This window comes from Salinibacterium sp. G-O1, from assembly GCF_030063305.1.
Classification (GTDB): Bacteria; Actinomycetota; Actinomycetes; order Actinomycetales; family Microbacteriaceae; genus Rhodoglobus.
This window is the reverse complement of record NZ_JASISV010000003.1, coordinates 226365-282788: the sequence shown is the minus strand read 5'-3', so window position 1 is coordinate 282788 and position 56424 is coordinate 226365. Positions and strand designations below refer to the sequence as shown.

Sequence of the window (56424 nt, the reverse complement as noted above, 5' to 3'; positions counted from 1 at the left end):
CCAACAGTGCCAGGATGCACGCCATCACCGTCATCGAGTGCTCGGGTGCGCACGGATCCCCGCAACTATCGGTTGCGGCCATCGCCGGGTCGCCAGCGACCACGGTCGCGTCGTGGTGGCTCAGAGCGGCGGTGGACGACACGGTGCTGGCGCTTCCGCCGTGTTCAAGGTTCAGAGAGTGCATGGTCAGCAGCCCAGCCATAATGGCCGTCACCGCCAGCAGACTGACCAGAAGATTGCGCCACAGAGCTCGGCGGGGCCGCAGCGCACGGCGGATCGCGCTCACACTCATTCTGTGCACCTCATCGGAATCAGCATAAGTCAGCACCCTGAACGATGTGGCCGGGACAGCGGGCTAGCCAGCTGCGAGCGAATACCCGGCTTGGGTCACGGCATCCCGAATGGCGCCGGGTTCGATCGGTGCGGAACTGACGACCATAATCCGGGAGGCTCCCCCGGCGTTCAGTTCTACGCTGACGCTGTCGACACCGTCGACGGCTGACACCTCTTCGGTGATGCTCGCCACGCAGTGGCTGCAGGTCATGCCTTCGACGAGGTAATGCTCACGGATCGCATCGGCCGCGGCCTCGGGAGCGGGCGCCGGGGTGCTGGCGTGACCGCAATTGCAGGCATGATTCTTGTCGGTGAGGCCAAGGTCTGCGCCAACGCTGGGGGAATTGCACATGTGGAGCTCCTTGTGTTCACGGTAGTAGCGAGGGAGGTATACCCCCATGGGGTATATGGTAACACCCATTAGCGATCTACTCAATCTCAGCCCACCGAGATGATGCCCATCATCCCCAGGTCTTCGTGGTCAAGGATGTGGCAGTGATAGACGGTGGTGCCGGTGATGCCGTCGAAGGCGATGCGCACCCGTGAGTTGCTCTGCGCCGGCACGTTCAGGACGTCCTGCCAGGCGGGTGTCTCGACGGCCTGGCCGCCGACCTCGATGACCTGCATCGGCCAGACGTGCAGGTGAAACGGATGATCCATCGGGCTCGTGTTGACGATCGTCCACTCCTCGATTGTGCCCGCGACAACGGACTGATCGATGCGCTCGGGATCGAAGGAACGTCCGTCGATGGTGAATCGCATCATCGCGCCGCCCATCCCCGCTCCACCCATCGCGAAGGTGAGCGTCCTCGCGCCGTCGAGCGGCTCGGATCGCAGGTCTCGCTCGACAGCGCTCGGAGCGCTCGGGAACGAGGCCACCGCGGAGCCGGAGACGGTCAGTGTGGCCAGGTCCACGACGCCGCCGGTCTGGGTGCTTCCGCCCATCATGCCCGCCGGGGAACCTCTATCCACGGGGTGCGTTTTCAGCACGGAGATGCCCTCCGCCATGGTCACGAGAACGTCGGCCCGGTTGCCGGGCATCAATGCGATCGACTCCACGTCGCGAGGCGCGGCGAACCGACCGGAGTCGACGCCCAGCAGCTGAAGCGCCTGGCCGTCGAGTCGCAGGTCGAGGTAGCGCGAGCTGCAGGCGTTGACGATGCGCCAGCGTTCCCGGTTTCCCGGCCGCGCACTCATGGTCGCCCCGACCTGGCCGTTCAGCAGCATGGTCGAGCCCTCGCGTCCCTGCATCTGATCCATCGCGAAGGCCGTCGCGATGGTGCCGGATGCATCGAAACTGACGTCCGACACGATGAGCACCCGTTCGACAGACGCAGGAATAGGCTCGGCCTCTTCCACGATGATGGCGCCGTAGAGTCCGCCGAATACCTGCTCGGCGGCCATCCCGTGGTGGTGAGGGTGGTACCAGTACATCCCCGGCGGATGGTCGGAGGAAATTTCGTAGCGGTAGTCGAAGGTCGCTCCCGGGTCGATGCGGATGAGCACGTTGTCGCTCGCTCCCTCCGGCGACACGTGGAGCCCGTGAGTGTGCAGATTCGTCGGATCGTCGAGGAGGTTCGTGTGTGTCACCGCCAGCGTGTCTCCCGGCCGCACCACGAGTGTCGGACCGGGCAGCGTGCCGTTGTAGGTCAGGGCGTTGACCCGGATGCCGCCGATGACCACCGGGGATCGGGCCGCGACGAGATCCACCGCGAGCAGGCCGTCGACGCTTCGAAGCAGTTTCGGCTGGGCAAGCTCGGACCCGTCCGGTGCGAGCGGCGGGGCACCGGGCGTCGACGAAAGCACCGTCACGAGGCCCGCACCCCCCGCAACGACGACGAGGGCACCAACCCCGCCCAAAGCCAGAGCGGTGCGGCGGCTGATGGGTTCCATTAGGTGTCCAGCCCGAGCGCGGAAAGCCGCTCCCGATACTCCTCAGTTGTTACCTCACCTCGTGCGTAGCGTTCGTCGAGGATCCGCTTTGGCGATGACGTTGAGCTGCTCGGTTTGCCGAGCAACCGAATTAGCACGATGACCAGGATCACAACCCCGACGACCACCAGCGCGCCAAAGCCCCACGCCCACCCGGCCATGCCGCTATAGCCCCAATTCATCTCGCCACCTCAACTTTCTCATTAGGTCTGCCCCAATCCTTGGCGGCTCCGCTCGCATTCGACAGAGCCATTGGTCCCGCCGGGTAGGCGAAGATGGAGGCATGGTCTATTCCAGCTACGTCGCCATCGGCGACAGCTTCACTGAAGGGGTCGGCGACGACCTGCCGGACGGATCGGTTCGGGGATGGGCCGACCTGGTGGCGCGTGGGCTCGCGCTCGCATCCCCCGACACGGTGACCTACGCGAACCTTGCGATCCGCGGGCGACTCCTCGCCCCCATCGCATCAGGACAAATGGATGCCGCGATCGCCCTGAACCCCGCACTGATCAGCATCAACCGGCGGGGGCAACGACATCATGCGCCCCCGTGTCTCGATCGCCGCTGTCGCCGACCAGCTTCTCGCAGCCGTGGATTCGGCGACCACCGCCGGAATCCACGTTGTGCTGGCCAGCGGCGCAAACCCGACCCGGCACATCCCGCTCGGGGCGGCCATCGAGAAGCGCGGCGACCAGCTCGCGCTGGCCGTGCGCGAGCGTCTGCCGCGTGACGGCGTCACCTGGGTCGACAACTGGGCGGATGCCGAGCTCGCGCAACTGCGCTACTGGTCGATCGACAAGCTGCACCTCAACGGCGCCGGCCACGCCTGCGTCGCCGGAAATGTGCTCGCCGCCCTCGGGGTGCCGATCCTCTCCCCCGCCGACGACGAGAACGACATCGCGCGGCCGCGCACCTCGGCCTACTGGCGGGAGTACGTGTTGCCGTGGATCGGACGGCGGCTCACCGGACGGTCGTCCGGAGACAACCGCGAGCCGAAAAGTGCGACCCTTCAGCCGGTCATCCTGGACTAGCCCCGTGCTGCGTGTCCCGATAGTGCGCCACTATCATCACGGCGGCGACAGCGCCGAGCAGATGCCAGATCGCGTGGCCCTGGATGGGTGACTGTGCCGAGCAGAAGAACGTCGTCTGGTCGAGAATCCAGATCACGTAGGCCACGACCATGGCGGCGACCCCGATCCAGATGAAGCGCACGTGTCGCGAGCGCGGTCTGCTGCCGGTGACAAACGGCATCAGTTCGAGCACGATTCCCGGCAGCAGCAGCACCACGAAGAGCACGCGCCGGGCATCCGGCACCAAAAATTGCACGACGGCCATCGACAGGCTGAGTGTGATGAACAGCGCCAACGCCGTGCGGGCGCCGAGCCTGCCGCTGCGGTACAGCGCCCCGAGCGCCAGCAGGATGCCGAAGATGTACATCGAGAAGATGTCGAGAAACTGACCGAAGAACGACAGCGTCGAATGGTAGAGAAAACTCGAGGCGCCGATGAAGACAAGCGCGGCACCGAAGAGCGGGGTGAGTCGACGTTCGGGTGATCCCACGGCCGGCCGCCGGGCGGCCACCAGGGTCCACACGCCGAGAAACACGAAGCCGAGCGAACTGACGGAATTGGCGAACTGCATCGGCACAACGCCCAGCGGGGCTTCGCAGAAGCAGCCAGTCTCCGTGCACGTTGCCGGTCGCTCGGCGAGGGTGCTGACATCCAGCCAGAGAGCCAACAGATAGATCAGCACCGAGAGCGCGATGCCACCGGCGAGCGCCACGACGACGCGGGCGACCGGTGACAGCGCGCCCGGTGTCATTGCGGCGACTGGTGGCTGAGAATCGCCTCGCGTAGTGCATCTTTGGTCGGAAGTCCCGCCGTGCGCTGACCGTTGCGGTAGATGCGGCACGCGAGGTCGGTCGTCGGTGCCGACCCTGGGTCGACATCCACTCCATCGATGAGGATCGTCGGCGAACCGGCAAACGCGACCTTCGCTGCGTCTTCCGGGGTGCGGATGAGGGTATAGGTGGGCTCGGCCCCAGCGATGCCGAGCTCGTCAATCAACTCGGTGATGACGCGACCCGCATCTTCCCAGTTGGGGCAGGCGTCGATGTGGAGTATGTCGATCTTCATCTCACCATTGTGCGCCCGAGTAGCTCCGTGGTCGGTATCGCGGGTCACACACCCGTCAGGTCGCTACGACCCACAGGATCTGTTCGGGGAGGATGATCGTGACGGCATCACCAGCAGTGACGGTCATGGTCCCGGGGACCTCAACCTGGAGAAGCTCGGTGCCGACGCGAACCGTCGCCCGCTGGCGAAGCCCACTGCGAATTACGGCGACGACGGTGGCGTGCAACGCACCCGCCGGAGCCGGCGACGCGTGACCGGGGATCAGGCCCGCCGACTCGTGGCGGAAGACGAGCGCCCCTGGGCCTTCCTCGGCGCTCTCGTCGACGGGAACAGCCCCGAGTCCGGAGTGATGAACGCCGCCCCTCACGACCCCGCTGACGACGTTCTCGCCGCCCATTAGCCGGGCAACATCGAGCGACGCGGGTCGGTGATACACGCGATCCACCGTGTCGTGCTGCAGTAGCTGACCGTTCTCGAGCACGGCGATCCGGTCTGCAACGACAGTGGCCTCGTCGCGATCGTGGGTGACCATCAGGATCGTGGGTGAGAGTTCGCGGCGGATCCGCAGCAACAGTTCGTGCATTTCGTGGCGCAACGTCGCGTCGAGTGCACTGAAGGGTTCGTCAAGCAGCAGGATCGTGGGCTGCGCGGCAAGCGCACGGGCGATCGCGACGCGCTGCTCCTGTCCTCCAGACAACGAGCCGACACCCCGGTCACCCAGATCACCCAACTGCACCATGTCCAGGTACGGCCGGGCACGGTCGCGAGCCTGCCGTCGAGTCTGTCCCGCCGCGCGGTCCGCGAAGGCGACGTTATCGATGACCGACAGGTGCGGGAACAGCAGCGGTCGCTGGAAGACGAGGCCGACGTTGCGCTTCTCGGGGAGCACATCGGTGATGTCCCGGCCGCCCAGGAGGATGCGCCCGCCGCTCGGGTCTTCGAGCCCGGCGATGATGCGCAGGATCGTGCTCTTGCCGGAACCGCTGGGGCCGAGCAGGGCTGTGCACGTGCCAGGGAGCACGTCGAGATTTACCCCGCTCAATGCGGGCGGGCGGTGATCGATGAACCGCTTGGTGATCTGGCGCAGGGCGATGGCGGAGGTCATGGGCGACGGTGGCTTCCTGTTCGAGCCAGCAGGACCAGCAGGATGAGTGGGGGGAGAACCGCGGTCAGCGAGAGCACGGCAACAACGGAGTCGTTGCCTATCCCCGCCGCCAGCGATGCGGTGATCATGGGGAGGGTGACGAACTGGCCTCCGCCGACGATGAGTGTGACGAGGTAATCGCTCCAGCCGACGAGGAACGCGAGGAACGCGGCACGCGCGAGGGCGGGCGCCATCAACGGCAGGTGAACTCGCCACAACACCTGGCCGGCAGAGGCACCGAGCGTTCGTGCCTCTTCTTCGAATCCCACGTCGTGCGCCGCATAGGCCGTGCGGAGCATGAACGTCGTGTAGGGAACCGCGGCCGCGACAAGCACCACGACCAGCCCCAGCATCGGCGGAACGTGAGCACGCAGCAGGAGCACGTTGGTTCCCAGCACCGCCGCGAACGGCGGGATGGCGACGGGTGCGAAGAGCAGCACCGGCAGGATTTTCGGCAGGGGCGCCCAGCCGGCAACCAACCCGCGCGCCGCCAGCGCACCAATGGGCGTGGCGATCAGCGCGACTGTCAGGCCGAGCAGGAACGAGCGTCCGGATGCTGCGGGGCCGCCTGCGGCGATGGCCGCGTCGAGTCCGTCGACCCCCCACACGGTCGGTATCGCTGAAGGAAACGACCACCGGTCGGCGAAGGCCCAGAGCGCGAGCGGAACGAGAGGAAGCGCGAACCACACGATGAGCAGCACCGCGAGCACGCATCGGCCGATCCTGCTCGACGCCCGCGACGTGGTCAGCGGTCGCCCGGGATCGCCGGGAAGCCGCCGAGGTCGCTGTGCCGCGAGGGAAGGGTTAACCTCTCGCGTCGAGATGGTCACCGCCACACCGCGCTTCGGCGCATCGCTACGGCTGCCACCGCGACGGCCGCGAGGGAGATCGCGACGGTCAGCACGGCGATCGCTGCCGACTCCGTGCGCGACGACAGGCTCACGTCGTTGAACAGGCGAATGGCCATTACCGCGAGCGGCTCGGGATAGGTGCGGCCGAGCAGCCAGGCGACCTCGTACGACCCGAGGGTGTAGATGAAGACGATCGTCGCGGAGACAATCAGTGCGGGTGCAGCGAGCGGAAGGAAGACCATCCGCAGCCGCGCGCCGCGGCTCGCACCGAGCATCGCTGCTGGTTCATCGAACTGGGCGACGCGGGTGAGGAGGGTTCCGGCAACCACCAGTGCGATGAAGGCAGATTCTTTCCATGCATACTCCGCGATGACCGCAACCCACCACGGTCCAGCGACGAGCGCCGGCCAGGCCGTTGCGTCGATCCCGAGCAGCCGGGGCAGCACCCCGGAGTCGGCGAGGAGCAGTCCCATCGTGGCGGCCCCGATGAGGTGCGGCACACTCACGGTCACCGCGCCGATGGCCCCGACGATTCTCCCGAGCCTGCCGCCGGAGACCACCACGAATGCCGTCGTGGCACCGAGCACGATGGCGACCGCGGTGGAGGCGGCCGCGATCCAGAGCGACGTGCCGATGGAGCTGAGCAGAGCGGGCGCTGTCGAGACGTAGGCGTCGACACTCAGGCGGACTGGCCCCACGAGCGGCATCAGCCCAATGCTTTGCAGGATGGTCGATCCCAGTCCGCCCACCACGACGACGACCACCGGGATCATGCCGACGATGAGGAGGAGCCGGGCCCCTCGCAGGCGGTTCACCGGGTCGGGATTCGGGTTCGCCATCCCTCGTTTACCGCGGGAACCCATTCCGCCGAGAGCTCAGGATTGGCATTGCGGGACAGCACCTCGAAAGAGGGCACGACCGTCGACTGCGGCAGATCGGCGAATTGCTGTCGTTCAGCTGGCGTCAGTGCGGCGACATCCAGTGCCGTGAATTGACCCCAGCGCGTCGGGTCGGCCTTGGCGACCTGCTGCTCCACCGACAGGGCAAGGTTCGCAACCACCATCGCCCCGGCGGCGTGGGCAGCATTGGCCGGTATCGCGAGGAAGCTGGCATTGCCGAGGGTGCCCTCGGCGATGGACAGCACTTTCGTCGCCGCGGGGAACGTGCCGTCCTCCACGAGTCTGGTCAGCGTCGCGGGCCCGTACGTCAGCGTCATGTCGATCTGGCCGTCGGCGTAGAGCTGGTTGAGCTGGTCGACGTCGGCCGGATAGGTGTCGCCGCCACGCCACAGTGACGGCGCGACATCCGACAGCGCCGTATACAGGTCGGGGGTGAGCTGGTCGAAGCTCTCTGCGGAATACGCGGCAGGAACATTCTCGTAACCGCCGGACACGCTGTACAGCACCTGCCGGACGAACGCGGAACCTGTGAAGTCCGGCGGGGCGGGGTAGGTGAACCGGCCGGGATGCGAGGCGGCCCATTCCAGAATTCCGGCGACGGTCGACGGCGGGTCTGCGACCACGTCCGAGTTGTAGGCGACGCTGAACTGGGCCTTGTTCCACGGGGCTTCACAGCCGTTCACCGGAGTGCCGAAGTCGCTGCCCAGCAGCGGGTCGGTCGCCGAGACGTTGCGCATATTCGGCAGCAGCGGCGTCCATTCGCACAGCCACGCCCCTGCTTCGCTGCCGGTGCGGAAGTTGTCGCCGTTGACCCACACCAGATCGACACTGCCGTCGGCGGTTCGACCCGCCTGCAGCTCGGTGAGCACCCGGTTGAGCGCATCCTTGGTGTCGACGATCGGGACCCTGTTCAGGGTGACACCCTCTGCCGCGGCCGCCGGCGCGAGAACATCGTCGACATAGCTGTTGCCCTGCTCGTCGCCGCCGTACATCCACAGGTTGACGGTCTGCCCCTGGGCGTCACTCACCACGCTGTCCCAGTCTGTGAACGCGGATGTGGCCTCGGCGGAGGGGGCGGCGCACCCGGCGAGCGCAACGAGTGCACCCAGTGCGAGTGTCGCGGTGGCGAATGTTCGCCACTTTCGGCGGGATGAGGGTGGCGTGAAGTGCACTGGTCAGCAATTCTGTCGGCAATCGGCAGGTGGAGCCTCTGACGCTACGGGCAGCGCGACCCACCGCTCGGTACCCCAGATCACACAAGAGTCGGCCGAGCGATCCCTATCATTAGGCAAATGCAGTCATCTCGCCGTGCCGTCATCTGGCGGGCTGCATTCTTCCTCGCGTTTATCGGCGCCGTGGTCATCGTTGGATTCACGGTCCCCCTGCCGAGCGTTGACGACATCAGGGCAGCCGCCACGAATGCCGGATGGTTGGGCGCTGTGCTGTTTGTTCTCGGATACGGCGTCGCCACGCTCACCCCCATCCCGAAGATCGTCGTCAGCATTGCCGCCGGCCTGACCTGGGGATGGGCGCTGGGAGTTGTGCTCGTCTATCTGGGAGCTCTCATCGGAGCCGCGCTGGCATTTGCGATCGGGCGTGCGCTGGGCCGCGAGGCAGTCGAGCGTTTCACCGGAGCGCGCGTCGCCCGGGTCGACGAGATCCTGGAGCACCGGGGCCTCATCGCGCTCATCGGCGTACGTCTGGTGCCGGTGCTGCCGTTCACCGTGATCAACTACACGGCCGGACTGACCAGCGTCAGCCGCCGCGACTACGCGATCGGCACGATGCTGGGCATCCTGCCCGGAACCATCGCCTACGTCGCGGTGGGCGCATTCGGAACCACGCTCGGGTGGCCGTTCTACATCGCGGCGGGAGCCCTCGGGCTGCTGACGGTCGCCGGCGTCGTCTACAGCGTGCGCGCCCGCCGACGTCACACCCGGATCGACGGGGAGGCAGCGGAATGATCGACGCGCAGCTGCGTCGCGCCATGGAACGCCCGGTGGCAATCATGGCGGCGCGCATCGACGTGCCGTGGATAACGCCCGATCGCCTGACGGTGGCCGGGCTGGTGGTCGGCCTGGGGAGCGCGGGGCTCGCGGCTGCCCAGTGGTGGTGGCTGGCCCTCGCGGCCTGGTTGGTGTCGAGGGTGCTCGATGGGCTGGACGGGTCGCTTGCTCGACGGCGCCGGGCGCGGAACCCTCAGGGCTCCACGAGCGAAGCCGGCGGGTTTCTCGATATCACCGCGGACTTCGTTGTGTACGGCGCGACGGTCGTCGGGGTTGCCGTCGGCGCAACCGCGGGAGCTGAAGCCCCGTGGTGGCCGTTCCTCGCCGTGCTCCTCGCGTACTACATCAACGGGGCGACGTTCCTGGCCTTCTCCTCGATCGCGGAACGCACGGGTCGCCAGGTCGACGACGGCCGGTCGCTGTCATTCCTCGGTCGGGTGGCTGAGGGCGGCGAAACCATTGCCGTGCATTCCGCGTGGCTGATCGTGCCGGCCTTCGCCTGGCAGATCGCGGTCGGCTGGGCTGCGATCGTCATGATCAGTGCCGTGCAGCGGATGATCGTGGGCTACCGCCTGCTGCGGTAGCCCCCTCATTGGCTCTCACGCCATTCGGGCGTTCCGCACCTTCCGCAAGACCCTTATCGCGATGGCGATGGCACCCGCGCCGAGACGGTGCTTCACGTCGCTGACCGCGGCGTTCCACAGCGGGTCGTTGTAGGTCGGGTACGGGTGGATGGTGCTGGCGATGCTGCTCGTCGAAAGTTTGCTCTGCACGGCGAGCGCGAGTTCTCCCACCGTCTCGCCCGCTCTGGGCCCGACGATCGTGCCACCCACGATGCGTCCGCTCTTCTCGACCACGATCTGGGTGAACCCGGACGTGGCCTTCTCGGTGATCGCCCGGTCGGAGTGGCTGTGCTGCTGAGTGAAGACCCGGTGGCGTCGGGGGTCTGCGGCGGATGCCTCGATGCCGACGGCGGCGACCTCGGGTGAGGTGAAGGTGACGCGCGGAATCACCCGGGTCTCGGCCTTGCGACGCAGGCCCAGGATGGCGTTGGTCGCGGCGACGCTGCCGTTCACCCCGGCGACGTGGGTGAACTGTGCCAGTCCCGTGATGTCACCGGAAGCCAGAATGCGGCGGTTCTCGGTTCTCAGCGCGGCATCAACGCGCACGTATCCGGCCTCATCGGTGGTGACCCCGGCTGCGGCAAGATCCAGGCTGGATGTCTCGGGCCGACGTCCGAGGGCAGCGACGAGTCGATCGAACCGCAGCACCTGGCCGTCGTCGAGGGTGATGGTTCCCGCCAGGTCATCCGTGGATGACGCGGCGACCGCCGAGCGGCCGGTGAGGATGGTCACCCCATCCGCAATGAGAGCTTCGTGCACGATGCGCGCGGCCGCATCCTCTTCCTTGGGCAGGATGCGGCCGCCGCGCTGCACAATGGTGACGCGGGAGCCAAGACGGGCCATCGCCTGCCCGAGCTCGCACCCGATTGCTCCGCCGCCCAGGATCACGAGCTCTTCCGGCAGCTCCCGCAACTCCCAAAAGGTTTCGCTGGTGACGATGTTCAGGCCAGCGGCTCCCGGGAACTCTGGCACGCTCGGGGTGGTTCCGGTGGCGATGATGGCCTGCGCGAACCGGATTTCCTGTCCATCAAGCGAGAGACTGCGGCGAGACAGGAATCGCGCATGGCCGTGGGCCACGGCGACCCCCTCGGCCTCGAGCGCCTCACTGGAATCGACCGGGGCGATGGTCTGGATGGCATCGTGCACCGCGTGCATGGTGTCGGCGAAACTCGCTACAGACCGGTGAGCACCGGGGTCAACGCCCTGGACTCGCGCTGCGGCTGCGGCTGAGTGCGCCGCAGCGATGAGAGTTTTCGACGGCACGCATCCCGTCCACAGGCAGTCGCCGCCGAGGCGATCCTTCTCGATCAGCAAGACCCTGGCGCCGAAGTTTGCTGCCGCCTTGCTGGCGACCAGCCCTGCACTCCCCCCGCCGATGACAATCAGGTCCCACATCGATGAATCAGCCAAAGCTTTCCCCCTCATTGCGCACGTGCGCGTACTCGGTCATGTTTATCAGCGGAGGGCGGGAGCCTCGGTGATCGAAAACACACAACAGCGGATGCCGCCGCCGTAGTGTCGAGGTATGACCACATCCACGCCCGATTTCTCAGACCTGCGCGCCGTCTACGTCAACTGCACCCTCAAGAAGTCGCCAGAAATCAGCCACACCCAGGGGCTGATGGATCGCAGTATCGACCTGATGCGGCAGCTCGGGGTGACTGTCGAAGCGGTCAGGCTCATCGATCATCCCGTGGCGACCGGCGTGTACCCGGACATGCGCGAGCACGGTTGGGATAAGGATGCCTGGCCCGACGACATCTGGCCGCGGATCCTCGAGGCCGATGTGCTGGTGATCGGCGGTCCGATCTGGCTGGGCGACAACTCGTCGGTTACTCGCCAGTTCATCGAGCGACTGTATGCGATGAGCGGCATGTTCAACGACCGCGGCCAGTACATCTTCTACGGCAAGACCGCCGGCGTGCTGATCACCGGCAATGAGGATGGCGTGAAGCACAGCGCCATGTCGCTGCTGTATGGCCTTCAGCACATCGGCTACGTCATTCCTCCGGCCGCTGATGCCGGCTGGATCGGCGAGGTCGGGCCCGGTCCGAGCTATCTGGATGAGGGTTCCGGCGGCCCGGAGAACGACTTCACCAACCGCAACACCACCTTCATGACTTGGAACCTGCTGCACATGGCGAGGATGCTGAAGGATGCCGGCGGCATTCCCGCCCAGGGCAACCTCCGCAAAGAGTGGGACAAGGGCGAGCACTTCGGCTTCGACTCCAATCCCGAATATCGGTGAACGGAACCTACGAACGCGGCGCACCGTTCTATGACGCCATCTCCGGGGAATGGCCGGTGTACCGACGCGGCCGCGTCGTCGGCGTCGAGCTGCTGGGGCTGAATGAGGGCGACACGGTTCTCGATCTCGGCTGCGGCACTGGGCTGAACTTTCCGCTTCTGTTCGCCGCCGTTGGGCCCACCGGCCGGGTGATCGGTGTCGACCGCAGCCCGGCGATGCTGGGGATGGCCGATCGGCGCATCGCCAGCAACCGATGGTCAAACGTCACGACGGTGAGCGCAGACGCCGCGAAATTCACCGCCAGCGACCTCGGGCAGGAGCAGGTGGATGCCGTCTTCGCCACATACTCCCTGAGCGTCATCGACGACTGGCGTGCTGCCTGGGAGCGGATGCGGGCGGTGCTCCGGCCCGGCGGGCGCGCCGGGATCGTCGACATGCAGTTGCCGACCGGAGCGGCAGCCATCCTGTCTCCTCTCGCGCGACTGGCCTGCGCGATGGGCGGTTCAGACATCACCGCACATCCGTGGACCATTCTGAGGGAGGCAGGCAGCGACCTGAGCGAGGTGTCGGTTCGCGGCGGTCACATCGTGGCCGCGGCAGCGACCATCCCCTGACCACAGCGGTTTCGCGCAGTGTGTCCTGGGTCGCAAAACTTCGGGACGTCGCGGGAATAGCGTCAGGCAACGCAACATCCACTGAAGAGGGGAAAATAATGACTACCGCAACTCATATGCCAACCGTCAGTCACTCCGGGGCGACCATCGGACGCCGGGCTCTCGCCGGGCTCGTCGGCGGTGTCGCCGGCGGTATCGCGTTCGGCATTTTGATGGCGATGATGGGCATGTTGCCCATGATCGCCTCCATGGTGGGATCTAGCTCGGCTGTGGTCGGCTTCATCGTTCACATCGGAATGTCGATCATGATCGGCCTCGGCCTCACTGTCATCTTCGGCAATCTTCTGCTCACCACCTACCCGCGCGGAATCGTCGTCGGATTGGGCTACGGCGCGGTCTGGTGGGTACTGGGCCCGCTGATGGTGATGCCGATGATGTTCGGCATGCCACTGTTCACCATTGACACGCCAGCGTTGTTCTCGCTGATGGGTCACCTTATTTATGGCGCGATTCTGGGTGCAATAGCAGTCAAGATCCTCAAAAATAGTCGATGATTGAGGAGTGCGCCATGGGCGTGGCGTCGGCACCGACAGGTAGCCGACGCCCGTGGTCACCAGACGGGCGGGAGACCAATCCATTGCAGGCCAGTAGTCCCGAGCCCTTCAGTTGCCTCAGTTCGGTGGAACTCTTCTCCGATCTGACCGCAGCTGAGATCGCCGCTATCGACCGCATGGCGCCCTCGAAGACCTTTCACAACGGCGACATCGTCTTCAGCCAGAGCCAGCCCATCACCGCGCTGTTCATCCTCAAGGAGGGCCGCGTTCGGATCTTCAGGGTCACCGAGGATGGCAAGGCCCTTACGATGGCGATCCTCGAGCCGGGTGCGGTGTTCGGCGAAATGCTGCTCGTCGGCCAGCGCATGTACGACAACTACGCCGAAGCCATCGAAGAGACCCAGATCTGCCAGCTCAGCGTGCAGGATGTCGAGCGTCATTTGCTGTCAGACCCTCGCATCGCTGTTCGTATCTCTCGCCATCTCGGCGAGGAGGTGGCTCGACTCGAGGAGCGACTGACCGACCTGGCGCTGCGGCCGCTCATCGCCCGCGTGTCAAGCACCCTCGTGCGCCTCTCGGGGTCGCAGCGGGTCTCCCGACTCGGGTATGTGACCATCCGTCTCACCCACGACCAGCTGGCCGGGCTGCTCGGCGCCACCAGGGAGTCAACGAGCAAGACGATGGCCGACCTCGCCTCCCGCGGACTCATCCGCCAGGCCCGCGGCAGGATTATCCTCACCGACCTTGACGGTCTCGCCATTCTCTCGAAGCAGATGGGCTAGGGATGGCGGCCAGCCGCGCCCCGGTGCGCGTGGAATTCCCGGGATCACTGGACGAGCTGCTTGCCGGACGGCTGGAGTTGCCCGAGGGTGAACCTCTCGCCTACGCGCTCTTCGCTCACTGTTTCACCTGCGGCAAGGATGCCGTTGCAGCGACCCGCATCTCCCGCGCCCTGACCGATGTGGGAGTCGCCGTGCTTCGCTTCGACTTCACCGGGCTGGGTCAGTCCGGCGGAGATTTCGCCAACTCGAACTTCACCTCCAACGTGGACGACCTGGTGCGCGCGGCCTCATACCTCCGCGACAACCGCGAGGCGCCGAGCATCCTGATCGGTCATTCCCTGGGCGGCGCGGCCGTGCTCGTCGCCGCAGCCCAGCTGCCCGAGGTTCGTTCCGTCGTCACCATTGGCGCTCCCGCCGACCCCACACACGTGCTCGAGCTCCTGGGTGACAGCGTCGCCGATGTGCGCACCGACGGCAGCGCTGAGATTTCGCTTGGCGGGCGACCGTTCCGCATCCAGCGGCAGTTTCTTCGGGATCTGGAGGAGCAGCAGCAACTGAAGCAGGTAGCCCAGCTTTCCGCCGCCCTGCTGGTGCTGCATTCCCCGATCGACCAGACGGTTTCGGTCGACAACGCCCGGCAAATTTTCGACGCGGCGCGTCATCCCAAATCATTCGTCGCGCTGGATGGCGCCGATCATCTGCTCACGGCGCCAGCGGATGCCCAGTTCGCCGCCGATGTGATCGGAGCCTGGGCGCGGCGCTATGTTCCGGCGCTGACCACCGCGGCCGCGACCGATCCCTCCGCCGCAGCTCTGGAGCCGGGGGTCGTTCGGGTCACGGAGAACGGAAAAGGTCCGTATGGCCAGACCGTCACGACGAACGAGCACACCATTCTTTCCGACGAGCCTGAGCCGCTCGGCGAAGGCACGGGGATGTCTCCCTACGACCTGCTGTTGGCGGGACTGGGCGCCTGCACCACGATGACGCTGCGCATGTACGCCACCCGCAAGAAGCTGCCGCTGGAGCGAGTCGAGGTGACTCTGAGCTTCAGCCGGGTGCGCGATGACGCCAGCACCGAGCCGCCGACGGTCGGGTACGAGCAGATCGACCGAAACATCGTGGTCGTCGGTAACCTCACGCCTGAGCAACGGGAGTCGCTGCTTGCTATCGCCGACAAGTGTCCGGTGCATCGCACCCTGCACTCCGACGTGCGGCTCACCACCCGCATCGAATCCGGCGTGATCAGTGACTAAGACAGACAGGCGCGTGATCGCGTACGCGGCCTTCGGCGTGGCCGCTATCTCCCTGCTGTGGATAATCCTGGCGGCCGTCACCCCGACGACCAACTACCATCTGGCCCCGCTCGTGGCGGTGCTCGCCGCCCCCACGACGGCGAGGATGACGACCACCACCCGGCTGCGGGCGCCGCTGAGCGTCGCGACCGTCGCGGTCGGAGTCGCCGTGACCACCGTCGCCGCCGTGCTGATTCAGGTCGCCGGCTGGGCGCAAGGCCCCTCCTTCAGCCCGAGCATCACGCCACTGACCGAGCTGGTCGTGCTGATCGCGGTGGGTGGCGTGCTGGGAGCGGTGATCGCGAGCGTCCCGTTCGGCGACAAGCCGGCGACTCAGGATCCGGCCGCGTCCACCAGCTCCAGAAGCTCGTCGACCGACCACTGATCGGCGGCGTGGGTGCCGTACTTGACGGCGACCACGCGACCGGTGCTGTCGATCAGGACGTCTGCCGGGCATCCGAGTTCCCCACCCACGGGTTTCAGCGGCGGTAGCCTGCGGGTGCGAATGGCGGTTATCGCTGCGCCCAGCACGGCCCTGGGTAGCGTGCGCCAGGCCGCCAGGAGGGCGGTGGATGACCGCTCCACCCCGAAGCGCCGATAGAGGTTCTTGTCGGGATCCGCCACAACCACGAACGGCAGTTCGCTCTCGTACCGCTTCACCTCGGCGACCGTCGAGTGGAACACGACAACCTCCTGCACGTGAGCGGCAGTGATCTCGGGCAGACGCTGCACGACCTGTTTCAGGTGCACGTTGCAGACCATGCAGCCGGAAAATCGGCGCAGTTGAAGGTGCACGTAGCCCTGTGCTGGCGGGATGCTGGCCGAACCGCCGATGGCGCCCACCAGCTCCAGCGCGGGCAGAGTGTCTCCTGCGCTGAGCCGCATTGTCAGGCTGCGCCGCGGGCGGGGTAGGAGTTCTCGGCGGCCCAGGTGATGCCTTTGATGACGTCATCGATGGAGGTGCGGCTGAACGGCATCGACGCGACGCTGCTCCAGTACACAGTGCCGTCAGAGTCGAGGATGAAGGTGCCCGGCTCGTTGAAGACGTCGGGCTCGCCCTCCTTGATGGCGTGGGAGATGAAGAGTCCCCAGTCCCGGGCGGCGGTCTCGCCGAGCCCATACGCGACCGGCAGCTCGCTAATGCCCCATCGTTCGACGATTTTCTGGCTGCGCTCGGCCGATTCCATGCTCACGGCGACAACGCGCCCGAATCCGGCGTCCTGAAGCTCGCCCAGGCGCTGGTCAAGCTCGACCAGCTGGCGGCGGCACGACGGGCAGTGCAATCCGCGGAAGAACACGACGAGGGTGAAGCGACCGCCTTCGCCGGTGCCGAGGAGCAGGTCGTCCGTCACCCCGCCAGTAGAAAGCGGAAGGGTCAGCTGGGGGGCAAGGGTGCCGGGCTTAATGCTCATTGAGGCTATAACGGGCCTGTGGTGCGTGATATTCCTTCGACAGCGCAGAGCGGCGGCGTTAGAGATGCCCGATCGGTAGGTGATGTTCGAACAACCGGCCGCGAAGCGTGTCAGCGGTGATCCTGACGTAGACGAAAGCCTGGGTGGGAACCCAGGCCGGGAAAGCCGCGAGAGCCTCCTCCGTCAGAACCGGGTCGACCGTGAGCACCTCGGCTTGTCCCTTCAATATGACGCTCCACACACCTCCATTCGTCTCGGCATCGGCCTCGAAGACGACGTGGCGATTGTGCGTGAGTTCCCGAAGTTTCGATCCCTCCGCCGTGCGGAACAAAATGGATTCGCCATCACAGATGAAGTTGACCGGATAGATCTCGGGCCGATCATCCTGGCTGAGCCCCAGACGCCCGAAGGTGCGTCCTCTGAGCAGGTCCCAGCTCGCGGCATCCGACAATTCGGTAACCGGCCCCTGCGGAGACCAGCCATCCTCGCTCACGTCATGCGACATGGTGCAGCTTCTCTCTTGTGTAAATTGTTCGCGAATCCATCAGGCGGAAACATACTCCTTGACAGACGCGGTGATGTCAGCGAGACCCTTCTTCGCATCGGCGAAGAACATCCCGGTTTTGGGGTTTGTGAACAACGGGTTGTTGATTCCGGCATACCCCGGTCGCATCGATCGCTTGATCACGACGACTGCTTTCGCGTGGTCGGCGTCGAGGATCGGCATCCCCGACACCACATTTCCCGGCGTGCGGGCGTCGGGATTGCACACGTCGTTGGCTCCGATGACGAGGGCGACGTCGCAATTGTCGAAGGCGGCGTTTGCGTCGTCGAGTTGCAGCATCTGCTCGTAGGGCACGTTGGACTCCGCGAGCAGCACGTTCATATGGCCCGGCATCCTGCCAGCGACCGGATGGATGGCGTATTTCACATCGACGCCGTGAGCGATCAGAAGCGCGGCAAGGGCTGCGACCTCGTGTTGTGCCTGCGCGGCAGCGAGACCGTAGCCCGGAACGATGAGCACGTGCCGCGCGTAGGCCAGCTGGATCGCGACATCGTCGCTGCTCAGACTTCTGATCTGGCTGAGGTCGTCGTCGTCTGAGCCTGCACCAACCTCGGCATCGCCGGTGCCGAAACCGCCCAGGATGATCGACAGCACCGAGCGATTCATCGCTGCGGCCATCTGCAGCGTCAGGATCGTGCCGGCGGCGCCGACGAGGGCGCCAGCGATGATGAGGGCCTGGTTGTCGATCGCAAATCCGGCCATCGCGACGGCGAGACCCGTGAAGGCGTTGAGGAGCGAGACGACCACCGGCGCGTCCGCCCCGCCGATCGGAAGCACCATGAGCACTCCCAGGGCAAGCGACGCGACGAGCATCACCACCAGCAGGGCGGTGTTGCGCGGCAAAACGATCGCGGCAACACCCGACGCGATCGCGATGAGGGCAACAATCACATTCACGACGGCAGCGCCGCGGAACGTGACGGGTTTGCCAGAAATGATTCCCTGAAGTTTCGCCGCAGCGATCAACGAACCAGAGAAGGTGACCGAGCCGATCAGCACATCGAGCGTGACGGGAATCGACACCGTCAGCTCAAGCCGGGCGTTGGTTGTCGGCAGCACGAACGCGGCGAACGCGACGGCCGCGGCCGCTCCACCACCGACCGCGTTGAAGACGCTCACCAGTTGAGGGATGGCCGTCATCCTGATCGTGCGCGCCTGACTCACTCCGAAGACGGCGCCGACAATCGATCCCGCGGCCAGGGCCACCCACGCGATCCAGTCACCCCCGGCCGCGACGAGCGAATAGACGACCGTCGTCAGCACGGCGATCACCATTCCCCCCGCCGAGATCAGGTTGCCGGTTCGCGCGGTCGACGGAGCGCGCATCTGGTGCAGTCCCACCACAAACAGGCTCGCGGACGCCAGGTAGAGCAACCCCACCGCGAACTCGAACCCGGTCATGATTCGTCCTTACCGGTCGCGACAGCTGCCGGACCTTTGGGCTTCGTGAACATTTTCAGGATGCGGTCGGTCACGACGTAACCGCCGAACACATTTGCCGCGGCGAGCGCCCCGGCGATGAACGTCAGAACGTACCCGACCGGGCTGTTAGCTAGCGAGGCCGTGACGACCGCGCCAGCGACGACGACGCCGTGGATCGCGTTGGCGCCGGACATCATCGGTGTGTGAAGGGTCGACGGGATCTTTCCGATGACTTCGACTCCCACCAGCAGGGCGAGAACGAAGATCGCGAGGTTTCCGAAAAGCGCCTGCATCATGCCACCTGTGGTTTCGTCGTTGAAGCTTCTGTGGGCAGCGGGTCGAGGTTGAGGGCTGCGCGGATGGCCACGTTGGTGACCTCGCCGCCGTGGCAGACGACGATCGCACGGTGGATCTCGTCTGTCGGATCGATGACGATCTGCCCTGACGGCGCCACGGAGGTGAGCGCGGCAACGATGTTGCGGCCGTACATCTCTGACGAGGAGGTGGGGAGGTCTGCGGCGAGGTTGCCGGCGCCGACGATGGTGACGCCGTTCGCGGTGGTGACCGTCTCACCGTCGACCGACCCGACAACGTTTCCGCCACGGTCGCTGGCCCCGAGGTCGATGCAGACCGATCCGGGCTTCAGGCTCGCAAGCGTCTCTTCCGACACCAACACTGGCGGCGTGCGGCCGGGAACCCTGGCCGTGGTGATGATGATGTCGAAGCCGGGCAGCGCCGATGCCAGTTCCTGCTGTTGGATGGCCTGCTCGGCTTCGGTGAACGCGCGAGCATATCCACCCTCCCCCGCGCCGGTTGCGACAGACGAGGTCAGGAAGCGCGCCCCGAGCGACTCGACCTCGGACCGCGAGGCGGGGCGAACGTCGTAGCCCGTGACGACAGCGCCGAGACGCCGGGAGGTGGCGATGGCCTGAAGTCCGGCCACCCCCGTGCCGATCACAATCACTTTTGCGGGAGTTGCGGTGCCCGACGCCGTGATCATCATGGGCAGGTACCGACCGAATCGATCGGCGGCGACGATCGCCGCCCGATAGCCTGCGGCGCTCGACTGGGAGCTCAGCGCATCCATCGCCTGCGCCCGGCTGAGGGTGCGGGGAAGGAGATCGAGGGCAACGACGGTGACTCCCCGCCGAGCCAGCGCCGCGATGGCCTCGAGGTTGTTGGCAGGATCGACGAGACCGACGAGCAGCTGCCCCGGCCGCAGCGCGTCGATCACGGCACCCGTCGGCAGCGCAAGAAGCGGCAGGATGTCGCTGACCTGCTGCACGTTTGCCTCAGCGGTGAGCGACGCACCTGCCGTCACATAGGACTGGTCTGAAAAGCTGGCGGGCACACCAGCCCCGCTGTGCACCACCACGCTATAACCGCTCTTCACGAGACTGGCGACCGCGGAGGGGTCAAGCGAAACGCGATGTTCGCGAGCGTCGTGTTCGGCACTAACACCGACAGAAAGTGGGGTGCCTTCAGCCATTGGTTTCCTTTGTCTGATCCACGCGGGCTCCGCCACTGACGATGTGACCGGTTAGCTGGACAGTATCATGAGGAAACAGCCGGTAAACAGGGCATTTCGGTCGGGGATTGTGACTTTCGGCCCTAGCGATGCCCGTCACAGCGCGCGCATGCTGTGTCTATGGAAAACACGACCGCACTGCCCATCGTCGTCGGTGTCGACGGGTCTGACGCGTCGCTTGCTGCGCTGCATCAGGGCGTCAGGCTCTCGAAGGCTTTGGACCTGCCGCTACGCGTTGTCACGACCTGGAGTCACCCCACCACGCTCGACGGCGGATACGCGATGAACGGCTGGTCTCCCGAAAGAGATGCCCGGGAGATCCTTTCGACGACGCTCGAGAGGGCGTTTCATGGCGATCCTCCCCCGCACCTCACCAGCGCTGCAGTCGAGGGGCTCCCGTCCCGAGTCCTCCTCGATGAGAGCAAGCGGGCCGAGATGCTCGTGCTGGGCAGCCGCGGGCACGGCGGGTTCGTCGGCATGCTCATGGGATCGGTGAGCTCGGCCTGCGCACAGCACGCACACTGCCCGGTGCTGATCGTGCGCGACCGCGACTCTTAGAGCCGGCGTCGAGTCTGAACCTGCGATGCGGGCGATTCTGAAAGCGCGCGCCGAAGCACCGCGATGGATGACCACACCATCTGCTCGACCGCGTCGCCCTTGGTCATCCCCGCGATGTCGACCAACCAGACCAGTGCCTCGATACCCGCCACAGCACGCACCCCGACGGCGACCTTGTGCACGCCGTCGACTCCGAGCTGCGGGATGAGCGGATCAAGCGCCTCTGTGAACCAGCCGATCGCCCGACCCTGACGCAGAGGAAGATCCCGCAGTGTCGCGTCGGCTTCCAGCGAGAGCCGCAGCATCGTCCGCTGTTGCGCCTCGGTGTCGATCACCATGGCGAGGAAGCCCCGCACAGCAGCCTCCAGCCTCTGCTCGGGATCGTCCCCGATGTTGGAGGGCAGCATCGAGGTCGCCTCTGTCTCAGGATGCGCCGCAATCAATAGGGAGCGCTGCGTCGGAAAGTAGCGGTAGGCAGTCGTTCGGGAAATCGACGCGGCCTCCGCGGCTTCGGCTACCGTCGGTGGGCGCCCCGCCCGGGCGACAAGTTCGCGCGCCGAGGCGATCAGCGCCGATCGTGTGCGGCTCTTCTGCCCGGCGCGACCAGTCTCATGATATTTCGTTGACACGATACTCACGGTACCGTAGTTTCGTTATGGGACTAGTGTCCCATAACGAGATGGGCATCCCATGACAACCACGTCCTTGATCCGAAATGCTGACGAAGCAGAGCGCCGCTGGTTTTCCGGCGGAGGGCTGCACACCTGGCTCGTACGCGAAGATGAGGTGAACAAGGGGTTCCTCATGTTCGAAGACGAGGTGGAGCCCGGAAAGCCCACCCCGCTGCACACGCATCCGGAGGCCGAAGAGACCTTCTATCTGCTGGCGGGATCGATACTCCTGCATGTCGATGGTGCCGAAAGCGAGCTGCGGGCCGGCGGCGTAGCGGTCATCCCCCGCAACACACCACATGCATTTCTGGCCGGGCCGAATGGGGCGCGGATGCTGTGCCTGCACACCCCTGGCGGCGGCGAGAACTTCTACCGGATGGCAAGCGAACCTGCGCTCGATGGGCAACCCGCGGCCCCCGTCGACTTCGATCGCATCAGGCAGGCGGCCATTGCCTCCGGCACCATGAGACTTGTCGGCCCGCCACCATTCCTGTCGGCGGAGGTGCGGAGCTAGACGCGCACAGCGGTGATTCGGCCCGAACCCGCGGATTTCGAGGCGTACATGGCCGCGTCAGCCGCTCGTACGAGAGCATCGCCGGTCGGTACGAGGTCACCTGGCATAAAGCAGGCGACGCCGACGCTGGCACTGATCGTTCTGTCGCCCGGCAATTCCGTCATCGGTTGAGCGATGGCACTGACCACGCGCTCGGCAATGAGGTTGGCGACATCCACGTCCGCTTCTTCGCAGACGATCAGAAACTCATCGCCGCCGAAGCGGCCCACAATGTCTGCTTCGCGCACGACGCCGTGCACACGCTTGGCAACAATCTGCAGAACTGCATCTCCGACACGATGCCCCAGTTCGTCGTTGACCGGCTTGAAGCCGTCCAGATCGAGAAAGATCACCGACATCGCACGCCCGGTGCGGTCGGCCTGCGAAAGTGCGTGCGACAGCCGCTCTCGCAGGAGGTTTCGGTTTGCGAGGCCGGTGAGCTGATCGTGGAGCGCCATCTGCTCAAGCTCCGTTTGGAGCTGGATGCGCTCGAAAACCTGTGAGGCCTGTCGAGCCAGCGCGCGGTGCAACTCGAGGGTCGATTCATCGAACGTTCTCTCGCGGCCGAACAACAGCACCAGGGAACCGAGTGAACCATTCGCGCCGATGAGCGGCGTCGCGGTGAGCGCCTCCATCCGGATAGACCGGAGGATGTCGGCTGCCGCGGGAAACAGCGCCTCCGCCTCGCGCAGGTTTGCGACTACCGTCAGCTGCTCGGCCGAGGGCTTAGTGGGGTTGGGACGCCCGACCCACACCCCAACCAACGGCTCAAGCAGGTGTGCACCAGCCACGATGCGCAGCGACCCCGCGCCATCGACCAGAACGACCGCACCGTCGGTTGCGCTGAAAGCGTCACGGGCGATCCCCAGCAATGCTTCGGCGAGGGACTCCTCGGTCGAGGTCGCAAAGAAGGCGGTCGACACGTCCTGAAGCACGCGAACCCGGGCCTCGGAGACCTCAGCGGCGCGGCGAGCAGCAAGCAGTGCTCGCTCGTAATCCTGCCGCTGGGTTGAATCGAAGACGGCGATCCTGGTCGATCCTCCCACCTCGATCGCGTTGACGAGGATGGGCAGCACAGATCCGTCGGTCTTGCTCAGTTCGAGGGCAACCTCTCGAACCTCACCGCTGAGGCGCAACACCGGCAGGTAACGCGTCTCGTAAAACAGCAGGCTTCCGCGCGTGAGGAGGTCACGAAACTGCACACCCACAACCTCGGCGCGCGATCGTCCACTCCAGTTGAGGAACGTCTCGTTGACGATGGTGATGATGCCGCTGGCATCCGTCAACAACTGACCGCACGCCGCATTTTGGTACAGCTCCTCGAACGACACGTCGGTCGTCACGACAGGAAAGCCTGGATCTCTCCCGCAAGCTCGTCTGGATCTGACAGGTTCGGCATGTGGCCACGGGCCGCCATAACGACCATGCGACTTCCCGGGATGTGCTCGTTCACGAAGTTGCCGACCGGCAGCGGCGCGATCACGTCGTCGGAACACTGCAGCACGAGCGTCGGAGTTGAAACCCGCGCGAGGTCGTCCCGGTTATCGGAGAGGAACGTGACGCGGGCGAAGTGGCTCGCGATGGCTGGATCCACGCTGCAGAAACTCGTGGTGAGACGCTCGCCGACCTCCGGGCGCTCGGCGTTGCCCGCAATGACCGGAGCCATCGCGGACGACCAGCCGAGGTAGTTGGAATCGAGCGAGTCGAGCAGCGCGTCGATGTCGGGCTGAGAGAACCCGCCGACATATTCGTCGGCGTCAACGTAGCGCGCCGAGGGGCCGACGAGGATGAGCGCACCGAAAAGTTCGGGGCGACGAATGGAAGCGAGCACGCCGATCATGGCGCTCACCGAGTGTCCGACGAACACGACATCGGTGAGACCCAACTCGTCGATGATCTCAATCAGGTCGTCGGCGTAACCATGGAGGGAGTCGTACTTGCCGCGGTCGTAGGCAGAAAGGTCTGATCCGCCAGAGCCAACCAGGTCGAACGTGACCACCATGTTCGACTCGGTGAAGTGCGGGGTGACGTCCCGCCACGACTCGAGGCTGCAGCCGAAGCCGTGGGCAAAGACCATGGGACGTGCATCGAGGTCGCCCGACACCTGGACGTTGTTGCGCAGCACCGCACTCGTGGGTGCCGGTTGGGTGATCGTCACTGCTGTGCCGGCTCATCCGCCAGCAGCAAACCGGATGCCCTGCTGGCGCCCGCGACCATCAACTCGATCCATTCACGGTTGATCGCCACATTGCGCGACCCGCTGTAGAAGAAGTGGATGGGCACACCGTTGTCGATCCAGATCGCATGGCGGCCGCTTCCGCGATCCGCTGGCACGAGCCACGTGAAGAAGAAATCCTCTTTGCGACGCAGCTTCGTGCTGATAACGACCTGCAGGTGAGTGAGAACCCGATCATCGAACTCAAACTCTTCCCCGCCGTAGTGCAGGTATCCCACTGGTGAACCTCCGGTAAGTTTCGCGGCACACAAAAAGCCGACGCTATCGAACATACCCGGTCTGATCAGGCAATAACGTCACGTCGCAGACGAAATTCAAATCGCGATAACGTAGAGGGGCGAACCCGCACTGCAGCAGACAGGCTCTCGATGATCATTCACCGGCTTACCGTCGACGGTAAGGACTACTTTCTCCCTTCCCCCGTCGATGCGCTGAAGAACAGCATCCTCGACGCGATCAAGGCCGGCGGCGGCTACGTGACCGTGCCCCCGCTGCGTGGTGGCCCCGGGCTGGACATCCTGTTCTCCCCCGGAATGCCAGTGGTGTGGGCACAGATCGAGGTCGCCGAGACCGCGACTCCGCTCGTCGAACAGAGCTTTGACGCCGAAGGGCTGTAGCGAGCTTTAGCCCTGCGGAACTCGCAGAGCGTTTCGCAGAGCCTCGATCAGCTCGCCAGCGGTGGGTCGATCTGTGGGCTGACGCTCGGTCATCGCGGCGAGTACCGGCGCGAAACCGGCATCCACCGATGAAGGAATCTCGGGCCCACGCGCCAACCGGGCCGCGGTCGACTCGATCGGGCTGCCCGGGAACGCCAACTCGTTGGTGAAGCACTCGAGCAAGACGAGTCCGAGCGAATAGATATCGGATGCGGGGGTGATCGGTTTGCTCACGGCCTGCTCGGGGCTCATGTACGCGATGGTGCCGGCGAGGCCCTTCACCTGGTTTTCGCGAGTCAGCGTGTCGATGGCTATCCCGAAGTCGGTGAGCCTCGCCCGCGGGCGCGAATGCAGGGTGCCGTAGTCGACGAGCATGATGTTGGATGGCGTGATGTCGCTGTGGATGACTCCTCGCCAGTGGATGTATTCGAGAACCTCCGCAATCTCGAAACCGATCTCGCCGATTTCGCGCGTCGAAAGTTGGCGCTTGTTGATGATCTGGCGGATCGTGTGGCCCTGCACGAGTTCCATCACGATGAAGGGACGCGGATCGGTGGGGGTCGAGTCGTCGATCCCTGCGTCGATGACGGCAACAACGCCGTGATGGCTGAGGCCCGCAAGGAGCCGCAGCTCCTCCTTTTGCGTCCTGACGTCTGCGACGGCTCCCGCCTTGAAGAGCTTGATGGCAACGTCCCGCCCGAGAATTTCGTCCCGTCCGCGGTAGACAGATGACGACCCGCCGCGGGCGAGAATCTGTAGCGGGCGGTAGCGATTGAGCAGCAGCGGAGCATCCACAATGCTGCGATCCTTGACCGTCACGTCGACCGCGATGCCGTGATGAACTGGAGGAACTCCTCTGCTGGCATCGGCTTGCCGGTGAGGAAACCCTGCACGCGATCGACTCCGAGCGCTGACACCGCAGCGAGCTCCGTACTTGTCTCTATTCCTTCGGCCACGACGCGAAGGCCCTTGTCGTGGGCGAAGGAGATGACAGCAGCGAGCAGGGTCTTGGAGCTTGCAGTGCGATCCTTCACGAGACTCCGATCGATTTTGAGCTCGCTCGCCTGGAGGGCCAGCAGTTGTTCGATCGACGATTCGCCGGTGCCGAAATCGTCGATCGAGACGGTGACGCCAGCGGCGCGGAGCACCGCAAACCTTTCGCCCACGTCGACGATGTTGTGCACAACCTCGGACTCGGTAACTTCGATGGTGAGATGCCGGGGATCAAGGCCATGCCGGGCAGCCGTCTCGAGCACGCGCGCGGCGTACGACTCGTCGCGCAACTGGATGGCCGACACGTTCACTGCAATGTCAACATCTGAACCGCTGCGGCAGCACATTGCGGCGAAGTCGCACGCGGTGTCCAGCATGAAGTCGCCGATCTCCACGATGTTGCCTACGGCTTCTGCGAGCGGGATGAACACGTCGGGCGCTATCAGGCCGAGCCGCGGGTGGAACCAGCGGGCGAGGGCTTCAGCCCCGACGACCGCGCCGCCTGCAATCCCGACCAACGGCTGGTAGTACGCGACGATCTCACCGCGCGCCGCAGCCCCTGGCAGGTCAGCAGCCAGTTGCAGTCGTGTGCGCTCGTCTGTGGTCATCAGTCCCTCGTGGTTGGGTGAATCAGCATGAATAGATCGTGCCGCTGCGACCTCACGTCGACAAGGCGCGCGCGACGATGAAAAGCGTGTCTATAATGCGCAAATGGTGCCTAATAGGCTTCGCAGGCTCGAAAAATTGGCCGATATACCGCGACGTCGAGGGATGATACAACTCGAGTATTCATTGCGCAACGGGTCAATTCTGCGGCTTCTGCGCATCGGGCCGAGCTGCTGAGAGCCCAGCTGCAGCGCGACGGGTTTCCAGCCAGTGACGCAGCGACTCGTTGAACAGGTCCACGTTTTCGATGTTCCACTGGTGGTGCAGGCCGGGCGCCGTGGCGACGACGCTGCCGGGGATGCCCGCCGAGAGCCGGCGCAACGAGCCGACGGCGATCGCAGCAGAATCCGCTCCACCCGCGACGGCGATAGTCGGCACGGTGACGCCCTCCAGGACGGCCGAGGGAATTCCGCGCGCCACCTCATCCAGAATGGATCGGGCAGTTTCTCGCCTGATCCCGAGTCCCGTCTCGACAAAGAGGTCGGCGTCGTCTCCGGTGAGACCGTAACTTCGGGCAGTGCTTGTCCAGAAGCCGCGCTGGTTCCAGAACAGCATCATGAGGCGACCGAGCACGACGTGCCGTCCGGCGGGCTTCGTCACCTGGGCGCTGGCCAGGAACAGGCTCGCCACCTTGTGCGGGTGTCGAGCCGCGAGGTGCAGCGCGACGCTCGAGCCGAGCGACAGGCCGACGACGTGGGCGCCGTCAGGAATCTGGTTGGCAAGATCATCGGCAGTTGCTTCGAGCGATCGCCACGGCAGGTGGTTGCTGGCCCCGAAACCCGGCAGGTCGGGCACCAGCACCCGGTAGTCGGCGAAGGCGGGAACCTGCTGCCCCCACATCCAGCCCGCGACGTTGCCGCCGTGGAGGAACACGAGGGTTTCTGCGGGGCCGGTGCCACCGGCGGCACTCGCCTCAAACGTTTGTATCTCCACGGAGGGCTCCCTGAGGTCGGGTGGTCATTGTTCGTGACCCCTACGACATCGAGTCTTGGTGACGTGGGATACAGAAGCGACACGGTCGGTGGTGTTCTACTGGGGCGCAGGGTCGACGTAGACAATTTTTCGATGAGAGAAGCGGCATGACGGTGTGGGGATCTCTGGCGAGGTGGGAGCTGTCGACCCGCCCGATCCATCCCGAAAGTCGGCTGGCAATGCAACGGCGATGGTCCGAGCTGCCGGCGGAAGTGCAGACCGACAACCAGCTTCTGGGGCGCAGCGCGATCGGGTGTGAGGGAACACATGGTGTGTTTCCGAAGTGCAACCTGACCTGCTCGCCCTGCTATCACTCCGCTGACGCGAACAAGGTGAGCGTTGACGGGGGCCACACGCTCGAGCAGGTCGAGAAGCAGATGGCGTTCGCCCGCCAAATGCGGGGCCCGCGGGCCCATGCGCAGCTCATCGGCGGTGAGGTGAGCCTGCTCCCCGCCGCCGACCACGCCGCCGCCCTGGCGATCATGCGGCGTCATGGGCGTGAACCCATGTCGATGACGCACGGCGATTTCGACTACGACTACCTCCTCGATGTGGTGCTCGACGATCAGGGACGACGTCGTTTCGATCGCGTGTCTTTCGCCGCCCACTTCGATTCGTTGATGCGCGGCCGCAGAGGGGCCGTGCGACCCCACAGCGAAGCCGAGCTGAACCCGTCCCGAGCGCGGTTCGCCCGGATGTTCACCGACCTGAGGCGCCAGCACGGTGTGCGCTCCTACCTGGCGCACAACATGACGGTCACCCCGTCGAACCTGCCAGAGGTCGCAGACACGGTTCGGGCGGTGCTCGACATGCCGTTCGACATGATGTCGTTTCAGCCGGCCGCCTACATCGGCGACGATCGCCGCTGGAAGGAAGACTTCTCCGACGTGTCGATCGACGCCGTGTGGTCGCAGGTGGAGGCGGGCGCCGGGCAGTCCCTGCCGTGGCGCGCCACGCAATTCGGGCATCCCTCCTGCAACCGTTACACGACCGGCGTGCAGGTCGACGGGCGATTCACGGTCGCCCTGGATCCCGACAATGCCCGGGATATCGCGGCGCGCGACACGCTTCTGGCGCATGCCGGGGGGATGGTCTTCGGGGGCACACCCTGGCCGGTGTTGGCGGTGAAGCTCGTTCGAGCGGCACTGCGTCACCCCGGTGACGTGGCGGTCGCGGTCGGCCAGCTTCGCCGGATCGTCAGGCGAGCGGGCGGCATCCGCCTGCTTCTCCGGGCTGCACTTGCACGGCGAGTGTCATTTCGAACCTTCGTGGTGCACAGCTTTATGGATGCCGAGCAGGTTGCGCCCGCCTGGGATCTGCTGCAGCGCGGCGTGATGAGCGACGATGCGTCGGTGCGCGAGACGCAGGTGCGACTGCAATCGTGCTCCTATGCGATGAGCCATCCGGATGACGGGCGTCTCGTGCCTGCGTGCGTGCAGCACTCCGTTCTGGATCTTGCGGAGACACGGCAGCTGCGCGATCTTCTGCCGCTCACCCCGGTGGAGGCGAGCAGCCGACCCGCCGGGTTGACCGCGGTGCGGCGCACCGGCTCCCGCGTGGAAAGCCGACAGTCAGCGGGTTGACGGATCAAGCACAATGCCCGACTCCTGGTTCTGGACTGCCCAGCTGAACCACATCTCAAAGTAGAAGGGCAGCGAGCGCCCGTCCCCGTCGCGCACGTCAAGCTCCCCGCCGGTCACCGTCAGGCTCACCGGCGCGCCGCCCACGTCGGCCTGGAGTGAACCCGCCTCTCGCAAGGCAAGCCACGGTACGGCGACGCGCTGCTCGTCGACAATGAACGCGGCCACGATCATCTTGGCGGGGTAACGCTCGTCTACTGTCGATGGGGTGAAGTAGAACTGGTTGCTCTGGTCGTAGTCTCCGTACGGGTTGTTCTCGTAGTCGCGCGCATGACCGGTGTTGGAACTCAGCACCAGGGCGTCGGGGTATGACTCGCGCACGTCGCCGAGCGAGAGCAGCTGGAACGGATGCAGCGCCAGCTCGGTTCCGACAAACTCACCGGCGAGCGCGCGGCCTGTGCTCTGCTGCCACAGCCCCTCTGTGGCGCGGTCAAACATGATCATGTTGCTGTCGATGAGCCCCCCGCTCACCCCGAAGGTCGTGTCTGTGCCGTCGGGCAGCGTGCGCTCGAACACGATGGCGCTGCCACACAGCGGGCAGAAGGTCACGGCGACGGGAACGCCCTCGATCGTGTCGTTGACGGTCTCGTGCCACACCAGCACGTTGTAGCTGTAGACACGCACGGGATTGGCGCCATCCGCGAGCACGATGGCCTGCACGTCGTCGCCCCACGTCACCTGGTTGATCGGCAGGAACCCGGGATCGTTCAGGGCGGGGATGCCGTCACGGGCCGGCCCGCCGGATACCGCCTGGAAGATGGCGGGGTCGGCGCTCTGCCAGTCGATCCCGGCAAACTGTTGCTCGAGAAAGGCGGGCGGCTCAACCGGCGCGCTGCCGTCGATGCGCACGGGGTCTGGCGCATCCACCCCGGTGTCGACGTTGTCGAGAATGTCCTGCTCCAGCAGAACCGCCCCGAGGATGCCCCGCTCGACCAACCAGGCCTCGATGTCTTTGACCACCCCGGTGGCGGTGAGGATCCCGACGACGATGAGCACGCCGCCGAGCGAGCGCCGGAACACGCCGCTGGGGTTGACCGCCCACTTCATGCGCCGGGTCACCGACTGCCCGCCGAGCGCGATCAGCAGCATCACGGCGCTCAGGCCGACCGTGTAGGCGAGGAGGTTCACGAACCCGACCGCGAAGCTTGTGGGCAGCACGGCGGCGAGAATCAGTCCGTAGGTGGGGCTGCAACTCGTGAAGATGGGCCCAAGCGAAAGTCCGAGCAGCAGCGAGCGCGCGGTGCCGGTCCGCTGGGACGACGAGTCGACCAGCTCACCGGTGGCTCGCTGCAGGCCAGAGCCGACCGAGATGCGCTCCCACAGCGCTGGGAACGCCAGGGTGAGCCCGATGAACACGACCAGCGAGCCCGACACGATGAGCCAGACGTCGGTCGGCACGCCGAGCAGCGCGGTCGCTCCGCGAATCAGGAGCGTGAATGCCACAACCGAGACGGCAAGGCTCGCGATGATTACGTAGGTGCTGCGACGCCCCGACTCTGCGGCAGACCCGGCCAGGATGACGGGAAGCAGCGGCAGCACGCACGGCGAGAGCACGGTCAGTATCCCGGCGAGCAGCGAAAGCGGTAACAGTTCCATGAACGCCACTCACTCCGTGACGATGGTGGCGAGCACTTCGTCAAGCGAGCGTGAGAGCTCCCAGCGGGCGATGCCCGCGCCGTCGAGGTCGATCTGCACCAGGGTGTGCTGGCGCACTACGCCGTACTGCTGCTTGAGGTCGGTGGAGTCGTCGTAGTCGACAACCAGAATGCGCACGTCGTCGGGAATGCTCTGCTGGTTGGCGGCGATGTCATCACGCAGAACCTTGCACGTCGAGCACCACGCGGCGCTGAAGAACAGGACGACGGTGTCGTCAGGGCCTGCCGCGGCCAGCGCCTGCTCGCTGTATGGCTGATACCGCTCAGACGACCCGGCCAGCTCAGCCGCACTCGACGGTGCCGAACTGGATGGTGCCGCACTCGGCTCAGCCCCGCGCGGCAGCGCAACGATGGCGACGACGGCGGCCAGCACCGCCACAATGATGCCGATCAGGAGCAGTCTCATGCGGTGCCTCTTCCGTCGGGCAGACCTCTTCAGTGGAGGTTAGACGAGTCGGCACAGTGGGCTCGGTGAGCTGGGACACACTGGCACGATCATCCATCGACCGTCAGTGATCCCCGCCATCCGGACCGCGGGTAAGGCGCACCCGATAGCCGGGGGTGAAGAGAGCATCCGGCAGGTCGATGCCGACCCGCCGGTAGACCTCCCTGGGGATGCCGATGTCTGCCAGCCAGAGCTCGCCGACCGCGTCGACGTCCAGGCCGGTCTTGGGTAGGGCGAGGGTCATCGTGTGGGTCGCGCGCACGGCGACCCCAGGGGTTGCACCCGTCGTGGAGTCGACCCCGGATGGCACGTCGAGCGAGACCACCGGGCCGGTGCGGCCCGATGCCCACGTGATGAGCTCGGCGGCAGCGCCGTGGGGAGCACCTCCGAGGCTGTAGCCCAGCACAGCGTCGACCACCAGCTCGGCATCCAGCGTCCCGAGGTCACGAATGCCCGCGAGTCGCCCGTCGGTTGCTCGGTACAGCGCGAGCTGGTCGGCAGGCACGCCTGTCAAACGTGACGGATCAGACACCACCACCGTGACATTGGCCCCGTGGTTGGCCAGATGGCGGGCAGCGCAAATACCTCCGCCGCCATTGCCTCCGGTGCCGGCCAGAACGACGATCGGTGCGGCAGGCCACCGCTCACCCAGCAGCTCCACGCACAGCGATGCGAGGTTTCTGCCGGCGTTCTCCATCATCTGGTGCAGATTCGGCCCCACCTCCTCGACCGCCACCCGATCGACCTCCCGCATCTGCTCGGTCGTGATGGCAGGCACGACGAGCCCGGTCAGGGCTGAAAAGGCATCCACCGTCATCGTCTGTCCGTCGCTGTTAGTGATCGCCGTCGGCGGGATGACCGCGCTCGGCCTGGTCGATCGCCCACGCCGCATTGACCAGACCGACGTGGCTGAAAGCCTGGGGAAAGTTGCCCAGCTGTTCGCCGGTCTCCGAGTCGATCTCCTCGGCGAGCAGACCGACGTCGCTGATGTGGCTTACTGCCCTCTCGAACACGTCTCGGGCCTCGTCCACCCGGCCGCCGGATGCGAGCACCCGGGCGAGCCAGAAGGTGCACAGCAGGAATGTGCCCTCGTTGCCGTCCAGTCCGTCGACACCGGTGTGAGTCTGGTACCGGAAGACGAGTCCTCGGTCGTCGGTGAGCCGCTCGATGATCGCGTCAGCGGTGGCGAGCACGCGTGGATCGGATGCCGGCAGGAACCCGACGATCGGGATCATCAGTGACGATGCATCCAAATCGGCCGAATCGAAGGACTGGGTGAAGGCGCCGGCCTCCTCGTTCCACCCCTCCTCGAGGATGGCAGCGCGGATTCGGGCTGCCGTTGCCGACCACTCGGCGACCCGGTCGGTGGCGTGCAGCTGGTCGGCCAGGGCGATCGCCCGGTCGAGAGCGACCCAGCACATGAGCTTCGAGTAGAGAAAGTGGCGCGGCTCACCTCGAACCTCCCAGATGCCGTTGTCGGGCTGCTCCCACTGCGCTGCGGCCGCGTCGGCGAGAGCGACCAGGAAGGTGCGCGTGGCCGGCTCGATGTCACCCAGTTGTTCCCGCAGTCGGAATGCCGCGTCAAGCAGTTCGCCGTAGACGTCCAGTTGCGGCTGATCCCAGGCCCCGTTGCCGACCCGCACCGGTGCGCTCCCCCGCCATCCGGAGAGCTGTGGAAGCAGCCGCTCAGACAGGTCGTGTTCACCGCCGACACCAAACATGATCTGCAGGTGACGGTCGGGTTGGGAGTGCGCGGCGGCCGCCGTCATGAAGGCGAAGAACTCGTGGGCCTCGTCGGGGCAGGCAGCAACCCAGAGGGCTTTCATGGTGAAGCTGGCGTCGCGAACCCAGGCGTAGCGGTAGTCCCAGTTGCGTTCGCCGCCGATCTCTTCGGGCAGGGATGTTGTGGCTGCGGCCACGATCGCCCCCGTGGGCTGGTAGCTCAGCGCCTGCAGCACCCGTCCGGAGTGGTGCACCAGCTCGCGCCAGGGTCCGTCGTAGCTCTGGTGGATCTCGGACCACTCCTGCCAGCTCGCGGTCGTGGTCGCCAGGCCGGCCGCGATCTCATCCTGGGTACGCGCGCCGGGCAGCGGCTCGCCGAGGGGTGTGCGCTGCAGCGCGAAGTACTGATGTTGTCCCGCGTCGAGGGTCAGCTGCATCCGGACCTCACCATCGATGATGGTTGCCGCATCGGGAAGCGACAGGGTAAGCCGGCCCGAACCGCCCGTGGCGATGACCCCGGATTCGATCTCGGCAAGAATCGGCACCACCAGCCCATATTCGGGGCGGGGCCGGCAGATCATCTCGATGGTGACCCGTCCGGCGGTGCAGTGAACGCCGCGCAGCAGCGCATGTGGGGCGTTCTCGCCGAGGCTGTGTGGGTCGGTCGAGTCGCCCAGCTCGAGGGCGTCGAGCAGTTCGAGGGTTCCCTCATCGGTGTGGAAGGTGGTCTGCAGCACCATCGATCCCTCCACGTAGGAGCGCGTTGACGTGCTCGGCGCCGTGGGCCGGATCGACCAGTGCCCGGCATCGTCGTCAAGGATCGACGCGAACACCGATTCGCTGTCGAACCGCGGGAAGCACAACCAGTCGATCGAGCCATCCCGGGTCACCAGGGCTGCGGAATGCCGATCAGAGAGCAGCGCGTGATCGGCAATCGGGATGTCACTCATGGCAGTTTCTCCGCGTCGATCGGCTCCGGGTGGTACTCCACGGTAGGTCAGCCGTCTGCGAATCGTCAGCATGGCAGATCACAGAGCGACGTCCTCGGGCGGTGCGACGCTCGGCAACGCTATTCGGCGCGGGCTCGTGCCGACGCACGCACGCGCCGCACAAACTTCTCGGCCTCGATGAGCCCCAGCACGCTCGACGCGGCGAGCGCGCAACCCACCCACTGACCGAGGGTGAGCGGCACCAGCCCCAGCACCGCCGCGCTGACGGGCCAGGTCATGGCCAGCCACTGCAACCCGAGGGCGCCGAGGGCCGTGATGATGAGAAACGGGTTGCTGAACGGGCTGACGGTGAAGAGCGAGCGGCGTTCGGTTCGGGCGCTGCCCGATTGGAAGAAGCTCATGATGACGAACACCGTCATGGTGATCGTGCGCACGCGCTCGATGTCGTAGCCTGCGGCGAGCGCCAGCTGGAAGGTGATGAGCAGCACGCCGGCCATCCAGCTCGCCGAGATGACGGTGCGCAGCCACAGTTCGCGAGAGAGGATGCCCTCGCGCGCGGCCCGCGGAGGTCGCGTCAGCTCGTCACCCTCGGCAGGCTCGAACGCGAGCGCCACATCCTGCAGGCCGCTCGTGACGACGTTGATCCACAACACCTGCACCGGAATCAACAGCAGTGGTTGCTCGAGGAAGAAGCTGATGGAGACGGCGAGCATGATGCCGAACCCGGTCGACAGCAGGAAGAACGTGGCCTTGCGGATCGCCGAGAACACGATGCGTCCCTGCCGCACCGCCTCGACGACCGTCGCGAAGCGGTCGTCGGTGAGCACCACATCCGAGGCTGCGCGGGCGACGTCGGTGCCCGACTTGCCCATGGCGACGCCGATCGAGGCCGCCTTGAGCGCGGGCGCGTCGTTCACGCCGTCGCCGGTGACAGCGACCGTCTCACCGTTCGCCTGGAGTGCCTGAACGACGCGCAGCTTGTCGGAGGGCGAGACCCGCGCGACCACGCCGACCTGGGCGACGCGCCTGGCCAGTTCCGCGTCATCCAGACCGCTGAGTTCGTCGCCCGTGATCACGTCGTCGCAGTGGGCGATGCCGAGCCGTCGCGCGATCGTCGTCGCGGTCAGAGGGTGGTCGCCCGTCACCATGATCACGCGCATCCCCGCACCGACGCAGAGTGCGACTGACTCGAGCGCCTCCGCTCTGGGCGGGTCGGTGAGGGCGACAAGCCCGAGCAGGGCCAGCCCGGTGGGGGATGGCAGGTCGGGTACCGAGATCTCGTCGGCAGTCACATGGCGGCGAGCGAGCGCCAGCACGCGATACCCGTCGCGAGCCAGCTGGTCGTGCGCGTCACGCACCCTCTGGCGTGCCGCATCGTCGAGAGACCCTCCCCCGTCCTCCGACGAGCACATCGAGAGCACGAGCTCTGTGGCACCCTTCACATAGAGCGTGAGCGGCGCGCTGCCCTCACCGTCCCGACGTAGCGATTGTGAGTAACGGTTTTGCGGTTCGTACGGCAGGTGCGCCACCTGATCGGGCAGCTCGCTGCCACCGCGAGTCACACCGAGGGCGCGCGCCAGGGTGGCGAGCGCCACGTCGACCGAGTCCCCGATGAACCCGTGCTCCTCATCGACGGGGGCGTGCGACTCGTTCACGAGCGCTCCCGCTTCCACCAGGTTGCGCAGCACCCCGGCCGGTGGATGCGGGAGACCGGAGACCTCGAGAACACCGTCGCTGGGCACCCAGAGTCGTTCGACGGTGAGCCGGTTCTCGGTCAGCGTGCCCGTCTTGTCGCTCGCAACGACAGTGGTCGAGCCGAGAGTCTCGGCGGCCGGCAGTGTGCGCACGATTGCCCCCTGAGCGGCCATCCGGCGCACCCCGATCGCGAGGGCGATCGTCATCACCACCGGCAGAGCTTCGGGGATCGTGGCCACCGCCATGGCGATCGCCGACAGGAACACCGTCTCGAGGTTTTCGCCCAGCACGAGTCCGGTGACGATTACTGTGGCGGCAACGGCGGCGACAAAGATGCCAATGCGGCGCTCCAGGCTGCGGATGCTCTGCTGCAGTGGCGTGCGCTCCGAGGTCGTCTGCACCAGTTCGTTGATGCGACCGAGCTCGGTGTCGCGGGCCGTCGCCACGACCACGCCCCGGCCCCGGCCGGAGGTGACGAAGGTGCCGCTGTAGAGCATCCCCAGGCGGTCGCCCAACCCGGCATGCTCGGAAACGGCAGCCGGAACCTTCTGCACCTGCTCCGATTCGCCCGTCAACATCGACTCGTCTACCTGCAGCACATGAGCGTCGAGCACGCGGATGTCTGCGGCGATCTGCTCCCCACTCTCGAGCATGACGATGTCGCCGGGCACCAGGTCAACCGCGGGCAGAGGGATGACGTGGCCGTCGCGCAGAGCCCGCGCCGCCGGCACGGTCATCGAGGCGAGCGCGAGCATCTCGCGCTCAGCGCGCGTCTCCTGCCAGAACCCGATCGATGCGTTCAGCACCAGCACGATGAGGATCGCGGTCGCATCGATCCAGTCCTGCAGCACCAGGGTGATCGCCCCCGCGATGAGCAGAATCGCGATCAGCGGCGACCGGAACTGCCGCAACGCGACCACCCACAGCGGCGCCCGCTTACGAACCTCCAGCTGGTTCGGTCCGAATCGGGCGCGGCGTTCAACCACCTCCGGAGCCGTCAGCCCCTCGGAGGTCACCCCCAGCCGAGCGAGAACCTCGGAGGGCGCGAGCCCATGCCACAGCACTACCGGCTCGCACGTTGTCATGGCCTCACGGTAGGACGGCGGGTCGCGGGACGGTAGGGCCGTTTGGCCCACCGCCCCGAGAGTCCTAGCTACTGAGGTATTGCGCGAACGACTCCCGCACCGCATCCGCCTCGAGGTCGACCGTGGCGGTCGGCACGAGGTCGTCGGCCTGGGTCGTGAACACGGTGACCCACTCGGTGACGGCCTGCTCGGCCGCCCCGCTGGAGTACAGCGTCGCGATCAGCTCGGTTTTGGCTGCGGTCACCAGTGCGGCGAAGTCGGAGTTCTCGAGGAAGCGCTCGGAGAGCACGTTGCCGTTGCTCGGCCCGCCGCCGGCCTGCCCGCCGACCTGCCCGCCGCCCGCGGGCGCGTCGCCCGCCGGTGGGCCGCCCTGACCTTGAACAGCTCCCTGCCCGGGCTGGCCGCCGTTCGCTCCGGGAGCCCCTCCTCCGCCGTCGACGTTTGCCGTGCCGAAGGCGAGGTTCAGGTCCCAGTTCACGACCGTCATGATCCCCGTCGTCTCGTCGTAGTGCAGGTAGGAGTTGTTGCCGGCTCCGTCGATGTCGTCGAAGTTGTCGACGAGGTCCTGGTACGCGAGGTAGGTGGCGAACGCGTCGACGTCGAGGTACTGGTCGAGGTCGGCAGCGAAGGTCGCGTCATCCGACTCGTTGATGAACTGCAGGAAGGTGATCAGGGGCTCGAGGTTGTCGTCTCCCGCTTCCTGATCGAAGATGTCGGTGTAGCTTTCGGGGTCGTCGCCGCGGTAGGTGTAGTCACCGCCGCTCTCGGCCTTGTAGAGCAGCCCGGTGGCGCCGAATTCCTGCTCGTCCCAGCCGTCGTTGGGGTTCTGGATGACGAGCCTCAGCTCGGTGGTGCCGCCATTGATGCTGAAACGGGATGACACGGCCTCCTCGCTCGCGAGCCCGGCCAGCGCCAGCATCTCCAGCGCAACCGCCTCGTTGATCGCGGTCTCGGTGCTGCTCCCCCGCACCACCAGTTCGGTCTCGCCGTCCAGGGATTGGCCGTCGACGAACTTGTCGAGCCGGATCACCCACGGCAGCGACGCCGGGTCGCTGTCAGCCGTCACCACCCGCAGGCTCGAATTGCCCTTGAGCTTGAGGCCGACGTCGGTGAAGGTCTGCCCGTCGATGACGACCGTGGCGCTCACCCACTCCTTGTCGCCCGTGGCCAGGTAGGTGTCGATGAGCCCCTGCAGTTCTGCGGGGTCGACCACGAGTTCGATGCTGTGCACGGCGCTCGAATCCCACAGCGCAGCCGTGACGCCGGTTGGGGCGATGCTCGTGTCGGTCGTGGCTGTCGTGGATACCGAGCAGGCGGTGAGGCTCGCCGCCACGAGTCCGATGCCGACGAAGGCCGCAACGCTTCTGGTCACTGTGCGGGATGGGGTGATCATGTCATCCAGCGTGCCGGTCGGTCTTTGGCCGACTCTGTGTGGACGCTATGCAACGCCTATGGATGCCGCTGAGACCGATACCTCTCGCGCCACACGAGTTTCATAGGAATAGTCGCCACGATGGGCACATCACTATAGGGAGACATGATGAGACGACGAATTATCACCGCCGCCGCAACGAGCGCGCTGATGCTGGCCCTCGCCGGCTGCACTGCGGCCGAACCCGTAGTGGTTGAGACGACCACTCCAACGGCTGAGGCAACAACTGAGCCCGTAGTGGCAACGTTCGCGGCGTCTAATGGCGACTGCGACGCAATGGCCGCGACCCTGCGCAATGTGGAAAGTGTGAATCCTGACCTGGTCGACCCTGAACTATCGGCGACCTGCGATGGCGACAGTCTTATCATCCAGAGCAACAGCATTCCCGATTACCTCTATATCGCGACCACCCCGGGATCTCCCAGGGTCTCCGAAGTCACGATGACCATTCCGGTGAACCCCACGGTCGCCGATGAGCCCTCTGCGGTGCCCCTGCTTGGCGCCCTTGGTGTTGCGGTCGACGGTGTTCCGCTTTACGGGCCCACCGAAGGCACCGGCGGTGATGTGAAATCCCTCGAAGGCGCTCTCTCAGAGTGCGGCAGCCACAGCGGCCCCACCGACTTCCACATCCACTGGTTCGGCTTCGCCGATGGCGTCGACTGCCTCTACGGCGCCGACGAGGTTGCAACCGGCGACTCGCTCATCATCGGATGGGCAGCCGACGGCTACCCCATCATGTCGGGCGTCGTTTGCGCGGATGCCGGCTGCAGCGCGACTGTTCAGCTCACGAGCAGCTGGCAGCTCACCGACGAATCGCAGTTCGCCACAGACACCTGGGCAGCCCATAGCTACGTCGAGGGGTCAGGCGATCTCGATCAGTGCAATGGTCGCGTCGACAGCGACGGTCAGTACCGCTACTACTCGACAACTACGTTCCCCTATTTGTTGGGCTGCTATTACGGCAACGTCGCTGACGGCGCGCTCGGCGGCAACAATGCTGCAGGCCCCGGTCCCGGAGCTGGCGGGATAGGCGGCTAAGTATGCGCAGCCTCGGCCGCGCATCCAGCTCGGCTCCCAGCACGGCCCGCCGAAACTTTCTCGCCCTCGGGGCGTTCGCCGTGGCGGTCGCGGCACTCACCGCGTGCACAACGACCGATGGGTCCACCGGCAGCGGCACCACCGAATCACCCAACGAGGTCGACATCGGATTCTTCACCGACATGGCTCTGCACCACGAGCAGGCACTCGCCATGTGTCAACGGGTCATCGGGAGGGACAACGGCGACTCCGTGCAGGCGCTGGCCGCAGACATCCTGCAGAATCAATCGTTCGAGCGCGGGGTCATGCACACCTGGTTGGCGGTGTGGGGCGAGAGCACCGCCCCGCCCGCCACGGTGATGGGGTGGATGGGCATGGAAATGCCTGCATCAGAAATGATGGGATTGGCGACTGACGAACAGATGAGCTCGCTCGCCACCACGACGGGGCTGGCTCAGGGTCGCCTCTTCCTCAGCTTGATGAGAGCCCACCATGTCGGCGGCGTGCACATGGCCGAGATGGCGCGGGAGGGCGCGGCGATCGCGACCGTGCGCTCGACCGCCGAACGCATGGCGAGCATCCAGAACTATGAAATCGGCATCATCGATCAGCTGCTCGCAACGACGTACGCCTAGCTGTCGACGTGACAGCGTGCGGGACGATCAGCACTCGATGTGCGGTGAGGCGTCAGTACTTGAGCGGCGGGTTCGAGTCGTCGTAGATGCGCACGGTCGCGATCTTGCCGCCATCGCCGAGCACGTACACCGCAATACCGGCCTCGGGCGGCATCACCGTCGTCCCCCACTTCACGACGTTGTACTCGAGAGCGCTCGCGCGACCGTCGTCCGTGATGCTGCAGTGCTCGAGCACGACGCCGCCGCCGTTCGAGAAGAAGAACGTGTACATCCCGCGCAGATCGTCGAGACCGCGGTGCACGAACTGGTCGCCAGCGGGCTCCCGGATCGAGGCATCCGGTTCAAGCGTCGCGAGAATGCGCTCAGTGTCGCCCGCGGCGAGGGCATGAAAGTACTCGGCGATGATGGGCGGTTCGTTCAGGTCGGGGTCGGCCTGCAGAAGCGGTTGCCGGATGGCATGCCCGCCGGTGATCGGCCAGGTGCTGTGGTACAGCCGCAGTTCGACGATCAACCCGCCAGGCTCGCGGTCGGCGACGATAGCCATGAGAAGACGGATGCGTCCGTCGTCACCGTCGTAGCTCAGCACTACCTCTTCGATGCTGCGCGACTCGGTCACGATGAGGTCGACGGGCTCCACCTCTGCGTTCCGTGCCTTCAGGTCGGCGGCGGTCTGGCGCATGTAGCGCGTGAACGCCGCGGCACCCTTCACCCGACCCTGGCTGGGGTGGTGAAGCTGCGGCTCGCCGGCGAAGGAGCGCACGAGAGCGTCGGGGTCGTCGGAGAGGAGTCCGGCAAAGTACGGCACGGCTCCGACGGTCTCGGTCTCTTGCGCGAGCGCAACGTCGCTGAGGAATTTGGCGGAGAAGAGTTGTGGATCCCAGGGCATTAGTCATTTCCTTTCGAGGTGGTTTTGACGGTATCCGCGGTGCGGAACCGAAGTTTGTGCAGTGCCTCGGCGAGCACGCGCCGCTCGTCGGCACTGAGCCGGGCGTCGACCCGGATAGCCAGCTCGGCGCGCACCAGCTCGGCCGCGCGCTCGCGCGCTGCTATCCCGGTATCGGTGAGTTGGAGTACCGAGGAACGCCGGTCGTCGGGGTTAGCTTGCCGCGTAACGAGTCCTGCTCGCTCGAGCCGATCCGCGAGCTTGCTCGCGCCTCCGACGGTGATGACGAGGTCATCCGCGAGGTCGTTGACCCGGGAGTTGCCACGGGCCGCGATGACTCTCAGCCCCTCGCAGTCACTCAGCGGCAGGCCGAGCTCGGCGCGCAGGCGGGCATCAAGCGCACCCCACAGTTCGATCTCGAGGCCGACGAGATCTGCGAACAACGCCTCGGATGTCATGTTTTACCTTCCCGGGATTTATATTACTAGTAATATACATTCCGGGAATGTTCTTGGCAAGCGACGGCGACGGCCCGCCCGCAGAGTCACGCGGCCGTCAGCCGCGCGCACGTTGCGCAGTCATGCCTGGGCGACCGCCTGGGTGCATCTCCCGGTGGTGTCCGCTGAATCCGATGCGAGAAATCTAACGCCGAGCCTTCATGTCAATCTCGGCCTGACGAAATCGCACTATCTTTTCAACCAGACTTATTTGCAACGGCTTTTCTGGCGTGAACCGGACGATCCTGCTCCCGACATTGTGAGTTTTCAGCTCGTCGGAAAGGGCTTTCATCGCGTCGCCTTGCATCACGAGCAGGGCAAGATGGTCTTTGGCGGCGCTAAAACTAACGAGGTACTTGCCCCGATATCGAAAGGCCGGAACCTTGGTGCTGATCGTTTCGATGGCTTCAGGCACAAGCGACGCAATGGTCTCGCGCAACTGTTGAAGGGCGGCCTGTTGAACCGGGGGCAGCCCACTGAGATATTCATCGGTGTTCAGCACCATCAGCACTCGATGACGTTGACGGCGAGGCCCCCGCGGGAGGTCTCCTTGTACTTGCTCTTCATGTCGGCACCGGTCTGGCGCATCGTGCGGATGACCTTGTCGAGCGACACCTTGTGCTCACCGTCGCCACGCAACGCCAGGCGAGCGGCGTTGATCGCCTTCACGCTGCCCATCGCGTTCCGTTCGATGCACGGAATCTGCACGAGTCCGCCGATGGGGTCGCAGGTCAGCCCGAGGTTGTGCTCCATGCCGATCTCGGCCGCGTTCTCCACCTGTGCCGGCGTGCCGCCGAGCACCTCACAGAGGCCCGCCGCGGCCATCGCGCAGGCCGAGCCGATCTCGCCCTGGCATCCCACCTCGGCGCCGGAAATCGACGCGTTCTCCTTGATGAGGATGCCGACAGCGGCAGCGGCAAGAAGCACCCGCACCACGCCATCGTCGTCGGCGCCCGGCACAAATTTCGTGTAATAGTGCAGCACCGCGGGGATGATCCCGGCGGCCCCGTTGGTCGGCGCGGTGACAACCCGGCCACCCGCGGCATTCTCCTCATTCACGGCAAGAGCGAAAAGGTTGACCCATTCCATGGCGCGGATCGGATCAACGCTGTCCTCCTCCGCCGTCAGCTCCGCGAAGAGGGCGGGGGCACGGCGTCGAACCTTCAGCCCACCAGGAAGGATGCCCGACTGCCCGCAGCCCGCCGCCACGCACTCCTGCATGACGGACCACAGGTGCAGAAGCCGGCTGCGCACTTCGGCCTCGGGCCGCCAGGAGCATTCGTTGGCCATCATGACCTCGGACATGCTCATGCCCTGCTCCGCGCAGTGCGCGAGAAGCTCGCGACCTGTCGTGAACGGGTACGGCACCTCGGTCGGGTCAACCACGACTCGGTCCGCGCCCACCGCAAGCTCGTCGACAACGAAACCACCGCCGACCGAGTAGTAGGTGCGCAGCGAGAGGCTGTCGCCCGATTCGTCGAACGCCTCGAAGGTCATCCCGTTCGGGTGCGCGGGCAACGACTCGCGCCGGTGCAGCAGCACATCCTCCTTGAAGGCGAAGTCCACGATGTGGGTGCCGGCGAGCCGGAGTTGGCCGGCCGTGCGCGCGTCCGCCATTCGAGACTCGACGCTGGCCGTGTCGACGGTCTCCGGATCTTCGCCCTGCAGTCCGAGGATTACCGCCTTGTCGGAGCCGTGGCCGCGACCGGTGGCGCCGAGCGAACCGTAGAGCTGAGCCTGAACACGGGTGGTGCGATCCAGGATGCCGGACTCCGCCAACCCGTCGACGAACCGCTTCGCAGCGCGCATCGGGCCGACCGTGTGCGATGACGACGGGCCGATGCCGATCGAGTAGAGGTCCAGGGCGCTCAGTGCCATCGCGGCAGCTCAGGTTCGGAATATTCGTGCATCGGGTCCCCGTTCGGAGTGGTCGGGATGCCCAGCGCGAGCAGCGGTGCTCCCTCCGGCAGCCTACCTCGGCGGCGACAGGGAGGTGCTTCCCATGGTCGAGTCAACCGCAGGAGTCCGGCTCGCTTTGGACGGGTGACGGGCAACACGAGGGAGCTGCATTCCAATCTGACGGCGCTTGTCGCAAATCCCGGGTGTCGTGGTGTTTTCGCATGGGGTGCTCTTGTTGAACTCCGGGGAGATCGGCAGCGCCTGCTCGAGAACTCTCCTCCGCCGATGTCCAGCGCAACGTCCACTCCGCGACCACCCGTGAGCTCGCGGGCCGTCGATAGCCGCGAGGGATCCGAGTAGTTGACAGCGCGCCGCTGAGAGCTTCTCGTCGATGCTGGCCGCAGCCATGAAAGTCGCGCCGCGGATCTTGCCGAGCGGTTGGATTGTTCTCGACGACAGGTCCCGCTGTGTTCTCATCGGACGTCAGGTCCGGCCGGCGCTGTCACAACTCGTACCGAGGGGCAGCTTCTGGGACACACCATGCTTTAAGGCGCCAGCAAGGTCCGTTTTGGATGAACTTGAATATTTCCTAGAACAAAATCCGCAGTAAGAAATTGGACGCCGAAAGCAAGTGGTTTATGACCACATCTCATGTGTCTGGTTACATGTGACTCTGGGCTCGGTTTGCGCTCCAGTTCTGATGACGGAGGATCACCTATGGACGCGACTAATCGGGACAAAGTCGCCGACTCGCTTGAGCTCGCAATCACAGGGCTTGGGCCATATGTGAGCCGAGTTCTTGCTCCCCTTATCCCCGAGGGCGTCAGCTGGACATCTTTGCTCCAAGCCCGCGACAACGCCGCTGGAATTCAGGACAAGACCTACAATCGCAACGACCTTCAGGCCATGCTGCGAGTGATGACCGAGCGAATGGGCAGTCTCGGATTTCCGTTCTCGTCTACCCTGCCGCGACTCGCCCAAAATTTGGCAAGTGAACTACGCGAGGTTCGCAATCGTTGGGCACACCACGACGAGTTTTCGGACGATGACGTTTATCGTGCAGTGGACACAACAGAAAGGCTCCTGCGAGCGGTTGGTGCTCAGACTGAAGCGGATCAGGCGCGACTGCTAAAAGGGACACCGCCCGCCGCGATTGCGACGCCTGAAGAAACGGTGCCATCTGCGCCCGAGACAATCTTGGAAGCCGGCCGAGATGAATTTGGTATCGAGCTCGGGGTCGTACCGATTCTCAGCTACGCAGCAGCCCACAACCGCCTGCCAGTTGTAGACAGCGTGATCATCACCAACTCCGGACGCGCCCGGCGGGGAGTCACTCTCAGTCTGGAGGCAACGAGCGCTCTTGGACCTCTGTCGCTCGCCTCAGACCATTTGATCGATATCGCGAGTGACTCGACATTTGCCCTGAGCGATGCGCAACTGCTGCTCGACGCCGCTCACATGCTACGGGTGGAGGAGTCGCGTCCCGCGTCGATCACCGCGACCCTCACGCACGATGGGGTCGTTCTCGCCAAAGCGAGGCGTGAAGTCGAGTTGCTGGCAGCCCATCAATGGGTGCGTCAGCCGGCACACCTTGCTACCGAACTCCTGGCTGCGCACGTTCAGCCGAACCATCCGGCCATCGCCGCTCTGCTCTCTGAGTCGTCTGAATGGTTGGAGACTGAGACGGGCGATGGATCGCTTGAGGGCTACCAGTCAGACGAGAACCGTGTTGATCTGATCGCCCGGGCCATTTTCGAGGCGATGAAAGCCCGCGGGATCCGTTACAGCAACCCACCTGCGAGCTGGGGAGATTCCGGACAAAAGATCCGGACTCCCGAGGAGGTGCTCGAAGGACGAGTGGGCACGTGTCTGGACACGACGGTCGTCTTCGCGGCGGCGCTGGAGCAAGCCGGAATTCACCCTCTCCTATGGCTGCTTGAGGGACACGCATTTGTCGGATACTGGCGTCAGGAAGCAAGCCTGGGTGCCGCGGCCAACTCCGAAGCCCTCGAGGCTATCAACCTCGTAGACCTTGGTTACATCGGAGTAATCGAAACCACGATGATCACTACGGCCCACCCAGATACCACGTTCGAGGAGGCAAGACGCTCTCCAGAGACATCACGGCTCCAGGGCCGACCGGACGACATTCTCGGCATCACTGACGTCGTTGAAGCACGACGTGCCCGCATAATCCCATTGCCCGCTAGGACTGTCAATGATGACAACAGTGTCACTGTCACCGAGTACCGACCTGCCGCCGGGGCTGCGGTTCTTTCGACAGAATACGGAAAGGGGGACGGTGCCACCCGCAGCGCCAAAACCACTCCCTACCGCGTCGCACAATGGAAAAACTCCCTTCTGGACCTCAGCCTGCGTAACCGGCTGATCAATTTCGGCGAACGAGGGAAGCTGAGTCTGGCAATTGCTGATGCTGATGCCGGATACGCAGAGGACATTGTCAACGACAACAAAAGCATCACGTTGATTCCCTCCGACGAAATTCCTCAAGTCATGAGGGCACGGGGCATACGCTACGGCAGGGATCTCAGCGAGAGCGATCGCTCGATGATGCTGCGTGAGAAAGGGAGCGCCTTCGTCGATGTGACAGATGCGGCGTACCTTACTCGCCTTCGAGGCCTGGCATACAAGGCTAAAACGATCGAACAGGAGACAGGCGCGAACAACCTGTACTTGGCTTTCGGAACCCTTCTCTGGGACTTCAACGGAAGAGAACTTCGATCTCCGCTCATTCTCGTGCCAGTCCGCTTGGAGATTGGGCGCGGAGGCAAGTACCGAATCGTTTTGGACGAGTCCGGAAGTTCGACACCAAACTACTGTCTGCTTGAGAAACTTCGACAAGTTCACGGTCTGACTATCGGAGGTCTGGCCGAACCTACTGAGGACGCGTCCGGCATAGACCTTGACGCCGCATTCCGCTCGACGAGAGAAGCATTGGAACGGGCACGGCTGCCCTTCCGCGTCGAGGCCACAGCGGATCTTTCGATACTTCAATTCGCAAAGTTTCGTCTCTGGAAGGACCTGGATGACAACTGGGAGGAATTCGCGAAGAATCCGCTGGTGTCTCACCTGATCCACACGCCGACAGCCCAATTCATCGACCCGGTCTCAGCCGACGATCACACCAACCTGGACAATGTCATTCCGCTGGTACCTGTGCCGGCCGACTCGTCACAACTCGCTGCGGTCGCCGCAGCATCCGCGGGGCAGACGTTCGTGTTAGAAGGTCCCCCCGGCACCGGGAAGTCACAGACGATCACCAATTTGCTCGTTCGCGCTGTTGCCGAGGGCAAGAAGGTTCTGTTTGTGGCTGAGAAGAAAGCCGCCCTGCAAGTGGTGCAACGGCGTCTAGAGGAAGTGGGACTCGGAGCGTTCGCGCTCGACATCCACGACAAGGGAAGCCGGCCAGCGGCGGTGCGCGCACAGATAAAGGCTGCACTTCAACACCGCGTTGCGGCAGACCCAGACGGTCTTCGCACGGCAACCGAGACGCTCCAGTCCAGTCGTCGAACCCTTGATAGATACGCGACCAGGCTCCATGAGAAGAATGCGGCGGGGCTTTCGTACTATTCCGCGCGGGAGCGCCTTCTGGCCTCAGACGAAGCTTTACCGCCTGTTGAGATCCCTCGAACGCTGGTGACCTCGTCGGCTGACCAGATCGAAGTATTGCGGGATTGCTTGCGCCAACTACCGGACACCGCAGATCCGGCCCGTCCGTCAATAAATCACCCATGGGGATTCATCGACAGCGCGGCGGGGCTCGATCAGGAACGTATGCTGCAGCTCGCCGGAACCATCGACTCCGCAATCGCGCGCGTCGAACGCAGTCCGCGGACCTTAGAGGTGCTGCGCCTTGCTCCGCACTCCGGCGCGATCACTCTGCTCTCGAGCTTGATGTTGGCGCCAGCCGTACAGCTCGAGACGATCGACACGGTCGCGGCCCCCGACTGGTCAACTGCTGCAATAGCCGCACTTGATGCGCTCAGCGCGGAGAGCCAAGGTGCGCGTACTGACCACCCGGATATCGACCCTGCCATTTTCGACGAAGACCTCGATCAGATACATGCGGACGCCCTTGCCGCCGACACAAGTCGCTTCTTCGGACGGAAGAAGCGCAGGATTGCCGTGCGGTCTCGGGTTGAGAGCTATTTTCTCGCCGACACGCTGCCCCACCCGCGGAAATTGAGCGGGGTGATTCTCGGGCTGTCCACAACAGCGCAACGGTTGCGAGCCGCTCAAGAAGCACTTGACACGATCACTGGTCTCGAGGGGAGCGCGCCAGAAAACCCCTGGTTGCCGTTCTCACCCGATCCTGCTTCACACCGCATCGGATGGCTGAAGTGGCTGGGTGCAACGTTGAGTCTTCCCGTCGCAGAGAACGACTCTTACGCACTGGCCTTGAGAGTCCTTTACCAGTCGCGAGACGTAGGTGCAGAACTTGCGCCGCCGCTCAAGGAGATTGCCTCGAGCTGGATCGAACTGCAAAGTAGCGCCGGGACTTCGGCTGGATTGCTGGACGCGTGGAGAGGAGCTCAAGAACCGGTACCGCAGTGGATAGCAACCCGAGACCGACGGGATCTCGGCACCTCCGCCAGCACCGGACTGAAGCGTTGGGCAGACCTCCTGGAATACGTCGAGCCGCTTCGAGACGCAGGTCTGCACGCCAATCGAGTCGACATCTTGGCTGGAGTTATTGCGTCGGAGGTCGCTCTGCCGGCGTTCGACCTCGCAATTGCGCAGGCCTCACTCGACGAACGAGCTTCCTCGACGACGCTGGATACCTTCGACGCGTCGGCTCATGAGAAGGCAGTCTTGCGGTATGTCGACTCATCCGATCTTGTAAGAGAAAGCCTCGTCACTTCGATACCCAGCGACATCCTCAATGGACGTTCGTTCAGCGCGAGCTCTACGAGCGGTCAAATGGGCAATCTCAGCCGCCAGCTGGACCGCCAACGCGGTGGCTTAGGCGTGCGAGCACTACTAGATCAGTTCGGCCCTCTCATCGCTGAGATCCTGCCCTGCGTGCTCATGAGCCCCGAGTCAGTTGCGCGTTTCTACGGCGCTCGAAGCAGCATGTTCGACATCGTGGTCTTTGACGAGGCATCCCAGATCCGAGTCGCCGACGCGATTGGAGCTATGGGGCGAGCACGGTCCGTCGTCGTTGTTGGCGACAGCAAGCAGATGCCTCCAACGAGCTTCGCCGAGGCCACAATAAGTGACGAGAGCGAATCGCGGGAGCCCGGAAGCGTTCAGGATGAGGAGTCCATTCTCTCTGAATGCGTATCTGCACAAGTGCCTTCGCTCGCTTTGACCTGGCACTATCGGAGCCAGGACGAGTCGCTAATCCAATTCAGCAACGAGCACTACTACGGCAACCTCTCCACCTTTCCATCGCCGCTGCACGGGGTTCGCGACGATGGGCTCGAAGGCCATGGCATCAGCCTCGTTCAGCTAAATGGTCGCTTTCTCCGTTCCGCTACCGGCAAAGACCTTCGCACTAATCCCGTCGAGGCGAGGGCCATCGTCGACGAAATTCAGCGACGCTTCTGGGCATCTCCAAATTCCTATCCATCCCTCGGGGTGGTGACCTTCAATGCCCAGCAACGAGCTCTCATCGAATCCCTTCTGCGGGACGCTGGCGACACGCGAATCATTGAAGCGCTCGAGGCGCCCGACGAAGGACTCTTCGTGAAGAACCTCGAAAATGTTCAAGGAGACGAACGCGACACAATCCTGTTCTCGACCGCTTTTAGCGTGAATGATCGGGGGATTCTTCCGCTCAACTTCGGTCCTGTGAGCCAGGCCGGTGGAGAGCGCCGACTTAACGTGGCGATAACACGAGCGCGTCGACAGGTGATCCTGTTCAGCAGCTTCGAACCCTCGGAACTTCGGGCTGAAGAGAGCAGCTCCGTCGGCCTGAGACACCTGAAGGCCTACCTCGAAATGGCCGCAGGGCGATCGTCGAGCGCCGCCCGGAGGTTTGGCGCGAAGTCGGTAGATAGGCACAGGGAACAGATCGCAGACCGGCTCCGCCAACGCGGGTTGTCGGTGACTACCGACGTTGGGCTCTCGGACTTTAAAGTGGACCTCAGCCTTGCGGATCAAGAGAATCCCGAGTCGCCCATCATGGCAGTGCTTTTAGACAACAGCAGCTGGGCAGAACGCAGAACCGTCGCTGATCGGGATGGCCTCCCTACCGCAGTGCTTCGCAACTTGATGAAGTGGCCAGGAGTGAGCCGCGTTTGGATGCCCGCGTGGATTGCAGATCCAAACCTGGTTGTCGATCAGTTGGTAGCGGAGTTTCAGCGGGCCTCCGACAGGGCGGCACTGGACAAGCTGGAGCTCTCAGCCCAGATGCCAGATGAGCCTTTTGAGAGTGTCATGGAGGAGTCGCAGTCGAGTACTACCGATACGCGAACCGAAGCTTCGACGTTGCGGGTGCCTTCAGTCACTTCTGCGAACCAGCGCGAGTTCGAACCTTGGCTCGCCAGGGCGGCAGGAGGAGTAGACACGCTGGACCGACTTCCCTCAGGGGATGCGACAGCCCGCGTGGAAGAAGTCATCCGGGAGATCGTCCACACTGAAGGCCCCGTCCATCTCGTCAGACTTGCGAAGCTGACTGCCTCGGCGTTCGGCTTGGAACGAGTTGCGCAGAGCCGAATGGTGAGGATCGTCCAATGCATACCATCTGATCTCCGCGTCAAGAACGACCGGGTTTACCTCTGGCCTCCGAATGTGGATCCCACTGACTGGCATCTATTCCGCCGCAGCGCGATGGGAAGTGATCGACCACTCGAACATGTCCACCCAACGGAAATCGCCAACGCGATGGTCGCGATGTGTATCCGCGACGGAGGTTTGTTTGAGGATGAACTTCGTCGCGAGACCCTGCGCATGTTCGGCGTTGTTCGGATGACGGCGAACATGGCGGCACTCCTGGACGCGGCCCTGAAGGTTGCTCTTGAAACCGGGCGTCTCGAATTGACAGGGGTGGGCGTCATCTCGGTGCCCGGCTAATTGCTCTCTAGAAGATCTCGAGATTTGTGTGTAGATCGGTATCGAATGCCGCGCCAGGGAGGGCAGAGCACGCCCTGCTCCGCCGCCACAACACGGGGATGCAAGCGTGCAAGACCTCACGCCCTATCGGAATCTCGAGATCGAGCACATCCTGCCCGAACAACCCAGTATCAAGAGATCTGAGGGGGCCAACTTCCGCCTATTTACTGGGAAGTTTGGCACTGATCGAGAGTGCCCCTGGAGGGACTCGACGCCCCACCCGAGCCGCCGACACATCGCGCGGCCGCGCGCATCAATGATGTCCACGTCGGGCGCAATGCGTCGGACTGCGCGCGCGGGGACCCCCGGGATTCGAGGTGCCACCCATGGGCACGAATGCGAAGCAGCCCGCACGAATAGCAAAGCCCCGCGCGATGGCGGGGCTACTTCACATTCGTGCCCCTGGAGGGACTCGAACTCCCTTCTCAGCCGTGTATTCACGCGGAAAATGCTCAAGATCCCCGGAAAATCAACGGTAATCGTTGAATCTGACCGTGTACGTTCTGGTTCGTTTGCCCACGGTTGTGGGCAAACGGTGGGCAAGCACAATTCTCACCTTCCATAAAAACATGGATTCGTGCTTCCATATTTATATGAAATCTGCGAGCATAGTGCAATGAAGAACGTGGAAATAGTGTGGCGCACTTTGGCCGACGCCGCGCTCGACAATCAGCGTGACTGGAACAGTATCGGCGACATCGCTGATGCTGCGTCGGTCGCGCCATCGACTACCTACCAGGCGCTCGGGCGGCTCGTTGACATTGGTGCCGTCCGCCCCAACTCGCGTCGCGGGTACACCGTGGTCTCGCCGGAGAAGCTCCTCGAAGCGTTCGCTGCGCACCGCAACCTCCGCGCCGACACCATGGTTTCCACGACATTGTCTGCCGCCCAAGGCTACCTCGACGATGTCGAGGTCGACTACGCGCTCAGCGGCAGCAGTGCCGCGGTGCACTACCTCGGCGGCCGAAACACAGTCTCCGACCTCGGCCGGCGGATCGTCTATTCGACTAGAACACTGTCTCAGGCTGACTTCCCCGAGGGCGACGAGGTCATCATCCTCCGCGAAGATCCGGTGGCGGCACGCACCTGGACATCCGGGTACGCCAGCCTCGCGCAGACCTACGCTGACCTCTGGGCGAGCCCAGGCTGGCAAGCAGCCGAGTTCACCCGCGCACTCAAGGCAACGCTGTTCGCCGAGGCCGATTGGGAGCAGCGAACCAGTGCCTAGCCTCTACGAAGACGAGACCGGTGTCATCCGCGCCTTGGTCGACCGGCTTGGACACGATCTCGAGCCGTCGATCCTCATCGGTGGATGGGCAACCTTCGTTCGAGTCGGCGGCGAGATCAGTCTCGATATCGACCTCATTACCTCCCAGGAGAGCCGCCACAAGCTTGAGAGTTTGATGACGGACCTCTCCCCCAGCCATAATCACCAGGGTCGGAAGCTGCGGGCGATCATCGACGACGTGCACCTCGACATCTACCTGCCGTTCGAGTCCCAACTCGGCAGCAAGCTTCGCCTCAAGGTCGAAGTGCTGGCGGAGTACCCCGACGAGCTCTCGTTCGAGAGGTGGACACTGCTGCGACTCGAAGCACACATCGCCACCAAGATGGCGGCCCTCCTCGACCGTCACTTCTCCGAGAAGGGCCAGAAGGATGCCCGCGAGATCCTCGCTTTACTGAAACTCGACGGTCTCGACCCGGCCGTTGCGGCAGAGGTCCTTCACCGGGCGTCGACGGTCGATATCAAAGAACTGCCGCCCTTGATCGGTGAGGCCTTCGACTTGATCGGGAACATCATCCGGCTGTCGAAGGCCGACCAAAATCTTGTCGTTGCGGCAAAGAAATCGTGGGTTCTCGAGCTGCAACTGCGGGCTCCGCAAACCCAAGATGTGCGCCCACGTCTCTGAATGAACTTCCCGGCGTTTACTTCACCTGTGGAACGACCTTGGATGCGAGGGCCTCGGCCGCACCCTTCGATCGCGTCCGCACGTGGATCCGCTCCCCTTGCTTGCCGAACATGCTGAGAATTTCCACGGGGCCGCGGTTCCCGCCGGCTGCGCCGAACCAGTGCGGGTCCTTTGTGTCGAACTCGGCGGCCTCGCCCGCGCGCATCACGATGTCGTGCTCGCCGAGCAGTAGCCGAAGTCGGCCCGATAGCACGTAGATCCACTCGTAGCCTTCGAGTGTGCGCAGGGTCGGTTCGCGATCGGTTGCCGCGATGGTGATCTTGAATGCTTGCGGTTCGCCGTGCTGCTGCGACAAGGGCGTCAGGATGCGGCCGTCTAAACGCGTTGACTTGCGCGTCACGCGGGGATCGTCGATCTGAGGCGACGTGACGATCTCGTCGAGTTGCTCCGCCAGTGCAGCGACGATGGGAAGTAGCGCTCGGCTTGCGTTGACCTCGAGTGGAGTCCCGCAACCCAAGCCGACCAGATATCGCCCTAACGGACAAACCCTCACTGACGTGAAGATGCCGTATCTCTGCCCAATCCTGCACGCTAATCACCCACCCAATCGTGTCCGGGTGGCCCAGTTTTCGAAGAGCGTTACTGGCCTAGTTTTCGAAGAGCGCTGACAATGGACCTCGCGGATCAGACCGGTGAGCCACTGCCGGCGCATCTGCGTCCTCGAAAGAGGCCGGTTCCGGTAACGGTAGTAGCCGGGGCTACTGACCCCGAGGATGCGACAGCACACTTTCGGGGGCATCCCGGCATCGACGAGTCGGTCGATCACCGGGTGCCTCAGCAGCCCTCAGACCCAAACGCTCACCACGCCCCCAAAGACACGAAGGCCTCCTGTTGTCGAAGTGGATAATCATCCATCGGACAACAGGAAGCCTTCGGTCGTTGGCGATGCGTTACGGTCCAGCGCCGCTAAGCGTCACTCACAGGGCAGCGGGATCGATATGCCTGCCGCAGCGTCGAACCTTACTGGCGCAACAACTGAACGTTGTCAAAACCGATCCACTGATTTCCGCTGGCGTTTGAATAGAATCCAACGTTCACGAGGCCGGTTGTGGCAGTAAATGTGATCGAAATACGAGTCCACGTAGAGGTGGCAGTGATGTTTTTCTGCGAAACCGCGCCATAGTCCTTCGCTTCCAGGTAAGCCTGGGCCTGTCCCCCACTCGACCTCACCCAAGCAGATAACGTATAGGTACCGTTGGGAATGTTAATCGTTTGACCGGTATAGACCTGATAAGGGCTTGCGCTCCAATGTGCCCCGCCCCACAGGTTTGCATAGTCAGACGTGTCGTACTGAATGAAGGAGGCACTATCATACGCTCCACTTGGTGACCACGTATTCCAGCCAGAAGGGGCCGCGGCTGGGATAGCAGGAGTGTAAGTACCGAATGACTTCACGGTATCCGAGAACTGCGGGTTAACCACATAGTTGCCCGAAACCACGTCCGTATCATTGGCAAGCGTGATCGAGTCTAGATTCACTCCGTCCGAGTAGTCCGACCGTTCACCCTTGAGTGTGACCTGGTTGTTGTATCCACCCGGGAAAGAGATGTTCTCTACCTGGTTCGCCCATGTATCCCAGTTGGCCGTGCCGCTAAAGGTAACATCCCGAAGTTTGACTCCATTTAGGTATAGGCCAAGTACACGATTCGTGGGCGTTCCAGCGAGCGGCCCCGCGGAGTATCGGATCGTGACCGACTTGGTGGAGGTTGTCCCACTGTCTATGGAAACGGCCGCCGAGGCCGAGCTGTTCGAGGCGAAGTTGTCAACGAAACCGGTACCTGTGAACCCAGCGTGATTGTTGTTGACCTGGGCATTGCCGGCCAGCGCCCCATCTTCGAACTGATAGGTAACGTTCGGTAGCTGCGAGTAGCGGACGTAGTCCACCTGAAGGTAGTCGGGGACGTTGGTCACCGCTGCTTGCCAGTTCACAACCCCAGCTTGAACCATCAAGAACTCTGGGTAGAACGGAATGGGGGTGGCTCCCCCCCGTTGAATAGTCTTCAAAGCGACCCCGTCCTGGTACCACACCAATTTGGTGGGCGTCCACTCCAAGCCGTATGTGTGCCAATCCTGGGGGTTGGTTACTGCAGGTTGAGTTGTGTCGCTGTGAAAGCCGCTACCATACCCTCCCCAGATGTTTGACAGATTAACGATGTCCTGACCGCTCGCGTTCTTTTGCCCACCCCATTCAGTGATGTCCACTTCGGTTCCACGACCATTCGCACCGTTCACATCGAGGCCCGAGAATGACGGCGAACCCGCAGTCGTTGATGAGGAATCATTATAATGAGGATCCATCCAAAACGAGTGGTAACTGCCCATCCCGGTGTGAACCGAAGCGGAAGTGGTTGGAGCACTAGCGTGCCGCAAGCGAATCTCTGCATACCCATATTTGGCCTCGAACTTATCCTTTGTTGATAAGAATCCGGTTTGATAAGGGAAAGTCACGCCGTTAATGGTCGTAGCTGTATCGTCCACTTTTAGCCACGCGTATCCGTCATGGACCGATACGTAGCTTGAGTTATAGGCCGTCTTGTCGACTCCAAACTGCCCACCAGGGAGAACGTCGGGCCAGTTGGTGTTCCATTTGGTGGTGTCCAGCGCTGTCCCACTGAATTCGTCAGCCCAAATCTGCGAATAGCCCGATGGCGCCGCGGCCGTGGCGCTGGGCGCTGTCTCGACCCCCGCGACAGTGAGCGCACCAAATGCCAGAGCGACCGCTAGTGCGCCGCTCACTGGGCGGCGGAGATTGCCGAGTTTTTTTACCGTCGTACTACGCTCCATTGCCATTCCTTCGGTTGGGACCGCGACTTTTTCGCGGCTTGTTTAGTTATATAATATGCTAAATCTAACCGTTTCGATAGCGTTGCAGTTTTCGCTCTGGCATGAGCCAATCAAATGGGCGTGGTTATGCAAGTAGGAGATCCCGTGGAGAAGTTGCTTTGGAACCGAGGGATGCCATGCGAGTCCAGACGAAAAGTCGATATATCGTGTGACCGTTCGTTCGCCACATAGAGTACGGCTCCTCGCACCAAGTGGTGACGAGGCCATTCTCCGCCGCTCGCGACACTCGTGAGCGGCGATGGTTGCCCCGTAACCTCGTCGATCAAAAGTACCGCCACGCGGTCAACACCTCGGACAGTCACGTATATGGCGCGGCCAGCGAGGGATATTTCCGCTGCTGAACTCTCATCCGGAGTGGAGCCGAATACTGGAGTCACGTGAACTACTTCGTAGCGATCGGTCGAATGACTTCGTGCAAGCATGTAGACCTCAATTGAGTGCTCCGTCACCACGTAGATATGTCCAGATGTCTGATTTACCACCAGATGCCTAGGCCCGGTCCCACGCGGCAGTGACACCTCGTACTCAAGCTCAAGTCTGCCGAATTGCTTCGTCCAAAAGAGAATGAGATCCAAGCCGAGATCGGTCGTTATGAGCCTGCCATCCCCTTGGAATGCGGCGTGATGCGCCCGTGACTGAGCCCTCTCAGCTGCCAGGCCGTTCTCCCGAAGTGCCGCAACAGGCTTAAGGTCGCACCTTTTACCGAGCGCGCCATCCGAGCCGAGCGAATAGGTCGACACAGTCCCGTCGCCCCAGCAACTTACGACCGCGAGGTCGCCCTTAGGATGGATGGCGATGTGGCAGGGACCTGAACCGCTTGAACGGCGAAAGCCTATCTGTCTCAACCGCGAGCCTTCTCTGCGAAAAGCGGCCACCGTATTTTCCGACTCCGACACGGCATAGAGCACTGAAATCGTAGGGTGCCAAGAAAGAAATGAAGGCGATGCCATCTTGAACCTAGCCAACTCCGCTTGCACCACCAAGTCGGCGTCAGTCGACAGGATTGAGATGCCTTGACCCACTCCACCCATCTCTGACGAGTGGGACCCGACCCACAGCACGTTCTAACTTCGTTCGCAGTCGAACTTAGGGCTGGAGCGGGAATGCCCCGACGCGTGATCGGGCTCCTTCTCGCAAGAAGACTGGGATTCGATCCAGCCGCACCTCAACACTGATCTCCGAACCACCTGGCCAAAACTTCCCGGTGTAAGCACACTCCCACTCTGATCCTGACGGCAGATACACTTGCCGATTCTTTTGCCCGCTCTCATACACCGGCGCGACCAAAAGGTCAGATCCAAAAAGGAACTGG

The 56424-nt window shown here is 64.2% G+C and carries 56 protein-coding genes and 2 pseudogenes (2 of these 58 running past the window's edge); 19 read left to right on the top strand and 39 right to left on the bottom strand.

All coding sequences use genetic code 11. From position 1 onward, the window contains the following. The 4 genes from QMG83_RS12995 to QMG83_RS12980 all read right to left on the bottom strand — a co-directional run. On the bottom strand, nt 1-292 hold the 5' portion of the coding sequence (locus tag QMG83_RS12995; protein ID WP_283505829.1) for a DUF6153 family protein. 146 nt of this gene lie to the left of the window's left edge; only the first 292 of its 438 coding nucleotides appear in the window; its start codon is at nt 290-292; its stop codon lies beyond the left edge, outside the window. Nucleotides 293-355: 63 nt separating this feature from the next. Beyond that, complete coding sequence (locus QMG83_RS12990; RefSeq protein ID WP_283505828.1) at nt 356-685, bottom strand: heavy-metal-associated domain-containing protein; 330 nt, start codon at nt 683-685, stop codon at nt 356-358. 86 nt (nt 686-771) lie between these two features. Beyond that, entirely contained in the window at nt 772-2226 is a 1455-nt protein-coding gene (locus tag QMG83_RS12985; RefSeq protein ID WP_283505827.1) for a multicopper oxidase family protein, read from the bottom strand. Continuing rightward, nucleotides 2226-2447 (bottom strand): SHOCT domain-containing protein, encoded by a 222-nt coding sequence (locus tag QMG83_RS12980; RefSeq protein ID WP_283505826.1) that lies wholly within the window; start codon nt 2445-2447, stop codon nt 2226-2228. Before QMG83_RS12980 ends, QMG83_RS12985 begins: the two co-directional genes overlap by 1 nt. A gap of 101 nt (nt 2448-2548) precedes the next feature. On the opposite strand from QMG83_RS12980, the pseudogene QMG83_RS15430 reads away from it, so the two are divergent. Continuing rightward, nucleotides 2549-2722 (top strand): annotated as a pseudogene (locus QMG83_RS15430) (SGNH/GDSL hydrolase family protein); the annotation flags it as partial. Between the two features lie 82 nt (nt 2723-2804). Further along, nucleotides 2805-3296: an SGNH/GDSL hydrolase family protein gene (locus QMG83_RS12975; RefSeq protein WP_349358004.1), complete on the top strand. Its 492-nt coding sequence runs from the start codon at nt 2805-2807 to the stop codon at nt 3294-3296. Here the strand turns inward: QMG83_RS12975 and QMG83_RS12970 are convergent. Genes QMG83_RS12970 through QMG83_RS12945 form a run of 6 tightly spaced genes read right to left on the bottom strand, consistent with a single transcriptional unit; the run spans nt 3283 to nt 8466 of the window. Then, nucleotides 3283-4086, bottom strand: coding sequence for a ceramidase domain-containing protein (locus tag QMG83_RS12970; protein WP_283505825.1), 804 nt, complete (start codon nt 4084-4086; stop codon nt 3283-3285). The genes QMG83_RS12975 and QMG83_RS12970 overlap by 14 nt on opposite strands. Continuing rightward, a complete protein-coding gene (locus QMG83_RS12965; RefSeq protein ID WP_283505824.1) occupies nt 4083-4400 on the bottom strand; it encodes a DF family (seleno)protein in 318 nt (105 codons plus the stop codon). The genes QMG83_RS12970 and QMG83_RS12965 overlap by 4 nt, the downstream gene beginning before the upstream one ends. A 55-nt stretch (nt 4401-4455) precedes the next feature. After that, on the bottom strand, nt 4456-5505 hold the full coding sequence (locus QMG83_RS12960; RefSeq protein ID WP_283505823.1) for an ABC transporter ATP-binding protein: 1050 nt from the start codon (nt 5503-5505) through the stop codon (nt 4456-4458). After that, a complete protein-coding gene (locus tag QMG83_RS12955) occupies nt 5502-6374 on the bottom strand; it encodes an ABC transporter permease (protein ID WP_283505822.1) in 873 nt (290 codons plus the stop codon). The genes QMG83_RS12960 and QMG83_RS12955 overlap by 4 nt, the downstream gene beginning before the upstream one ends. Further along, entirely contained in the window at nt 6371-7234 is an 864-nt protein-coding gene (locus tag QMG83_RS12950; RefSeq protein ID WP_283505821.1) for an ABC transporter permease, read from the bottom strand. The genes QMG83_RS12955 and QMG83_RS12950 overlap by 4 nt, the downstream gene beginning before the upstream one ends. After that, nucleotides 7207-8466, bottom strand: coding sequence for an ABC transporter substrate-binding protein (locus QMG83_RS12945; protein WP_283505820.1), 1260 nt, complete (start codon nt 8464-8466; stop codon nt 7207-7209). The genes QMG83_RS12950 and QMG83_RS12945 overlap by 28 nt, the downstream gene beginning before the upstream one ends. Before the next feature lie 120 nt (nt 8467-8586). Here QMG83_RS12945 and QMG83_RS12940 point away from each other — a divergent pair, with 120 nt between their 5' ends. Both QMG83_RS12940 and QMG83_RS12935 read left to right on the top strand, forming a co-directional pair. Beyond that, nucleotides 8587-9258: a TVP38/TMEM64 family protein gene (locus QMG83_RS12940; protein WP_283505819.1), complete on the top strand. Its 672-nt coding sequence runs from the start codon at nt 8587-8589 to the stop codon at nt 9256-9258. Next, on the top strand, nt 9255-9884 hold the full coding sequence (locus QMG83_RS12935; RefSeq protein WP_283505818.1) for a CDP-alcohol phosphatidyltransferase family protein: 630 nt from the start codon (nt 9255-9257) through the stop codon (nt 9882-9884). Before QMG83_RS12940 ends, QMG83_RS12935 begins: the two co-directional genes overlap by 4 nt. 15 nt (nt 9885-9899) lie before the next feature. On the opposite strand, the gene QMG83_RS12930 is transcribed toward QMG83_RS12935, so the two are convergent. Continuing rightward, nucleotides 9900-11333 (bottom strand): dihydrolipoyl dehydrogenase family protein, encoded by a 1434-nt coding sequence (locus QMG83_RS12930; RefSeq protein ID WP_283505817.1) that lies wholly within the window; start codon nt 11331-11333, stop codon nt 9900-9902. A 115-nt stretch (nt 11334-11448) separates the two neighbouring features. Between QMG83_RS12930 and QMG83_RS12925 the strand changes: the two genes are divergently transcribed. From QMG83_RS12925 to QMG83_RS12900, 6 genes are all read left to right on the top strand, one after another. Further along, on the top strand, nt 11449-12171 hold the full coding sequence (locus tag QMG83_RS12925) for a flavodoxin family protein (protein WP_283505816.1): 723 nt from the start codon (nt 11449-11451) through the stop codon (nt 12169-12171). Beyond that, on the top strand, nt 12168-12785 hold the full coding sequence (locus QMG83_RS12920; protein ID WP_283505815.1) for a class I SAM-dependent methyltransferase: 618 nt from the start codon (nt 12168-12170) through the stop codon (nt 12783-12785). The genes QMG83_RS12925 and QMG83_RS12920 overlap by 4 nt, the downstream gene beginning before the upstream one ends. 98 nt (nt 12786-12883) lie before the next feature. Further along, nucleotides 12884-13339, top strand: a complete 456-nt coding sequence (locus tag QMG83_RS12915; protein ID WP_283505814.1) for a hypothetical protein — start codon at nt 12884-12886, stop codon at nt 13337-13339. A gap of 125 nt (nt 13340-13464) precedes the next feature. Continuing rightward, entirely contained in the window at nt 13465-14121 is a 657-nt protein-coding gene (locus QMG83_RS12910; RefSeq protein ID WP_283505813.1) for a Crp/Fnr family transcriptional regulator, read from the top strand. Between the two features lie 2 nt (nt 14122-14123). Then, entirely contained in the window at nt 14124-15374 is a 1251-nt protein-coding gene (locus tag QMG83_RS12905) for a bifunctional alpha/beta hydrolase/OsmC family protein (RefSeq protein WP_283505812.1), read from the top strand. Then, entirely contained in the window at nt 15367-15798 is a 432-nt protein-coding gene (locus tag QMG83_RS12900; RefSeq protein ID WP_283505811.1) for a hypothetical protein, read from the top strand. Before QMG83_RS12905 ends, QMG83_RS12900 begins: the two co-directional genes overlap by 8 nt. Here the strand turns inward: QMG83_RS12900 and QMG83_RS12895 are convergent. Genes QMG83_RS12895 through QMG83_RS12870 form a run of 6 tightly spaced genes read right to left on the bottom strand, consistent with a single transcriptional unit; the run spans nt 15747 to nt 20301 of the window. After that, on the bottom strand, nt 15747-16298 hold the full coding sequence (locus QMG83_RS12895; RefSeq protein WP_283505810.1) for an AhpC/TSA family protein: 552 nt from the start codon (nt 16296-16298) through the stop codon (nt 15747-15749). The genes QMG83_RS12900 and QMG83_RS12895 overlap by 52 nt on opposite strands. A gap of 2 nt (nt 16299-16300) precedes the next feature. Beyond that, nucleotides 16301-16825 (bottom strand): peroxiredoxin-like family protein, encoded by a 525-nt coding sequence (locus QMG83_RS12890; protein WP_283505809.1) that lies wholly within the window; start codon nt 16823-16825, stop codon nt 16301-16303. A gap of 58 nt (nt 16826-16883) precedes the next feature. Continuing rightward, a complete protein-coding gene (locus tag QMG83_RS12885; protein WP_283505808.1) occupies nt 16884-17330 on the bottom strand; it encodes a pyridoxamine 5'-phosphate oxidase family protein in 447 nt (148 codons plus the stop codon). A 39-nt stretch (nt 17331-17369) separates the two neighbouring features. Next, nucleotides 17370-18791, bottom strand: coding sequence for an NAD(P)(+) transhydrogenase (Re/Si-specific) subunit beta (locus QMG83_RS12880; RefSeq protein WP_283505807.1), 1422 nt, complete (start codon nt 18789-18791; stop codon nt 17370-17372). Next, nucleotides 18788-19108 carry an NAD(P) transhydrogenase subunit alpha part 2 gene (locus QMG83_RS12875; RefSeq protein ID WP_283505806.1) on the bottom strand — a complete coding sequence of 107 codons (321 nt, stop codon included), beginning with the start codon at nt 19106-19108 and terminating at the stop codon, nt 18788-18790. The genes QMG83_RS12880 and QMG83_RS12875 overlap by 4 nt, the downstream gene beginning before the upstream one ends. After that, nucleotides 19105-20301, bottom strand: coding sequence for an NAD(P) transhydrogenase subunit alpha (locus QMG83_RS12870; protein WP_283505805.1), 1197 nt, complete (start codon nt 20299-20301; stop codon nt 19105-19107). Before QMG83_RS12870 ends, QMG83_RS12875 begins: the two co-directional genes overlap by 4 nt. A 159-nt stretch (nt 20302-20460) precedes the next feature. Here QMG83_RS12870 and QMG83_RS12865 point away from each other — a divergent pair, with 159 nt between their 5' ends. After that, the gene (locus QMG83_RS12865; RefSeq protein WP_283505804.1) at nt 20461-20898 is read left to right on the top strand and encodes a universal stress protein; all 438 of its coding nucleotides are present in this window, start codon (nt 20461-20463) and stop codon (nt 20896-20898) included. Here the strand turns inward: QMG83_RS12865 and QMG83_RS12860 are convergent. After that, on the bottom strand, nt 20895-21527 hold the full coding sequence (locus tag QMG83_RS12860) for a TetR/AcrR family transcriptional regulator (RefSeq protein ID WP_283505803.1): 633 nt from the start codon (nt 21525-21527) through the stop codon (nt 20895-20897). The two genes, QMG83_RS12865 and QMG83_RS12860, sit on opposite strands and share 4 nt — an antisense overlap. A gap of 61 nt (nt 21528-21588) precedes the next feature. Here QMG83_RS12860 and QMG83_RS12855 point away from each other — a divergent pair, with 61 nt between their 5' ends. After that, nucleotides 21589-22083, top strand: coding sequence for a cupin domain-containing protein (locus QMG83_RS12855; RefSeq protein ID WP_283505802.1), 495 nt, complete (start codon nt 21589-21591; stop codon nt 22081-22083). Here QMG83_RS12855 and QMG83_RS12850 read toward each other — a convergent pair. Genes QMG83_RS12850 through QMG83_RS12840 form a run of 3 tightly spaced genes read right to left on the bottom strand, consistent with a single transcriptional unit; the run spans nt 22080 to nt 24576 of the window. Further along, nucleotides 22080-23465 (bottom strand): sensor domain-containing protein, encoded by a 1386-nt coding sequence (locus QMG83_RS12850; protein ID WP_283505801.1) that lies wholly within the window; start codon nt 23463-23465, stop codon nt 22080-22082. The two genes, QMG83_RS12855 and QMG83_RS12850, sit on opposite strands and share 4 nt — an antisense overlap. Further along, nucleotides 23462-24280 (bottom strand): alpha/beta fold hydrolase, encoded by an 819-nt coding sequence (locus QMG83_RS12845; protein ID WP_349357994.1) that lies wholly within the window; start codon nt 24278-24280, stop codon nt 23462-23464. Before QMG83_RS12845 ends, QMG83_RS12850 begins: the two co-directional genes overlap by 4 nt. Further along, nucleotides 24277-24576: a DUF7882 family protein gene (locus tag QMG83_RS12840; RefSeq protein WP_283505800.1), complete on the bottom strand. Its 300-nt coding sequence runs from the start codon at nt 24574-24576 to the stop codon at nt 24277-24279. Before QMG83_RS12840 ends, QMG83_RS12845 begins: the two co-directional genes overlap by 4 nt. Nucleotides 24577-24726: 150 nt before the next feature. Here QMG83_RS12840 and QMG83_RS12835 point away from each other — a divergent pair, with 150 nt between their 5' ends. Further along, entirely contained in the window at nt 24727-24975 is a 249-nt protein-coding gene (locus QMG83_RS12835) for a hypothetical protein (RefSeq protein ID WP_283505799.1), read from the top strand. A gap of 6 nt (nt 24976-24981) precedes the next feature. On the opposite strand, the gene QMG83_RS12830 is transcribed toward QMG83_RS12835, so the two are convergent. From QMG83_RS12830 to QMG83_RS12820, 3 genes are all read right to left on the bottom strand, one after another. Continuing rightward, the gene (locus QMG83_RS12830; RefSeq protein ID WP_283505798.1) at nt 24982-25833 is read right to left on the bottom strand and encodes a serine/threonine-protein kinase; all 852 of its coding nucleotides are present in this window, start codon (nt 25831-25833) and stop codon (nt 24982-24984) included. Further along, nucleotides 25830-26615: an EAL domain-containing protein gene (locus QMG83_RS12825; protein ID WP_283505797.1), complete on the bottom strand. Its 786-nt coding sequence runs from the start codon at nt 26613-26615 to the stop codon at nt 25830-25832. Before QMG83_RS12825 ends, QMG83_RS12830 begins: the two co-directional genes overlap by 4 nt. 196 nt (nt 26616-26811) lie before the next feature. Then, a complete protein-coding gene (locus QMG83_RS12820) occupies nt 26812-27606 on the bottom strand; it encodes an alpha/beta fold hydrolase (protein ID WP_283505796.1) in 795 nt (264 codons plus the stop codon). A gap of 218 nt (nt 27607-27824) precedes the next feature. Here QMG83_RS12820 and QMG83_RS12815 point away from each other — a divergent pair, with 218 nt between their 5' ends. After that, entirely contained in the window at nt 27825-29228 is a 1404-nt protein-coding gene (locus QMG83_RS12815) for a hypothetical protein (protein ID WP_283505795.1), read from the top strand. Here the strand turns inward: QMG83_RS12815 and QMG83_RS12810 are convergent. The 6 genes from QMG83_RS12810 to QMG83_RS12785 form a co-directional block, all read right to left on the bottom strand. Then, entirely contained in the window at nt 29217-30881 is a 1665-nt protein-coding gene (locus tag QMG83_RS12810; RefSeq protein WP_283505794.1) for a DUF3179 domain-containing (seleno)protein, read from the bottom strand. The two genes, QMG83_RS12815 and QMG83_RS12810, sit on opposite strands and share 12 nt — an antisense overlap. A gap of 9 nt (nt 30882-30890) precedes the next feature. Next, nucleotides 30891-31346, bottom strand: coding sequence for a thioredoxin family protein (locus QMG83_RS12805; protein ID WP_283505793.1), 456 nt, complete (start codon nt 31344-31346; stop codon nt 30891-30893). A gap of 103 nt (nt 31347-31449) precedes the next feature. Then, nucleotides 31450-32202, bottom strand: coding sequence for an NAD(P)H-hydrate epimerase (locus QMG83_RS12800; RefSeq protein WP_283505792.1), 753 nt, complete (start codon nt 32200-32202; stop codon nt 31450-31452). Between the two features lie 16 nt (nt 32203-32218). After that, nucleotides 32219-34057: a glycoside hydrolase family 15 protein gene (locus tag QMG83_RS12795; RefSeq protein ID WP_283505791.1), complete on the bottom strand. Its 1839-nt coding sequence runs from the start codon at nt 34055-34057 to the stop codon at nt 32219-32221. Nucleotides 34058-34176: 119 nt separating this feature from the next. Beyond that, a complete protein-coding gene (locus tag QMG83_RS12790; RefSeq protein WP_283505790.1) occupies nt 34177-36837 on the bottom strand; it encodes a cation-translocating P-type ATPase in 2661 nt (886 codons plus the stop codon). A 64-nt stretch (nt 36838-36901) separates the two neighbouring features. Beyond that, nucleotides 36902-38230, bottom strand: a complete 1329-nt coding sequence (locus tag QMG83_RS12785; RefSeq protein ID WP_283505789.1) for a CotH kinase family protein — start codon at nt 38228-38230, stop codon at nt 36902-36904. Nucleotides 38231-38377: 147 nt separating this feature from the next. Here QMG83_RS12785 and QMG83_RS12780 point away from each other — a divergent pair, with 147 nt between their 5' ends. After that, nucleotides 38378-39307 carry a YHYH protein gene (locus QMG83_RS12780; protein WP_283505788.1) on the top strand — a complete coding sequence of 310 codons (930 nt, stop codon included), beginning with the start codon at nt 38378-38380 and terminating at the stop codon, nt 39305-39307. A gap of 2 nt (nt 39308-39309) precedes the next feature. Then, nucleotides 39310-39942, top strand: coding sequence for a DUF305 domain-containing protein (locus QMG83_RS12775; protein WP_283505787.1), 633 nt, complete (start codon nt 39310-39312; stop codon nt 39940-39942). A 52-nt stretch (nt 39943-39994) separates the two neighbouring features. Here QMG83_RS12775 and QMG83_RS12770 read toward each other — a convergent pair whose 3' ends face one another. The 4 genes from QMG83_RS12770 to QMG83_RS12755 all read right to left on the bottom strand — a co-directional run bounded on the left by QMG83_RS12770 (nt 39995) and on the right by QMG83_RS12755 (nt 43200). Then, nucleotides 39995-40828, bottom strand: coding sequence for a nuclear transport factor 2 family protein (locus QMG83_RS12770; protein WP_283505786.1), 834 nt, complete (start codon nt 40826-40828; stop codon nt 39995-39997). Beyond that, complete coding sequence (locus QMG83_RS12765) at nt 40828-41283, bottom strand: MarR family winged helix-turn-helix transcriptional regulator (protein ID WP_283505785.1); 456 nt, start codon at nt 41281-41283, stop codon at nt 40828-40830. The genes QMG83_RS12770 and QMG83_RS12765 overlap by 1 nt, the downstream gene beginning before the upstream one ends. 184 nt (nt 41284-41467) lie before the next feature. Further along, the gene (locus tag QMG83_RS12760) at nt 41468-41827 is read right to left on the bottom strand and encodes an iron chaperone (protein ID WP_283505784.1); all 360 of its coding nucleotides are present in this window, start codon (nt 41825-41827) and stop codon (nt 41468-41470) included. Further along, the gene (locus QMG83_RS12755) at nt 41827-43200 is read right to left on the bottom strand and encodes an L-serine ammonia-lyase (protein WP_283505783.1); all 1374 of its coding nucleotides are present in this window, start codon (nt 43198-43200) and stop codon (nt 41827-41829) included. Before QMG83_RS12755 ends, QMG83_RS12760 begins: the two co-directional genes overlap by 1 nt. A 705-nt stretch (nt 43201-43905) precedes the next feature. Here QMG83_RS12755 and proA point away from each other — a divergent pair. The 3 genes from proA (at nt 43906) to QMG83_RS12740 (ending at nt 52208) form a co-directional block, all read left to right on the top strand. After that, on the top strand, nt 43906-50259 hold the full coding sequence (proA, locus tag QMG83_RS12750) for an anti-phage protein ProA (RefSeq protein WP_283505782.1): 6354 nt from the start codon (nt 43906-43908) through the stop codon (nt 50257-50259). A 655-nt stretch (nt 50260-50914) separates the two neighbouring features. Continuing rightward, nucleotides 50915-51526: a hypothetical protein gene (locus QMG83_RS12745; protein WP_283505781.1), complete on the top strand. Its 612-nt coding sequence runs from the start codon at nt 50915-50917 to the stop codon at nt 51524-51526. Continuing rightward, nucleotides 51519-52208 (top strand): hypothetical protein, encoded by a 690-nt coding sequence (locus QMG83_RS12740; RefSeq protein WP_283505780.1) that lies wholly within the window; start codon nt 51519-51521, stop codon nt 52206-52208. Before QMG83_RS12745 ends, QMG83_RS12740 begins: the two co-directional genes overlap by 8 nt. Before the next feature lie 16 nt (nt 52209-52224). Here QMG83_RS12740 and QMG83_RS12735 read toward each other — a convergent pair whose 3' ends face one another. The 5 genes and pseudogenes from QMG83_RS12735 to QMG83_RS12720 form a co-directional block, all read right to left on the bottom strand. After that, on the bottom strand, nt 52225-52608 hold the full coding sequence (locus QMG83_RS12735) for a cupin domain-containing protein (RefSeq protein ID WP_283505779.1): 384 nt from the start codon (nt 52606-52608) through the stop codon (nt 52225-52227). A 270-nt stretch (nt 52609-52878) separates the two neighbouring features. Then, nucleotides 52879-53040 (bottom strand): annotated as a pseudogene (locus tag QMG83_RS12730) (IS3-like element ISAar24 family transposase); the annotation flags it as partial. A 188-nt stretch (nt 53041-53228) separates the two neighbouring features. Then, nucleotides 53229-55052 (bottom strand): glycoside hydrolase family 16 protein, encoded by a 1824-nt coding sequence (locus QMG83_RS12725; protein ID WP_283505778.1) that lies wholly within the window; start codon nt 55050-55052, stop codon nt 53229-53231. 110 nt (nt 55053-55162) lie between these two features. Further along, complete coding sequence (locus QMG83_RS15475; RefSeq protein WP_502949036.1) at nt 55163-56173, bottom strand: lactonase family protein; 1011 nt, start codon at nt 56171-56173, stop codon at nt 55163-55165. 25 nt (nt 56174-56198) lie between these two features. Beyond that, nucleotides 56199-56424, bottom strand: the end of a protein-coding gene (locus QMG83_RS12720; protein ID WP_502949037.1) for a glycoside hydrolase family 31 protein. 1736 nt of this gene lie beyond the right edge of the window; 226 of the gene's 1962 nt are visible here — the last part of the coding sequence; the start codon falls outside the window, past its right edge; its stop codon occupies nt 56199-56201.

Bases quoted from the DNA above. Each gene is read 5' to 3' on its own strand.
- QMG83_RS12940 (WP_283505819.1), top strand. From the start codon at position 8,587: ATGCAGTCATCTCGCCGTGCCGTCATCTGGCGGGCTGCATTCTTCCTC.
- QMG83_RS12765 (WP_283505785.1), bottom strand. From the start codon at position 41,283: ATGACATCCGAGGCGTTGTTCGCAGATCTCGTCGGCCTCGAGATCGAA.
- QMG83_RS12880 (WP_283505807.1), bottom strand. From the start codon at position 18,791: ATGACCGGGTTCGAGTTCGCGGTGGGGTTGCTCTACCTGGCGTCCGCG.
- QMG83_RS12935 (WP_283505818.1), top strand. From the start codon at position 9,255: ATGATCGACGCGCAGCTGCGTCGCGCCATGGAACGCCCGGTGGCAATC.
- QMG83_RS12975 (WP_349358004.1), top strand. From the start codon at position 2,805: ATGCGCCCCCGTGTCTCGATCGCCGCTGTCGCCGACCAGCTTCTCGCA.
- QMG83_RS12770 (WP_283505786.1), bottom strand. From the start codon at position 40,828: ATGCCCTGGGATCCACAACTCTTCTCCGCCAAATTCCTCAGCGACGTT.
- QMG83_RS12745 (WP_283505781.1), top strand. From the start codon at position 50,915: ATGAAGAACGTGGAAATAGTGTGGCGCACTTTGGCCGACGCCGCGCTC.
- QMG83_RS12970 (WP_283505825.1), bottom strand. From the start codon at position 4,086: ATGACACCGGGCGCGCTGTCACCGGTCGCCCGCGTCGTCGTGGCGCTC.
- QMG83_RS12725 (WP_283505778.1), bottom strand. From the start codon at position 55,052: ATGGAGCGTAGTACGACGGTAAAAAAACTCGGCAATCTCCGCCGCCCA.
- QMG83_RS12775 (WP_283505787.1), top strand. From the start codon at position 39,310: ATGCGCAGCCTCGGCCGCGCATCCAGCTCGGCTCCCAGCACGGCCCGC.
- QMG83_RS12960 (WP_283505823.1), bottom strand. From the start codon at position 5,505: ATGACCTCCGCCATCGCCCTGCGCCAGATCACCAAGCGGTTCATCGAT.
- QMG83_RS12865 (WP_283505804.1), top strand. From the start codon at position 20,461: ATGGAAAACACGACCGCACTGCCCATCGTCGTCGGTGTCGACGGGTCT.
- QMG83_RS12870 (WP_283505805.1), bottom strand. From the start codon at position 20,301: ATGGCTGAAGGCACCCCACTTTCTGTCGGTGTTAGTGCCGAACACGAC.
- QMG83_RS12800 (WP_283505792.1), bottom strand. From the start codon at position 32,202: ATGACGGTGGATGCCTTTTCAGCCCTGACCGGGCTCGTCGTGCCTGCC.
- QMG83_RS12785 (WP_283505789.1), bottom strand. From the start codon at position 38,230: ATGATCACCCCATCCCGCACAGTGACCAGAAGCGTTGCGGCCTTCGTC.
- QMG83_RS12905 (WP_283505812.1), top strand. From the start codon at position 14,124: ATGGCGGCCAGCCGCGCCCCGGTGCGCGTGGAATTCCCGGGATCACTG.
- QMG83_RS12810 (WP_283505794.1), bottom strand. From the start codon at position 30,881: ATGGAACTGTTACCGCTTTCGCTGCTCGCCGGGATACTGACCGTGCTC.
- QMG83_RS12825 (WP_283505797.1), bottom strand. From the start codon at position 26,615: ATGACCACAGACGAGCGCACACGACTGCAACTGGCTGCTGACCTGCCA.
- QMG83_RS12990 (WP_283505828.1), bottom strand. From the start codon at position 685: ATGTGCAATTCCCCCAGCGTTGGCGCAGACCTTGGCCTCACCGACAAG.
- QMG83_RS12875 (WP_283505806.1), bottom strand. From the start codon at position 19,108: ATGATGCAGGCGCTTTTCGGAAACCTCGCGATCTTCGTTCTCGCCCTG.
- QMG83_RS12815 (WP_283505795.1), top strand. From the start codon at position 27,825: ATGCAACGGCGATGGTCCGAGCTGCCGGCGGAAGTGCAGACCGACAAC.
- QMG83_RS12835 (WP_283505799.1), top strand. From the start codon at position 24,727: ATGATCATTCACCGGCTTACCGTCGACGGTAAGGACTACTTTCTCCCT.
- QMG83_RS12805 (WP_283505793.1), bottom strand. From the start codon at position 31,346: ATGAGACTGCTCCTGATCGGCATCATTGTGGCGGTGCTGGCCGCCGTC.
- QMG83_RS12780 (WP_283505788.1), top strand. From the start codon at position 38,378: ATGAGACGACGAATTATCACCGCCGCCGCAACGAGCGCGCTGATGCTG.
- QMG83_RS12965 (WP_283505824.1), bottom strand. From the start codon at position 4,400: ATGAAGATCGACATACTCCACATCGACGCCTGCCCCAACTGGGAAGAT.
- QMG83_RS12980 (WP_283505826.1), bottom strand. From the start codon at position 2,447: ATGAATTGGGGCTATAGCGGCATGGCCGGGTGGGCGTGGGGCTTTGGC.
- QMG83_RS12985 (WP_283505827.1), bottom strand. From the start codon at position 2,226: ATGGAACCCATCAGCCGCCGCACCGCTCTGGCTTTGGGCGGGGTTGGT.
- QMG83_RS12890 (WP_283505809.1), bottom strand. From the start codon at position 16,825: ATGAGCATTAAGCCCGGCACCCTTGCCCCCCAGCTGACCCTTCCGCTT.
- QMG83_RS12925 (WP_283505816.1), top strand. From the start codon at position 11,449: ATGACCACATCCACGCCCGATTTCTCAGACCTGCGCGCCGTCTACGTC.
- QMG83_RS12790 (WP_283505790.1), bottom strand. From the start codon at position 36,837: ATGACAACGTGCGAGCCGGTAGTGCTGTGGCATGGGCTCGCGCCCTCC.
- QMG83_RS12760 (WP_283505784.1), bottom strand. From the start codon at position 41,827: ATGGTGCTGAACACCGATGAATATCTCAGTGGGCTGCCCCCGGTTCAA.
- QMG83_RS12755 (WP_283505783.1), bottom strand. From the start codon at position 43,200: ATGGCACTGAGCGCCCTGGACCTCTACTCGATCGGCATCGGCCCGTCG.
- QMG83_RS12855 (WP_283505802.1), top strand. From the start codon at position 21,589: ATGACAACCACGTCCTTGATCCGAAATGCTGACGAAGCAGAGCGCCGC.
- QMG83_RS12895 (WP_283505810.1), bottom strand. From the start codon at position 16,298: ATGCGGCTCAGCGCAGGAGACACTCTGCCCGCGCTGGAGCTGGTGGGC.
- QMG83_RS12795 (WP_283505791.1), bottom strand. From the start codon at position 34,057: ATGAGTGACATCCCGATTGCCGATCACGCGCTGCTCTCTGATCGGCAT.
- QMG83_RS12950 (WP_283505821.1), bottom strand. From the start codon at position 7,234: ATGGCGAACCCGAATCCCGACCCGGTGAACCGCCTGCGAGGGGCCCGG.
- QMG83_RS12915 (WP_283505814.1), top strand. From the start codon at position 12,884: ATGACTACCGCAACTCATATGCCAACCGTCAGTCACTCCGGGGCGACC.
- QMG83_RS12885 (WP_283505808.1), bottom strand. From the start codon at position 17,330: ATGTCGCATGACGTGAGCGAGGATGGCTGGTCTCCGCAGGGGCCGGTT.